Source organism: Nocardia sp. CNY236, from assembly GCF_000482385.1.
Lineage (GTDB): Bacteria > Actinomycetota > Actinomycetes > Mycobacteriales > Mycobacteriaceae > Nocardia.
Window position 1 is genome coordinate 1 of record NZ_AXVD01000029.1, and the last position, 56,920, is coordinate 56,920.

At 65.5% G+C, this 56,920-nt stretch carries 54 protein-coding genes and 1 tRNA gene; 23 read left to right on the forward strand and 32 right to left on the reverse strand.

Annotated elements, in window-relative coordinates; all coding sequences use genetic code 11:
- Positions 1-507 precede the first annotated feature (507 nt).
- Entirely contained in the window at positions 508-843 is a 336-nt protein-coding gene (locus tag K940_RS0115785; RefSeq protein WP_155980906.1) for a hypothetical protein, read from the forward strand.
- Positions 844-881: 38 nt separating this feature from the next.
- On the opposite strand, the gene K940_RS0115790 is transcribed toward K940_RS0115785, so the two are convergent.
- Complete coding sequence (locus K940_RS0115790) at positions 882-2,051, reverse strand: thiolase family protein (RefSeq protein WP_028478336.1); 1,170 nt, start codon at positions 2,049-2,051, stop codon at positions 882-884.
- A gap of 93 nt (positions 2,052-2,144) precedes the next feature.
- Here K940_RS0115790 and K940_RS0115795 point away from each other — a divergent pair, with 93 nt between their 5' ends.
- The gene (locus K940_RS0115795) at positions 2,145-2,663 is read left to right on the forward strand and encodes a helix-turn-helix domain-containing protein (protein WP_028478337.1); all 519 of its coding nucleotides are present in this window, start codon (positions 2,145-2,147) and stop codon (positions 2,661-2,663) included.
- Between the two features lie 18 nt (positions 2,664-2,681).
- Here K940_RS0115795 and K940_RS0115800 read toward each other — a convergent pair whose 3' ends face one another.
- Positions 2,682-3,758, reverse strand: coding sequence for an ABC transporter ATP-binding protein (locus K940_RS0115800; protein ID WP_028478338.1), 1,077 nt, complete (start codon positions 3,756-3,758; stop codon positions 2,682-2,684).
- Between the two features lie 217 nt (positions 3,759-3,975).
- Here K940_RS0115800 and K940_RS31705 point away from each other — a divergent pair, with 217 nt between their 5' ends.
- Positions 3,976-4,272, forward strand: coding sequence for a hypothetical protein (locus K940_RS31705; RefSeq protein WP_081706403.1), 297 nt, complete (start codon positions 3,976-3,978; stop codon positions 4,270-4,272).
- Between the two features lie 303 nt (positions 4,273-4,575).
- Entirely contained in the window at positions 4,576-6,642 is a 2,067-nt protein-coding gene (locus tag K940_RS0115810) for a PhoX family phosphatase (protein WP_028478340.1), read from the forward strand.
- Positions 6,643-6,664: 22 nt separating this feature from the next.
- Here the strand turns inward: K940_RS0115810 and K940_RS0115815 are convergent, their stop codons facing one another.
- Both K940_RS0115815 and K940_RS0115820 read right to left on the reverse strand, forming a co-directional pair.
- Positions 6,665-7,417, reverse strand: coding sequence for a glycoside hydrolase family 25 protein (locus K940_RS0115815; protein ID WP_028478341.1), 753 nt, complete (start codon positions 7,415-7,417; stop codon positions 6,665-6,667).
- A gap of 69 nt (positions 7,418-7,486) precedes the next feature.
- On the reverse strand, positions 7,487-8,821 hold the full coding sequence (locus tag K940_RS0115820; protein ID WP_028478342.1) for a glycogen debranching protein: 1,335 nt from the start codon (positions 8,819-8,821) through the stop codon (positions 7,487-7,489).
- A gap of 73 nt (positions 8,822-8,894) precedes the next feature.
- Between K940_RS0115820 and K940_RS0115825 the strand changes: the two genes are divergently transcribed.
- Positions 8,895-9,593, forward strand: coding sequence for an SDR family oxidoreductase (locus tag K940_RS0115825; protein ID WP_028478343.1), 699 nt, complete (start codon positions 8,895-8,897; stop codon positions 9,591-9,593).
- 42 nt (positions 9,594-9,635) lie between these two features.
- On the opposite strand, the gene leuS is transcribed toward K940_RS0115825, so the two are convergent.
- Positions 9,636-12,482, reverse strand: a complete 2,847-nt coding sequence (gene leuS / locus K940_RS0115830; RefSeq protein WP_028478344.1) for a leucine--tRNA ligase — start codon at positions 12,480-12,482, stop codon at positions 9,636-9,638.
- A 222-nt stretch (positions 12,483-12,704) separates the two neighbouring features.
- On the opposite strand from leuS, the gene K940_RS0115835 reads away from it, so the two are divergent.
- Positions 12,705-13,112: an SdpI family protein gene (locus K940_RS0115835; RefSeq protein WP_028478345.1), complete on the forward strand. Its 408-nt coding sequence runs from the start codon at positions 12,705-12,707 to the stop codon at positions 13,110-13,112.
- 40 nt (positions 13,113-13,152) lie between these two features.
- On the opposite strand, the gene K940_RS0115840 is transcribed toward K940_RS0115835, so the two are convergent.
- The 8 genes from K940_RS0115840 to K940_RS0115875 all read right to left on the reverse strand — a co-directional run bounded on the left by K940_RS0115840 (position 13,153) and on the right by K940_RS0115875 (position 20,224).
- A complete protein-coding gene (locus K940_RS0115840; protein WP_081706404.1) occupies positions 13,153-14,208 on the reverse strand; it encodes an aminotransferase class I/II-fold pyridoxal phosphate-dependent enzyme in 1,056 nt (351 codons plus the stop codon).
- A complete protein-coding gene (locus K940_RS0115845) occupies positions 14,205-15,221 on the reverse strand; it encodes a 3-oxoacyl-ACP synthase III family protein (RefSeq protein ID WP_028478347.1) in 1,017 nt (338 codons plus the stop codon). Before K940_RS0115845 ends, K940_RS0115840 begins: the two co-directional genes overlap by 4 nt.
- Positions 15,222-15,228: 7 nt before the next feature.
- Positions 15,229-15,888 (reverse strand): SRPBCC family protein, encoded by a 660-nt coding sequence (locus tag K940_RS0115850; protein ID WP_028478348.1) that lies wholly within the window; start codon positions 15,886-15,888, stop codon positions 15,229-15,231.
- 46 nt (positions 15,889-15,934) lie between these two features.
- Complete coding sequence (locus tag K940_RS0115855; protein WP_028478349.1) at positions 15,935-17,620, reverse strand: thiamine pyrophosphate-binding protein; 1,686 nt, start codon at positions 17,618-17,620, stop codon at positions 15,935-15,937.
- Positions 17,621-17,751: 131 nt separating this feature from the next.
- Positions 17,752-18,492, reverse strand: a complete 741-nt coding sequence (locus tag K940_RS0115860; RefSeq protein ID WP_028478350.1) for an anti-sigma factor — start codon at positions 18,490-18,492, stop codon at positions 17,752-17,754.
- On the reverse strand, positions 18,489-19,025 hold the full coding sequence (locus K940_RS0115865) for a sigma-70 family RNA polymerase sigma factor (RefSeq protein WP_255342600.1): 537 nt from the start codon (positions 19,023-19,025) through the stop codon (positions 18,489-18,491). The genes K940_RS0115860 and K940_RS0115865 overlap by 4 nt, the downstream gene beginning before the upstream one ends.
- A gap of 150 nt (positions 19,026-19,175) precedes the next feature.
- Positions 19,176-19,808 carry a YqgE/AlgH family protein gene (locus tag K940_RS0115870; RefSeq protein WP_028478352.1) on the reverse strand — a complete coding sequence of 211 codons (633 nt, stop codon included), beginning with the start codon at positions 19,806-19,808 and terminating at the stop codon, positions 19,176-19,178.
- 104 nt (positions 19,809-19,912) lie between these two features.
- Complete coding sequence (locus tag K940_RS0115875; protein ID WP_028478353.1) at positions 19,913-20,224, reverse strand: GNAT family N-acetyltransferase; 312 nt, start codon at positions 20,222-20,224, stop codon at positions 19,913-19,915.
- A gap of 87 nt (positions 20,225-20,311) precedes the next feature.
- Here K940_RS0115875 and K940_RS0115880 point away from each other — a divergent pair, with 87 nt between their 5' ends.
- Positions 20,312-21,448 carry a glycerate kinase gene (locus K940_RS0115880; protein WP_028478354.1) on the forward strand — a complete coding sequence of 379 codons (1,137 nt, stop codon included), beginning with the start codon at positions 20,312-20,314 and terminating at the stop codon, positions 21,446-21,448.
- On the opposite strand, the gene aroQ is transcribed toward K940_RS0115880, so the two are convergent.
- Both aroQ and K940_RS0115890 read right to left on the reverse strand, forming a co-directional pair.
- A complete protein-coding gene (gene aroQ, locus K940_RS0115885; protein WP_051407245.1) occupies positions 21,449-21,958 on the reverse strand; it encodes a type II 3-dehydroquinate dehydratase in 510 nt (169 codons plus the stop codon).
- A 61-nt stretch (positions 21,959-22,019) separates the two neighbouring features.
- Positions 22,020-22,610: a hypothetical protein gene (locus tag K940_RS0115890; protein ID WP_028478356.1), complete on the reverse strand. Its 591-nt coding sequence runs from the start codon at positions 22,608-22,610 to the stop codon at positions 22,020-22,022.
- A gap of 359 nt (positions 22,611-22,969) precedes the next feature.
- Here K940_RS0115890 and K940_RS0115895 point away from each other — a divergent pair, with 359 nt between their 5' ends.
- Positions 22,970-24,646: an NTF2-like N-terminal transpeptidase domain-containing protein gene (locus K940_RS0115895; RefSeq protein WP_051407246.1), complete on the forward strand. Its 1,677-nt coding sequence runs from the start codon at positions 22,970-22,972 to the stop codon at positions 24,644-24,646.
- Positions 24,647-24,656: 10 nt separating this feature from the next.
- Here K940_RS0115895 and K940_RS0115900 read toward each other — a convergent pair whose 3' ends face one another.
- The 3 genes from K940_RS0115900 to K940_RS0115910 form a co-directional block, all read right to left on the reverse strand.
- On the reverse strand, positions 24,657-25,022 hold the full coding sequence (locus tag K940_RS0115900) for a DUF3054 domain-containing protein (protein WP_036528819.1): 366 nt from the start codon (positions 25,020-25,022) through the stop codon (positions 24,657-24,659).
- Between the two features lie 75 nt (positions 25,023-25,097).
- Entirely contained in the window at positions 25,098-26,186 is a 1,089-nt protein-coding gene (locus K940_RS0115905) for a YbhN family protein (protein WP_028478359.1), read from the reverse strand.
- Positions 26,187-26,190: 4 nt separating this feature from the next.
- Complete coding sequence (locus tag K940_RS0115910; protein WP_196812226.1) at positions 26,191-27,702, reverse strand: adenylate/guanylate cyclase domain-containing protein; 1,512 nt, start codon at positions 27,700-27,702, stop codon at positions 26,191-26,193.
- 152 nt (positions 27,703-27,854) lie between these two features.
- Here K940_RS0115910 and K940_RS28595 point away from each other — a divergent pair, with 152 nt between their 5' ends.
- Both K940_RS28595 and K940_RS0115920 read left to right on the forward strand, forming a co-directional pair.
- A complete protein-coding gene (locus tag K940_RS28595) occupies positions 27,855-29,159 on the forward strand; it encodes an AI-2E family transporter (RefSeq protein WP_369797513.1) in 1,305 nt (434 codons plus the stop codon).
- An 87-nt stretch (positions 29,160-29,246) separates the two neighbouring features.
- Complete coding sequence (locus K940_RS0115920; RefSeq protein WP_231390399.1) at positions 29,247-29,939, forward strand: DUF1707 domain-containing protein; 693 nt, start codon at positions 29,247-29,249, stop codon at positions 29,937-29,939.
- Between the two features lie 12 nt (positions 29,940-29,951).
- Here the strand turns inward: K940_RS0115920 and K940_RS0115925 are convergent, their stop codons facing one another.
- Genes K940_RS0115925 through K940_RS0115940 form a run of 4 tightly spaced genes read right to left on the reverse strand, consistent with a single transcriptional unit; the run spans position 29,952 to position 35,803 of the window.
- Positions 29,952-32,849 (reverse strand): MMPL family transporter, encoded by a 2,898-nt coding sequence (locus K940_RS0115925; RefSeq protein WP_028478362.1) that lies wholly within the window; start codon positions 32,847-32,849, stop codon positions 29,952-29,954.
- Complete coding sequence (locus tag K940_RS0115930) at positions 32,849-33,577, reverse strand: NYN domain-containing protein (RefSeq protein ID WP_028478363.1); 729 nt, start codon at positions 33,575-33,577, stop codon at positions 32,849-32,851. The genes K940_RS0115925 and K940_RS0115930 overlap by 1 nt, the downstream gene beginning before the upstream one ends.
- Complete coding sequence (gene trmB, locus K940_RS0115935) at positions 33,574-34,401, reverse strand: tRNA (guanosine(46)-N7)-methyltransferase TrmB (protein WP_028478364.1); 828 nt, start codon at positions 34,399-34,401, stop codon at positions 33,574-33,576. The genes K940_RS0115930 and trmB overlap by 4 nt, the downstream gene beginning before the upstream one ends.
- Positions 34,402-34,459: 58 nt before the next feature.
- The gene (locus K940_RS0115940; protein ID WP_051407253.1) at positions 34,460-35,803 is read right to left on the reverse strand and encodes a lipase family protein; all 1,344 of its coding nucleotides are present in this window, start codon (positions 35,801-35,803) and stop codon (positions 34,460-34,462) included.
- 154 nt (positions 35,804-35,957) lie between these two features.
- Between K940_RS0115940 and K940_RS0115945 the strand changes: the two genes are divergently transcribed.
- From K940_RS0115945 to K940_RS0115960, 4 genes are all read left to right on the forward strand, one after another.
- Entirely contained in the window at positions 35,958-36,740 is a 783-nt protein-coding gene (locus tag K940_RS0115945) for an SDR family oxidoreductase (RefSeq protein WP_028478366.1), read from the forward strand.
- Positions 36,741-36,803: 63 nt separating this feature from the next.
- Entirely contained in the window at positions 36,804-37,937 is a 1,134-nt protein-coding gene (locus K940_RS0115950; protein ID WP_028478367.1) for a hypothetical protein, read from the forward strand.
- On the forward strand, positions 37,924-39,495 hold the full coding sequence (locus tag K940_RS0115955; protein WP_028478368.1) for a hypothetical protein: 1,572 nt from the start codon (positions 37,924-37,926) through the stop codon (positions 39,493-39,495). The genes K940_RS0115950 and K940_RS0115955 overlap by 14 nt, the downstream gene beginning before the upstream one ends.
- 218 nt (positions 39,496-39,713) lie before the next feature.
- Positions 39,714-41,546 carry a phosphoenolpyruvate carboxykinase (GTP) gene (locus K940_RS0115960; protein ID WP_028478369.1) on the forward strand — a complete coding sequence of 611 codons (1,833 nt, stop codon included), beginning with the start codon at positions 39,714-39,716 and terminating at the stop codon, positions 41,544-41,546.
- Positions 41,547-41,636: 90 nt separating this feature from the next.
- Here K940_RS0115960 and K940_RS0115965 read toward each other — a convergent pair whose 3' ends face one another.
- Positions 41,637-42,389 (reverse strand): HD domain-containing protein, encoded by a 753-nt coding sequence (locus K940_RS0115965; protein ID WP_028478370.1) that lies wholly within the window; start codon positions 42,387-42,389, stop codon positions 41,637-41,639.
- A 314-nt stretch (positions 42,390-42,703) separates the two neighbouring features.
- Between K940_RS0115965 and K940_RS0115975 the strand changes: the two genes are divergently transcribed.
- Positions 42,704-43,090: a nuclear transport factor 2 family protein gene (locus K940_RS0115975; RefSeq protein WP_028478372.1), complete on the forward strand. Its 387-nt coding sequence runs from the start codon at positions 42,704-42,706 to the stop codon at positions 43,088-43,090.
- A 100-nt stretch (positions 43,091-43,190) separates the two neighbouring features.
- On the opposite strand, the gene K940_RS0115980 is transcribed toward K940_RS0115975, so the two are convergent.
- Genes K940_RS0115980 through K940_RS30875 form a run of 3 tightly spaced genes read right to left on the reverse strand, consistent with a single transcriptional unit; the run spans position 43,191 to position 44,275 of the window.
- Positions 43,191-43,499 (reverse strand): hypothetical protein, encoded by a 309-nt coding sequence (locus tag K940_RS0115980; RefSeq protein WP_028478373.1) that lies wholly within the window; start codon positions 43,497-43,499, stop codon positions 43,191-43,193.
- Positions 43,496-43,774, reverse strand: coding sequence for a hypothetical protein (locus K940_RS0115985; protein WP_028478374.1), 279 nt, complete (start codon positions 43,772-43,774; stop codon positions 43,496-43,498). Before K940_RS0115985 ends, K940_RS0115980 begins: the two co-directional genes overlap by 4 nt.
- A gap of 6 nt (positions 43,775-43,780) precedes the next feature.
- Entirely contained in the window at positions 43,781-44,275 is a 495-nt protein-coding gene (locus K940_RS30875) for a hypothetical protein (protein WP_155980908.1), read from the reverse strand.
- Between the two features lie 275 nt (positions 44,276-44,550).
- Between K940_RS30875 and K940_RS0115995 the strand changes: the two genes are divergently transcribed.
- The 3 genes from K940_RS0115995 (at position 44,551) to K940_RS0116015 (ending at position 48,063) form a co-directional block, all read left to right on the forward strand.
- Positions 44,551-45,444: a helix-turn-helix transcriptional regulator gene (locus K940_RS0115995; protein WP_028478375.1), complete on the forward strand. Its 894-nt coding sequence runs from the start codon at positions 44,551-44,553 to the stop codon at positions 45,442-45,444.
- On the forward strand, positions 45,441-45,647 hold the full coding sequence (locus tag K940_RS0116000; protein ID WP_028478376.1) for a DUF397 domain-containing protein: 207 nt from the start codon (positions 45,441-45,443) through the stop codon (positions 45,645-45,647). Before K940_RS0115995 ends, K940_RS0116000 begins: the two co-directional genes overlap by 4 nt.
- 862 nt (positions 45,648-46,509) lie before the next feature.
- Positions 46,510-48,063: an AMP-binding protein gene (locus K940_RS0116015; protein WP_028478379.1), complete on the forward strand. Its 1,554-nt coding sequence runs from the start codon at positions 46,510-46,512 to the stop codon at positions 48,061-48,063.
- On the opposite strand, the gene K940_RS0116020 is transcribed toward K940_RS0116015, so the two are convergent.
- The 3 genes from K940_RS0116020 to K940_RS0116030 are packed head-to-tail and all read right to left on the reverse strand — an operon-like array spanning position 48,039 to position 49,778.
- Positions 48,039-48,836 (reverse strand): hypothetical protein, encoded by a 798-nt coding sequence (locus K940_RS0116020; protein WP_028478380.1) that lies wholly within the window; start codon positions 48,834-48,836, stop codon positions 48,039-48,041. The genes K940_RS0116015 and K940_RS0116020 overlap by 25 nt on opposite strands.
- Positions 48,837-48,879: 43 nt before the next feature.
- Positions 48,880-49,314, reverse strand: a complete 435-nt coding sequence (locus K940_RS0116025) for a hypothetical protein (RefSeq protein ID WP_155980910.1) — start codon at positions 49,312-49,314, stop codon at positions 48,880-48,882.
- Positions 49,315-49,349: 35 nt separating this feature from the next.
- The gene (locus K940_RS0116030) at positions 49,350-49,778 is read right to left on the reverse strand and encodes a hypothetical protein (RefSeq protein WP_155980911.1); all 429 of its coding nucleotides are present in this window, start codon (positions 49,776-49,778) and stop codon (positions 49,350-49,352) included.
- A 436-nt stretch (positions 49,779-50,214) separates the two neighbouring features.
- Between K940_RS0116030 and K940_RS0116035 the strand changes: the two genes are divergently transcribed.
- Positions 50,215-50,288 (forward strand) — tRNA-Gly (locus K940_RS0116035).
- Positions 50,289-50,436: 148 nt separating this feature from the next.
- Here K940_RS0116035 and K940_RS28605 read toward each other — a convergent pair.
- A complete protein-coding gene (locus tag K940_RS28605; protein ID WP_051407249.1) occupies positions 50,437-51,732 on the reverse strand; it encodes a hypothetical protein in 1,296 nt (431 codons plus the stop codon).
- A gap of 582 nt (positions 51,733-52,314) precedes the next feature.
- On the opposite strand from K940_RS28605, the gene K940_RS0116050 reads away from it, so the two are divergent.
- Positions 52,315-52,617: a DUF1905 domain-containing protein gene (locus tag K940_RS0116050; RefSeq protein ID WP_028478383.1), complete on the forward strand. Its 303-nt coding sequence runs from the start codon at positions 52,315-52,317 to the stop codon at positions 52,615-52,617.
- A gap of 24 nt (positions 52,618-52,641) precedes the next feature.
- Here the strand turns inward: K940_RS0116050 and K940_RS0116055 are convergent, their stop codons facing one another.
- Positions 52,642-52,977 carry a hypothetical protein gene (locus tag K940_RS0116055; RefSeq protein WP_028478384.1) on the reverse strand — a complete coding sequence of 112 codons (336 nt, stop codon included), beginning with the start codon at positions 52,975-52,977 and terminating at the stop codon, positions 52,642-52,644.
- A 314-nt stretch (positions 52,978-53,291) separates the two neighbouring features.
- Between K940_RS0116055 and K940_RS0116060 the strand changes: the two genes are divergently transcribed.
- The 3 genes from K940_RS0116060 (at position 53,292) to K940_RS0116070 (ending at position 56,087) form a co-directional block, all read left to right on the forward strand.
- A complete protein-coding gene (locus tag K940_RS0116060; RefSeq protein WP_036528823.1) occupies positions 53,292-54,047 on the forward strand; it encodes a crotonase/enoyl-CoA hydratase family protein in 756 nt (251 codons plus the stop codon).
- Between the two features lie 176 nt (positions 54,048-54,223).
- Entirely contained in the window at positions 54,224-55,330 is a 1,107-nt protein-coding gene (locus K940_RS0116065; RefSeq protein ID WP_028478386.1) for a DUF4185 domain-containing protein, read from the forward strand.
- Between the two features lie 82 nt (positions 55,331-55,412).
- Positions 55,413-56,087 (forward strand): bifunctional 2-polyprenyl-6-hydroxyphenol methylase/3-demethylubiquinol 3-O-methyltransferase UbiG, encoded by a 675-nt coding sequence (locus K940_RS0116070; RefSeq protein ID WP_028478387.1) that lies wholly within the window; start codon positions 55,413-55,415, stop codon positions 56,085-56,087.
- Positions 56,088-56,131: 44 nt separating this feature from the next.
- Here the strand turns inward: K940_RS0116070 and K940_RS0116075 are convergent, their stop codons facing one another.
- Positions 56,132-56,722 (reverse strand): alpha/beta family hydrolase, encoded by a 591-nt coding sequence (locus K940_RS0116075; RefSeq protein ID WP_028478388.1) that lies wholly within the window; start codon positions 56,720-56,722, stop codon positions 56,132-56,134.
- Between the last annotated feature and the right edge of the window lie 198 nt (positions 56,723-56,920).

Sequence of the window (56,920 nt, forward strand, 5' to 3'; positions counted from 1 at the left end):
CAAACGAGTTCGGAGTTGTTCTAATGACTTCGTCAAATCTGACCAGAGTTATTTTCAGATGAGGTGATCGTATGCGTACTCTTCGTATCGTGTCCGCCGGCTTTGCTGCGCTCACAATGGGCGCCGCTGTAGCCAGTGGAACGGCTGTAGCAGCTCCGTTGTCCCTGGAACCAGCTGCCCCGGCGACGCAGATTCAAGAGTCCGGGAGTGGGAGTAGTGGCACTGGTAGTGCCGATGCTCTGTTCAGTACCGCCAGCGCGGACCTGCTCGTTGATTTCCTGCGCGGGTGCATGGGTCGCCCGCCCGAGGCCTGCTGAGCCTGCAATTCCGGCACAGTGCCGAATTCGGAAAGTCATAGCTCCGAACACGCGGTCGAGAATCCTGGAGATCGGACCGAAGTGCCGCATTCGGCCGAGAGTGGACGAAGCTCGACGAGTAGGTCGAGTCGATACCGTGTCGTGAACTCGGGCGAATGCCCCGAGACTACGGTGCGGTCATGCTGGAGTGGTGATTCGGAACCTGCGGCGGCGATCGGCCGAACCCCTACGGGTGATGTCGGGGTCGGTGATCGCCCTCGGGCTCGCGTGGTTCGCGGCCTCGTTCGTCTCGCTCTATGAGAGCGTCACCTACGACCGAGACGGGCGTGGCGAGGAATATCTGATCTGGGCGCAGCTTCTCGCCTGGACGGGGATCGCTGCATCCCTGCTCGCGGTGATGTTCTGGATGGGGTTCAAGGCGCGGACTCGCCAGCCGATTGCCTGGACTCCGTTGCTGGCGGTGCCGCTCGTCGTCGGATCCTGGGTGGTCGGCTTCTTGGTCGCGATTGTGCTCGCCTCGATCTGAGCGCGGTGCCTACCTCTTGAAGGGCGCCGCGCAACCGATCAGAGTCGCTCGAGCACGGTGGCGTTGGACAAGCCGCCCGCTTCACACATGGTTTGCAGGCCGTAGCGGGCGCCGCGCTCCTGCATCGAGTGCACCAGGGTGGTCATCAGGCGAGCGCCAGAGGCGCCGAGTGGGTGCCCGAGCGCGATGGCACCGCCATTGACATTGACCTTGTCCATATCCGCATTCGTGTCGTGCGCCCAGGCCAGTACGACCGGTGAAAACGCTTCGTTGATCTCGATCAGGTCGATATCCGACAGCTGCAGCCCTGCCCGCTGCAGCACCTTCTTGGTCGCGGGGATCACCGCGGTCAGCATCAGCAGCGGGTCGTCGCCGGCCACTGCGAAGCTGTGGAGCCGGGCCAGCGGCTTACGCCCGAGTTGCGTGGCGCGCTCGCTGGTCATGATCAACATCGCCGCACTGCCGTCGCTGATCTGACTGGCGCTCGCCGCGGTGACTTCCCAGCCGATCTGTGGAAAACGTGCGGCCATCTGAGGGTCGTAGTAGGCGGGCCGCAGCGTCGAAAGAGTCTCCAGTGTGCTGCCGGTTCGGATGCCCTCATCGCCTTCGAGACCGTTGATCGGCGCCAGTTCCGCGGCGAACTGCCCGTTCTTGGTGGCCGCAGCAGCCTTGTCGTGGCTCGTCAGCGCGAATTCGTCGAGCTGGGTGCGGGTCAGTCCCCATTTCGCTGCGATCAATTCCGCGCTGATGCCCTGCGGCACCATCTCGTCGGGATAGCGCTCGGTGAACGCGGCACCGGTGACATCTTCCGCGCCGATCAGGTTGGCGCCCATGGGAACCCGTCCCATCGACTCCACGCCCGCCGCTATCACGATGTCGTAGGCGCCGGCGATCACGCCCTGCGCGGCGAAGTGAATCGCTTGCTGGCTGCTGCCGCATTGCCGGTCCACCGTGGTGGCGGGCACGGTTTCGGGAAACCCGGCGGCCAGCGCGGCGCGACGGGTCATATTCGAGCCCTGCTCGCCGACCTGCGTGACGATGCCGCCGATCACGTCGTCGATGAGTACGGGATCGATGCCGCTGCGGTTCACCACCGCACGCAGGCTGTGGGCCAGCAGATCCACTGCGTTGACATCGTGCAGTGCGCCGTTCGGCTTGCCCTTGCCGATCGGAGTGCGTACCGCTTCGACGATCACCGCGTCTCTCATGGTGTTTCCTTCCGGACTGCCAGCCAGGCAGGCTCGCCTGGCTATAACACTATATAGCCAGGCTGGCTATACTTTGTGCAAGTAAGGCCGGCTATGATGTTCGTCATGGCAGCAGTGATGGAAGGGCCGTTGGCCGACCTGAGCGCATGGCAGACCGATGACTGCTCGATAGCGAAGGCGTTCGAGGTCGTCGGCACCCGATCAGCGGTGCTGATCCTGCGAGAGGCGTACTACGGAACCCGGCGGTTCGACGGATTCGCGCGCCGGGTGCAGATCACCGATGCCGCCGCCGCTGCACAGTTGCGCAAGCTCACTCGGGCCGGCTTGCTGGAGAAACAGCCCTATCGAGACGAAGGCAAGCGCACCCGGCACGAATACGTGCTGACCCCGATGGGGCGTGACCTGCTGCCCGCCGTCCTGGCCCTCATGCAGTGGGGCGACGCCTATCTGCAACCGGGTCCGCCTCCACTGCAGTTGGTCGACGCGGTGACCGGCGCTGCAGTCCAAGTGCAGGTACGCAGCGAATCCGGTCACGAAATCGATCTCGAGGAGTTGGGTGTGCGGCTCAACGAGGAGTATGTCGTGGCGCGGCAGCAGCGACCGAGTCGGTAGCCGCGCCGTCGGTGAGTGTCACTGGAGTCGACCTCCGTCTACACCGAAGAAGTACACGTGTTCCGGGTCGGCGCCGAGTCGAACACGGACGCCCTTTGCAGGCGGGTTGCGCCAGTCGGCGCGTGCCACGATTGTGGGCTCGGCGTCGTTGCCCTCGGTGACGGCCCGGCCGTAGATGTAGGCATCCGAGCCCAGTTCTTCCACCACGTCGACCTCCATCTCGACTCCGGAGCCGTTGTTCAGGTCGAAATGCTCGGGACGAATGCCCATCGTCACGGTGGTTCCCGCCGCGTCGGCGACCGATCGCGGCAGTCGGATCGCATGGCCGCCCAGCGTTACCGCACCCTCGGCGACCGGGAGTGTGAACAGGTTCATGGCAGGTGAGCCCATGAAGCCCGCGACGAACAGGTTCGCCGGGTCGCGGTACAACTCACGCGGCGCGGCGCATTGCTGCAGCAAACCGTCCTTCAGAACGGCGACCCGATCGCCCATGGTCATCGCCTCGACCTGGTCGTGCGTGACGTACACCGTGGTGGTGCCGAGCCTGCGTTGCAGCTGCGCGATCTGGGTGCGAGTCTGAACCCGCAATTTCGCATCCAAGTTGGACAGGGGTTCGTCCATCAGGAACACCTGGGGTTGCCGCACGATCGCGCGTCCCATGGCGACTCGTTGGCGTTGCCCGCCCGACAGCGCCTTCGGTTTGCGGTCCAGGTACGGTTCCAGATCGAGCAGCTTGGCCGCCTCCAGGACCCGCTTGCGTTGCTCGTCCTTGGCGACCTTCGCCAGTTTGAGGGCGAAGCCCATGTTCTGCGCGACGGTCATGTGCGGGTAGAGCGCGTAGTTCTGGAAGACCATCGCGATGTCGCGCTCTTTGGGCTCGGCGTGCGTCACGTCGTTGTCGCCGATCAGAATGCGACCCTCGCTGACTTCCTCCAACCCGGCGAGCATGCGCAGCGAGGTCGATTTCCCGCAGCCGGACGGTCCGACCAGAACGAGGAACTCGCCATCGTCGATCCGTAGGTTCAACCGATCCACCGCGGGCGTGCCGGCGCCGGGGTAGCGTCGTGTCGCGTGGTCGAAGGTCACAGTGGCCATGACGAACTAACATCCCATCCCGGCGGGAACGAGCCGGACGATCCGAACAAGGGGCGGACAGATCCTACTGGGTTGCGCGCCGCACCGAACGCACGATGTCGCCGATTCTCACTGCGTGGTCGGCCCCGCTCGGGCATGCACACTCGATATTGATGCATGAATGCTAATATGTGATCGATCACACTCTTGCTGATCACCGTAGGAAGGAGGGAGCTCCATGACCGCAGCGCATCAGCAGCACACGGGTCACGACCATGCGCACGGCCCGGACTGTGGGCACCGCGCCATTCGGCACGGCGACCATCTCGACTACGTGCACGACGGTCACCTGCACCGCGAACACGAGGGGCACTACGACGAATGCGAGCCGGCTGGGCACACCGAGTGCGCCGATCACCCGCACCGCCACGGCCCCGAGTGCGGCCATGAAGCCGTCCCACACGGCGACCATCTCGACTATGTGCACAACGGCCACCGTCACGCGGCCCATGACGATCACTACGACGACCACTGAGTCGGTGGCCACCGTGTCGGCGACCACCCAGTCGACGACCACCATGTCGTCGGTGGTCGGTCCTTCGCGGGAGCCCTAGCCCCCGAACACCGGATCTCGATCCCCTCGACGCGCGTGGTCGAGGGGATCGACCGTGTGTGCCGGCGCCCGCCCGACGACAACCCGACGGTCGTGGCCGCGTCCTTCGGGCACCTCGTTCGAAGCCTGGGAACCGCGCCTGTTGGTTGGCTGTTCACACAGTCGTCTCTTCTGGATGGTTCGAATGCTCTACCGTGCGGCCGTCAGCCCAACCCAGGAGTCACCGTGAGTTTGCAACCACTCTCCCTTTTCGTGACGCACGACGGTCGGTCGTCGCGCGCGAATATCACGTGTGCCTACAAGTGCGCGCAAGCGTGCTTTCACGAGGCGCCCAACACCTCGTCCAACGCCTACTTCGGGGATATCGTCAGCTCGCTCAACCGGCGTGGACTGCTCAAAGGCGGGGCGGCCACCGTCTTGGCGGTCGGCGCGGGGACGGTGTTGGCGGCCTGCGGCGACGGCGGCGAATCGGCCGCCCCCGCATCGACGTCGCCCGCAGGCCCGGCCCCCGCGGGTACCGATTTCACCGCCGTCGCGCCGAACACGCACGATGCCGTGGTGATCCCGGAGGGCTACGACCAAGCCGTCGTGATCCGCTGGGGTGACCCGCTGTTCCCGGACGCCCCGCCCTTCGACTTCGACCGGCAAACCGCCGCTGCGCAACAGCTCCAGTTCGGCTACAACAACGACTTCGCCGCGTTGTTGCCGATCGAAGGCAAGCCCAACGGTTACCTGCTCGTGGTCAACCACGAATACACCACCGGTCCGAATATGTTTCGCGACTACGACGAGGACGCACCAACCGACGAACAACTCGCGATCACCCTGGCAGCACATGGATTGACCGTGGTCGAGGTTGTCGGGGAATCCGGTTCGGGCAAGCTGGTTCCCGCGTTCGGCAAGTACAACCGCAGGATCACCGCTACCACCGAATTCACCTTGACCGGTCCGGCGGCCGGCAGCGATTTCCTGAAGACTTCGGCCGACCCGACCGGTACCGCAGTACTGGGCACGTTCGCTAATTGCGCGGGTGGCGCCACACCATGGGGCACGGTGTTGTCCGGTGAGGAGAACTTCAACGCCTATTTCGCCAACGGAGACACCGTGACCGATCCAGCCGCTGTGGCCCGGCTGAAGCGCTATGGCTTGACCAAAGGCACGACCTCCAACAAATGGGAGCGTGCCGACAAGCGCTTCGATCTGGCGCAAGAGCCCAACGAGGCCAACCGATTCGGCTATGTCGTCGAGGTCGATCCCTGGGATCCGAACTCGACGCCGATCAAGCACACCGCGATGGGCCGGCTCAAGCACGAAGGCGCCAGTGTCTACGTCACGCGAAACGGCAACGTCGTCTCCTACACCGGTGACGACGAAAGATTCGACTACATGTACAAATTCGTGTCCTCGCGCAAGATTCAGCCCGGCGCGGGCGCGGCGAGCATGCGGCACAACCTGACCATCTTGGATGCGGGCACACTGTATGTCGCACAACTCACCGGTGATCACCCGGTCAAGATCGACGGCACCGGCGCTCGGCCGTCGGAGGAAGGCTTCACCGGTACGGGCCGATGGATTCCGTTGCTGGAAACCGGCGCCGACGGTGTGGGCAGGTCGCTGGTCGAGGGTATGAGCGCCGAGGAGGTCGCGGTCTTCACCCGGTTGGCGGCAGACAAGGTCGGCGCCACCAAGATGGACCGTCCAGAAGACTTCGAGGCCAACCCGCACACCGGCAAGGTGTATGTCGCGCTGACCAACAACAGCAAGCGCGGCGCCGAGGGGAAGCCGGGCGCCGATGAGGCGAACCCGCGTGACCTCAACAAGAACGGCCAGATCCTGGAGATCGACGACGATCACACCGGGACCACGTTCACCTGGTCGCTGCTGTTGGTCTGTGGCGATCCCGCCGCCGCGGACACCTACTACGCCGGATTCGACAAGTCGGCGGTCAGCCCGATCTCCTGCCCGGACAACCTCGCCTTCGACGCACACGGAAACCTGTGGGTCTCCACCGACGGCAACGCCCTGAAATCGAACGACGGGTTGTTCTCCGTGGTGCTCGACGGGCCGAACCGCGGCCAGACCAAGCAGTTCCTCACGGTCCCACGCGGCGGGGAGACCTGTGGCCCGGTGATCACCGAATCGCGGGTCATGGTGTGCGTGCAGCACCCCGGTGAGTCCGACGACGCAACTGCGGACAACCCGTTGTCGAATTGGCCCGACGGAGGCGCCGCGCAGCCGCGTCCCTCGGTGGTCGCCGTGTGGAAGCAGGGCGGCGGCCGAATCGGGGTGTGACAGCGTCTGGCCCGACGACGGCTCATCGTCCGTGGCCGGCGCTGCTCCTGCGTGAGGTCATGTTCGCGAACGCGGCGAAATCACCCTGGGCGCCGCTGTACACATTGAGGTCGGTGGGTCCTGCGATGCCGGGGATACGACCACTGTCGGTGGTTTGCCAGAACGTCCACGCGGCCCAGCCCCCCGGCACTTCGGGGTGCGGGTTGTCGCGGTAGTCGGCAATCCACAGCGGATGGTCGGAGAACTCGGTTGTGTCGGCCATCGCGCTGCGCCAGAAGGCGGGGTAGGTATAGATGATCGGCACCCGGCCGGTGAGGGCTCTGACCGTGGTCAGATAGCGGCGGGTCCAGTCGATCAGGGCGTCGGGACCCAGTCCGCCGGTGGTCTCGAGGTCGAGCACGGGAGGCAGGTCGAGCGGCCCGTTCTGCCCGAGCACCACGGCCGCGTACAACGCTGCCTGGGGTTCGGGCGGAAGATCGGGCCGGGCGTAGTGATAGGTCCCCCGTGCCAGGCCCGCGGCGCGCATCAACACGCTGTCGGGTATGAAGTAGGGGTTGATGTAGCTGAGTCCTTCGGTCGCCTTGACCATGGCGAAGTCGTAACCTGCGCGTTTGACGGCGAACCAGTCGATCAAACGGCTATCGGTGTGTTGCCAAGACGAGACATCGGGGCCGCTGGGCGCGGCGGTTGCGGGCAGGGCAGCGATCAGCGCGCCGGACAGGGGGATCACCGAGAGCGCTACACCGCGGCGGATGGTCGATCTCCACATAGCCATGCCGACCGACGATAGCTTTTTGATCCGATTGTGACCAGTATTACTAACGGATTGGTTGCTGGAGGCGTGTCATCCTAACCAATCCAATACGGACGCGGCCGTCCACGATTGCTGCATACTACCCAGTGGTTCTCCGGTGAACGGCTCGTAGTATTCGGCGAAACTGCCGTCACTGGCTTGGCGCAAACCCTCGGCGCGCAATGCGAGCGAACGTTCCGCCCAGCCGCGCCGGGCGAAAATCCAGGAGAACAGCCAGCTCATCACCGGCCACACCGGTCCACGCCAGTATTCGCGCGGCCTGAAGTCCTTCGACACGGGCGAGGTCGACGGCGGCAGCGCGTAGCGCAGATCCGGATGTCCACAGAACCGGGGGCCGTCGAACAAGCGCAAGAGATTGCGCTCGGCATCGCGGGGCAGTCCGCCGCACAGCAGCGGCGCGAACATCGCCAGCGTCTCGGTATCGATCCACCGTTGCAGCCGGACGTCGAAATCGCGGGCCGCACCGGTGCGCGCGTCGGTGGTCGCGACGACCCCGGCGCGGAAACGATCGGCCCACGCGTACAGGTCGCGCACGTCGGCGTGCGGTTGCTTGTACTCTTCGCCGATATTGGCCAAGACTTCGCAGGCCAGCGCGAAAATTCCGGTGACGAACACATCCTCGACGGCGAAGCTCATGGTCGAGGCGAGTTGGTAGTCGTCGTAGTTGGCGCGGCGCATTTGCTCGACCAGCCACAGATAGCGGTCGTAGTCGCGGTCGCTGGGGCGTTGCGTCGGGTCGACGACGAGCACGTCCTCGCGGCGGTAGGGAGGCAGATCCCCAGGGACCACGTGCTCGTAGGCGCGATCCCAGCGCGGGGAGTTGTCCATTCCGGACTCCCAGCCGTGATAGAGCGTGATTCGGCCGGTCTGCTTGGGGTCGCGCGCGGATGCCAGCCAACGGTGCCAGCGCACGAGATCCGGCCAGCGCCGATCGAGGAATTCCTCGGCCACCGACCTGGTGGTACGGCCTTGCCGGCGTGAGTGGTCCAGGATGCGCTGCACAGCGATGGCGTGGACCGGCGGTTGGGTGATCCCGGAGGTGTCCGGACCCTCGGGCGCATTGGCAGCCAGCCTGCGACACTCCCAGCGGGCCGGACCGGGAAAGTATCCGTCCACACCGTTGGCGAACACGATGTGGGGGATCATGCCGTTGTTCCACTGCGCCGACAGCAGCGTGTCCAGCTCGATCACCGCCCGTTCCACGCTGAGCGGGGCCAGCCCCACCGCGACGAAGGCCGCGTCCCAGCTCCACATGTGTGGATACAGGCGCGGCGCGGCGCTGGTCATTGTGCCCAGGTCGTTGCCACGCAGCAGGTAAGCAGCGCGGGCGGCGAGCTGAGTGGGGGCGAAGCCCGGATGTGCCATGTTCATATTCTGCGATGCCCCGGGTGATATGTCCGCTCAGGTATGCGTGTCAGGGCACCGTTACCGTGGGCCCATGACTTCAGGCGCGTCTTCGAAACCGACCGCGTTGATCACCGGCGCCAGCCGTGGACTCGGCGCAGCCATCGCTCGTGAGCTCGCACCCAGCCATGATCTGCTGCTCGGGGCCCGATCGCCGCAGTCGCTACGCGGCATCCTGGCCGAGCTTCCGACTGCCCAGGGGTGGCCGGTCGAGCTGACCGACTATCCGGCCGTCGCCGCGGCGGCCGAGTCGATCCAACGGCTCGACGTGCTGGTGCACAACGCCGGTATCGCCGACATCGGCGCGATTGCGGATACAGCGGTCGAGCAATGGCGAAAGATCATGGAAGCCAATGTGTTCGCGGTGGCCGAACTGACCAGACTGTTGCTTCCCGCCCTGCGGGCCGGCGCCGGCCATGTCGTGTTGATCAATTCGGGTGCCGGCCTGCGTGCGAGCGCGGGCTGGGCGGCGTATGCCGCGAGCAAGTTCGGGTTGCGCGCCTTCGGCGATGCGCTCCGGCTCGAAGAACCCCGGCTGCGGGTGACATCGATTCATCCGGGGCGCATCGATACCGATATGCAACGCGCGATCGTCGCCAGCGAAGGTCGCGAGTACCACGCCGAACAGTTCCTCGCCCCGCAGACGGTGGCGCGCGCTGTGCGCGTCGCCATCGACACCCCGCGTGACGGGCATCCCACCGAGATCGTGCTGCGACCGTCCGCGTCGGTGTGACGCACCCGCCGGCGCAGCGGCATTCGCCGCGCCGACCGGGACTCAGGCGACGATGTTCACCAGGCGTCCGGGCACCACGATCAGCTTGCGCGGTATGGCTCCGTCCAACAGCGTGGCGACCTTCTCGTCGGCCAATGCGGCCGCTTCGATCGTCGCGTTGTCGGCATTCGTGGTGACCTGGATTCGACTGCGCACCTTGCCGTTCACCTGCACGGGATACTCCACGAGTTCGTCGGTCAGCAGCTCGGGATCGGCGACCGGGAATGGACCGTGTGCCAAGGATGTGGTGTGGCCGAGGCGGTTCCACAGTTCTTCGGTGATGTGCGGCGCCAGCGGTGCCAGCATCAGTACCAGCGGTTCCACCACCGACCGGGGAGCGCCGTCCGGGTAGGTCTTGGTCAGGTGGTTGGTCAGTGTGATCAGCTTGGCGCCCGCCGTGTTGTCACGCAAGGCGGCGAAATCCTCGTCCACCGCTGCAATCGTCTTGTGCAGCAGGCGCACGGTCTCATCGGTCGCCGCGGCATCGGCGACCCGCAACTGGCCGGTCTCCTCGTTCACCACCAAGCGCCACACCCGTTGCAGGAACCGGTGGGCGCCGATGACGTCCTTGGTCGCCCACGGTCGCGACGTGTCCAACGGACCCATGGCCATTTCGTAGAAGCGGAAGGTGTCCGCGCCGTAGAGATCACACATCTCGTCGGGCGAGATGGCGTTCTTCAGCGACTTTCCGATCTTGCCGTACTCCTGGAAGACCTCGATCTCGTCCCCGGCGCCCGTCGGCCAGAAGAACCGGCCGCCGCGCTCCACGACATCGGCCGCGGGCACATAGGCACCGCGATCGTCGGTGTAGGCGTGCGCCTGGATGTAGCCCTGGTTGAACAGGCGTCGATACGGTTCGGACCCGCTGACCTCACCCAGGTCGAACAGCACTTTCTGCCAGAATCGTGCATAGAGCAGATGCAGTACCGCATGCTCGACGCCACCGACGTACAGGTCCACGCCGCCGGGATCGTTCGGGCCACCGACCTCGGTGCGTGGACCCAGCCAGTAGGCCTCGTTCTCCGCAGCGCAGAAGGCTTCGCTGTTCCTCGGGTCGGTGTAGCGCAGCTGGTACCAGGAACTACCCGCCCAGTTCGGCATGACATTCGTGTCGCGCCAGTAGGTCGCGGGTCCGTCGCCGAGATCCAGTTCGACTCGCACCCAATCGGTGGCCTTGGCCAATGGCGGCGACGGCTCGGAGTCGGCGTCGTTGGGATCAAAGGTCACCGGCGCGAAATCGTCGAGGTCCGGAAGCTGCACCGGCAGCATGGATTCCGGCAGCGCGTGCGGTGCTCCCTGGGCGTCGTAGACGATCGGGAACGGCTCGCCCCAGTAACGTTGGCGAGCGAACAGCCAGTCGCGCAGCTTGTACTGCACAGTGCCGGCGCCGTGGCCGTCGGATTCCAGTCGAGCGATCACCCGCGCGGTGGCTTCCTGCACCGACAGCCCGTTCAGATAGTCGGAATTCACCAGTTCGCCAGCGCCGGAGTAGGCCGCGACGCCGACATCACCACCGGAGATGACCTCTTTGATCGGCAGACCCAGCGCGGTCGCGAAATCCCAGTCGCGCTGATCGTGCCCCGGCACCGCCATGATCGCGCCGGTGCCGTAGCCGCTGAGGACGTAGTCGGCGATGAAGATCGGCACCGGTGTGCCGTCGACCGGGTTCACGGCATAGCTGCCGAGGAAGACGCCGGTCTTCTCCTTGTTCTCTTGACGTTCCAGATCCGACTTGGCCGCGATTGCCGCGCGGTAGGCCGCAACGGCGTCCGAGGGCGAGGCGGTCGGGCCATTGGTCCAGCGCGGGTCGACATTCTCCGGCCATGCCGCAGCGGTCAACGCATCGACCGATTCGTGCTCGGGCGCCAAGACGAGGTAGGTCGCGCCGAACAGTGTGTCGGGTCGAGTGGTGAAGACCTCGATCTGTTCGCCGTCGGCATCGAACCGCACCTGCGCGCCGCGAGAGCGACCGATCCAGTTGCGCTGCATGGCCTTCACGTTCTCCGGCCAATCCAGGCGGTCCAGATCGTCGACCAGTCGGTCGGCGTAGGCGGTGATGCGCATCATCCACTGCCGCAGACGTTTACGGAACACCGGGAAGTTGCCACGTTCGCTGCGGCCTTCGGCGGTGACCTCTTCGTTCGACAGCACGGTTCCCAAGCCGGGACACCAGTTGACCACCGAATCCGTTTGGTAGACCAGGCGATACGAGTCCAACAGTGCGCCGCGTTCGGCTGCGCTCAGGGCGCCCCACTCCCGCCCGTCCGGAATCGGGCGTGCACCGGAGGCGAACTGATCACGCAACTCGGTGATCGGGCGGGCGCGATCGGAGTCGTGGTCGTACCAGGCGTTGTAAATGCGCAGGAAGATCCACTGGGTCCAGCGGTAGTACTCTGGGTCCGTGGTCGCGAACGAGCGGCGTCGGTCGTGCCCGAGCCCGAGCCGATCCAGCTGGCGCTGCATGGTGGCGATATTCGACTCGGTGGTGTCGCGCGGATGCGCGCCGGTCTGCACCGCGTACTGCTCTGCGGGCAGTCCGAAGGCGTCATAGCCCAGCGCGTGCAGTACGTTGCGGCCGTGCATGCGGTGGTAGCGGGCGAAGACGTCGGTGGCGATATAGCCGAGCGGATGTCCCACGTGCAGACCGGCGCCCGACGGGTAAGGGAACATGTCCTGCACGAACAGCTTGTCCGCCGGGGTCGGGCCGGCCAGTGCGCCCACCGGGTTCGGCGCATGGAATGTGCCGCGCTCGTTCCACGTCCGCTGCCACCGGCGTTCGATGCGTCCGGCAAGCTCCGCGTTGTACCGATGCTCTGGTACATCGCTGTCGGTTGCACGTGTGTCCTGCACGGTCCTGCCTTATCGTATGGTCGCCGCGGTTGATCGCCGATCCCTGACAAACTTCGTCTAACAGGGTAGAGCGTCCGGTCGGCGGGACCGAAAATCGGGCTGTCGGGCCCTTCGGCCGTGTCCATCGGCCGTGTCCATCGGTGAAGCCCATCGCCGACCGGTGTGGCGATCGCCGCATCGCCCGGAGCCGATTCCTCGGTGTGGATGCGTTAGCCTGCGAGGATGGTCGTCGTCGCTTCCGTCTTGTTGGTGCTGGCACTCGTCGCTGTCGTCACCGGCGCACTCGGGTTGGCCGGCCGGTTGCCACGCAATCGTTTCTTCGGGGTCCACACCGAAGCCGCGTTGTCGAACGACGAGGCGTTCCGCGTCGCCAACCGGGTCGCCGCCCCCACCTCGATCGGGGCCGGCGCGCTGCTGTTCGCCGGCGGTTTGGTCGTCATGGCTGCCGGCGGTGTCGCTGCGGTGGTGCTCGCCACAGCCGCCGCGGTCGTTGCGCTGTTCGCCCTCGGCGCCGGCGCCAACGCGGCAGCCCAGGTCGCTGCCGCCGTCGCCGGGCCTACCGAGGACACCGGCTGTGGCCAGTCGTGTGGTGCGTGTTCACTGCGCACCGTCTGCCAGCCCGCCACCTGATCGATCGAGCCCGGCGGTCCCCCCGTCGGTGGCGGGCACCTCAGCCGCTGTGCGATGGCGGACGTGGGGCGGGAGTGAGGGCCCGGAGGACAGCGCGGTCGGCGGCCGGGTCGCCCACCGCGACACGGGCGCTGCCGTCGGCGTAGGACTTCCCGGCGATTCCGGCGCGACGCAGCGCCGTGGTGACGCCCGGGCCGGGCAGGTACAAGAAGTTGGCCTGGCTTTCCGGTACCGCGATCCCGCGTGCCCGTAGTTCCGCGCGGACCACGTCGCGCTGCTCGGTGATGCGGCGGGTTCGTGTGATGAGTTCCGATTCGGCGGCGTAGGAAGCGGCCACTGCGGCCACTGCGGCCGTACTCACCCCGAACGGAAGTTGCAGTCGGTGGACTCGTGCGATCAACTCGCTCCTACCCAGGGCGTATCCGATGCGCAGCCCGGCCAACCCGTACGCCTTCGAAAAGGTCCGAAGCACGAGCAGATTTGCATGCCGTGCGATCAGCGGCCGCAGGTCGAAGCAGTCCGCGGCGCCCAGGAATTCGACGTAGGCCTCGTCGAGAATCACCGGCACCCGGGCAGGCACCTCGGACAGAAACGCAATCAGCTCGTGCGCTGGAATCACCGTGCCGGTCGGGTTGTGCGGACGGCACACCACGACCAACGCCGTTCGAGTGTCGATGGCTCGCAACATTGCCGGCAAGTCGTGATCGCCGTGGGAGTCCAACGGCACCGGTACGGTGTGCACCCCCGTCATCTCGGCGATGATCGGATAGCCGTCGAATGTCGGTGTGCCATGAACCATCCTGCTCCCGGGCGTGGCCAGCGTCTGTAGGATCTGCATCGCCACACCGGTGGCGCCAGCGCCGACTACCACCTGATCTGCGCGTACTCCCAGCCGTTGGGCGATCAAGGTCGGCAATCGGCGGGGCACGAACTCGGGGTATCGGTTCGCCTGCGCCGCCGCCTGCTGGATCGCGTATCGCACCGAAGGTAGCGGTGGGAACGGATTCTCGCTCAGGCTCAGGTCGAATCTCGTCGGCACCCGCGTGGAATGTTGGCGCCGGGACGGTCGCGTGTTCTCGGCGAAGCGCACGCTCATCGTGCCGCTCCCCAGCGCACCGCGGCTGCTGCCGCGAAATCGCCCGCGTGCGCGAATGCGGCCATCAACACCAACGACCCATTGGGCAGTCGGCCTGCCCGGTTCTCCACGTCCAAGGTCACCGGAATGGCGGCGGCGAAAAGGTTTCCGCAGGAGTCGAAGGTATCCGGGTGCCGCTGGGGTGACAGCTGCAGAGCATCGCGCCAGTTGCGCAGAAACAGCCGATTCGGTTGGTTGGTGACGAAGGCGTCGACTTCGCTGCCCTTGACCCCGATTCGGTCGCAGACCGCGAGCGCCACCTCGGGAACCAGGCGGTTGCCCCGCGCGAGCACCTTGGTGACCTTGGATTCGGTGAAGCTCACACAGCTCTGTCCCTCGCCGGGTTCCCAGTACCGGCGCTCGCCATTGGTGGAAAACTCCATGTCTCCTGCGAATTCGGGGTAGGTGCGGAATTCGACGTCGAGAACGGGCGCGCTGTCGTCCTTGCGGAGCAGTCCGACTCCGCAGCCGTCTCCGGGCACCGGCGCCTGCGCCAGCTTGCGGATCTCGGTTTGCGTGAACACCGGTCCCGCGCAGTTCTGCGAGACCGCGATCAAGGCGGTGCGGGCCGAGGTGGACTGCAAGATCATCCGGGCCATCGCCATCATGTGCACGAATGCCGCACACCCGCCATTGTGTATGTCGTACACGAACGAGGGACGGATACCGAGTCGTCGCGCCACCTCGGGGCCACACCCGAGCACCGGGTTGTCCGGTAGTTGGGTGTGGGTGAGCAGCACATCGACATCGGCGATCGCGTCATCACCGTGGCGCTCCCGCAGCGGCACAGTGGCCTGCTCGATCATGTCCACCGCGCTCTCGTCGCGACTGACATGGTGTCGGCTTTTCGGTGAGCGGAACATGACGTTCTTCGCCATACGGTCCGAGCGAGAGAACTGGGTGAAGTACTCGGTGCCGACCGGTTCACCAGGCAAATAGCTGGCCACGTCGACCAAGCTGACCGTGGGCGTCATAGTCTGGTCACCTCATCCAGTCGGGCTTGATGGGCAGGCCGTGTGCGGCCCGGTATTCGCAGATCGCGGTGAGATTGTTCATCTCCAGTTGGTGACCCGCCGAGAACATCTCCCAGAAATCGCCGACCCATACCGGTCGATCCGCGGGCGCGGTCTGCGGATACGGGTTCTCGTCGTAGAAAGGGTGCTTACAGTTGACCCACAAGACGACCGAACCCGGCTTGTCGAAGACCACCTGCGCGTCGACCACTCGCAACAAATAGATCATCCACAGGTGTCGGCTCTGGTCCCACGCGCAGTGGTAGTCGACCGTCATCGCATCCGGATTGGCGACGGTGCGGGTGAAGATCTTGGTCTCGGAGCCCAGCCGATCGTAGGCAACCCACAATCCGGGTTCGTCGGAGGGCTCGAACCCGCGCAGGCTGTAGGTCCATTCCTCGAGTGACCTGGCATCGGCGAGGTATTCGTACACTTCCCGCGGTGGCGCGGCGATGTAGCCCTGTACCGGGCAATACTCGCCGTAGATCTGGTCGTGGGGATACACCGATCGCAGCATGTCCATGATGATCGGTGTGGTCGCGTCCTTGTCGGAGTTCTCGATCCGCACTACGTCGGGTACCGCATCCGGCGGGATGTCGCGCAGTGCGGGCAGGGAACTGGTCGTCATGGGTGCTCCTTTCGGCAGGCGCCAGCGTCGGCTGGGTTGCCGCGGGTCACGGGCCGCTGGATTGTTCGACAGCGGTGAGAAATGGTAGGAACGGTGGGATCTCGTCGGGGTCGCATTCGATCGAAACGAAAGCCGGCCCATCGGTTTCCCAACACTGGCGCAGCGCCGCAGCCAGTTCTTCGACGGTCTGTACCGAGAACGTGGGCAGGTCGGGGAACATCGCCGCCATACCCGCGCCGAGGTGGGTAGGGCGAAATCTGTTGAAGCTGTAGCGGTTTCGATAATACAGCTGTTCCCTGGTGACGCACATCGCATGCGCATTGTTGTTCGGCACGACAAAGGTGACCGGCAATCGGTACTCGATTGCGGTGTGTACTTCCATGCCGTGCATGTAGAACGCGCCGTCTCCCCCGATGACCACTGTGCGCCGCGCATCGTTCGCGCGTGCGTTCCGCGCGAACGATGCGCCGATTCCGGCGCCGAATGCGTATCCCATCCCGCCCATCCCGAGCGCGACCACGAACCGTCCGTCGCGCGGAACCCGCAGGTGATGCACTACGGCTGCCCCGGTATTGCCCGCGTCCGCGAAGACGGCAGTGCCCTCGGGTAGCGAAGCGCCGATCGTCTCGACCAGATCCCGGTAGCGCAGGCCCTGGCCGCGGTTGCGCGGCACAGGCAACGGTGTCAGCGGTGCCGGCGCGTCGAGGCGTTCGGATTCCGCTTCGCCGCCGGGTACGCCGTTGGTGAGGTCGGCCAGGGTGCGCGACAGGTCGGTGCTGGTCGCGTGGATCGCCTGCAGGTACGGTGGTGCGGCTCCGATGCTCACCACCGTCCGCTCGGCGAGTGCCGTTTCCAGGCCGGCTCGCGCGGGAACCGGCAGTCGGGTGCCCACCAGCAGGCACAGGGTCGCAGACCGGATGGCCGTTCCCAGGTCGGGATGGCCCATGGTGCCGGCCACCCCACAGAACCTGGGATCGGCATTGTCGTAGACGTCCTTCGCATCGGGTGCGACCCCCACGACGGCGTCCAGTGACGCGGCCGTGCGGGCCAGTGCGTCGCGTGCATCGTCGCGCGCGACCTGGTCACCGGCGATGATCACGACCTTTCCGGCCTCTCGAGCGGTGTCCAGTACCGCGCGTACGCGCGCGATGCCGCTGCGGTCGAGTCGATGTGTTCGGGGTGGCGGGCGAAATGGTGCGGCATCGGCCAGTTCGGCTTGTTGGACGTCTTTGGGTAGCAGCAGTACCGCAGGGCCGCCGCGCCGAGCGGCGGCCACTGCCCTGGTCAGCTGATCGGGTAGGTCGCGGGCGGTACGCACGCGGGCGCAGTAGGTGCTGACCGCGCCGAACAGATCCACCGCGTCGATCGCGCCCGCGCGTCCGCTGGTGTCCTGGAAGGCGCCATTGCCTTCCGAAGCGGTCGGAGGTTGCCCGACCAGCGCGAGCACGGGAACCCGCGAGGCGAACGATTCGGCCAACCCGGCTACGAGATTCATCGCGCCGCCTCCGGAGGTGGACGCGACCACCCCGCACCCGCCGGTGGTGCGCGCGTATCCGTCGGCCATGGTGGCCGCGGAGAACTCGTGCTTGGCGATCACGCCGGTGACGTCGTCGGGCGCATCGAAGATCGCGTCGTACAGGTCCTCGATATTGGCGCCGTCCACACCGAAGACGTGGCGCACGCCGAGCGCCGCGACGGCGTGCACCAGATAGTCCACGACCCGAGTCGGCATAGGCACTCCTTCGCGCTGGATGAGCTGTCTACACGAGTGATACGGGTGCGGCCGTCGAATGGTTCAATATTTGGCTACTCGGATCCATCGGGTTGCGTCCGACCATCGGGTTGCCTCGGACGAGCGCTTGATCAGACCCTGCCCATCAGCACCACTGCGCCGGTCTTGACGGTCCGAATCTCGACCGAGCGGATCTGGTCGGGCGTGTCGTCGACGGTTCGATCGAAGGTCAGCTCGGTGCCGGGACCGGCCGGCCACTGTGCCAGCTGCTGTTGGCGGCCGTCGGCGTGCGTGACATACAGGGCGAAATTCCAGTTGTACTTTTGCTCGCTCGGTCCGTAGCTGCACGACATCACCACTCGCGTCATGTTGCCGTCGGGAATGAGTTTGAAGCTCGCGGTCACCGGGGTCGGCGACAGCGGATCCATTCGTCGCTCGGCGAAGACCTGTTGGGAAACGCCGTCCGACTCGGTCGTATCGGACACCGTCACAGCGATCGGCACCGCGATGGCCACGGCCGCTGCGGCCGCGGCAACGGCTGCGCCCACCGACACCCATCTCGACCGTCGGCGGCGGCGCTCGGTGGCAGCGACAAGTCGCGGCAGCATCCGCGGTGACGACGTCTGTGGCGCCGGCGCAGCCGGTTCGGGGACGCTCTCGGCCACCTCGGGGGGCGGTTCGATCATCGACAGCGCGGTCTCGGTATCCACCATCGCCATCAGGCCGGGCAGTCCTGCGAGTTCGGCCACCGAGGTTCGGCAATCGGCGCAAACCGCGAGATGGCCCTCGTACTCTTGCCGCTCGTCGCGGCTCAGGGAGCCGAGCACATACGACGCATCCCACATGGCGTAGTCATCGGCGATGTCCGTCATGTGTTCGTCACCCCCATCTCCTGTAGTGCGAGTCGCAGGGCGCGCATGCCGTAGTGCATCCGGGATTTCACCGTTCCCGCCGGAATGTCGAGTTCTTCGGCGATCTGGTGCGTGGACAGGCCGCGGTAATAGGCGCGCACGATGACTTCGCGATGGTCCGTGCTGAGCTTGCCGAGCGCATCCGCGACCAACCAGCCGTCCAAGGCGCGGTCGGATTGGTCGGGGAAGGGTTGTTCCGGTGGGCTGTCGGTGCGGATTTCGCGCCGGCTGCGGGCGCTACGGTACTCATCCACGGCGATATTGCGCGCCACGGTGAACAACCATGCGCGCGCCGAGGCCGTGGACTGATCCAAGACCTTCGGCCGTTGCCATGCTCGCAGCAGGGTTTCCTGCACGATGTCCTCGGCCCGTCCCGGATCCCGGACCAGGCCGAGGGTGTATCGCCACAACGCCATGGCATGTTCGTGATAGATGGCCTGCATCAAAGTGGACGGATCCGTGGATCGGCCGTCGTTGCCTCGTCCTCGGCGCACAGGTGCATACCTCTCCGCTGGTGGTGCGGGGACTATGTGCGGGCGCAGCTGACCTGTCACCCATGCTCGGGCCGATTCACCGGGGGGTTCTCATGCCGTGTTCTCCTTCGGTCTGTCGTTCTCTTTCGGTCTGCCGAGGAATACACGGTCTCAATTGCGTTCGAGTTCAATCGGATGGGTGGCGAGCAGCGAGAGGGGTAGCGGTTGACGGCGCAGGACGTCCGCCCAGAGGTCGGCACGCCCGGTGCTGATCGGATCGGACGGCAATGCCGACAACACGATCCAATCGTCGTTGTCGAGTTCGCCTTCCAGTTGGCCGAAGGTCCAGCCCGCGTAACCGGCGAATATCCGGATGCCTTCCACCACGGAACCGATCTGCTCCGGATCGGCGTCGAGGTCGACCAACACGATCCGTCCGTCGATGCGTCGGAGCCCGGCAGCGCTGTCGATGCGCACTCCGACGCGAACGGTACCCAGGCACAGCGCGGCGTCTCGCTTCACCGGACCACCGACGAACAGTGTCCGGGGCGCTGCGACCGCATCCGTCCACTGGGGCAGGACTTCGTGTACGGCGGTATCGCTCGGGCGGTTGAGTACCACCCCGAGGCTGCCCGCCTCGTTGTGCTCGATGATGTAGACGACGGTGCGCCGGAACGTCGGCTCGACCAACTCCGTGGCCGAGACCAACAATGTGCCGGCGCGGACCGCTTGGTCGCCGCGCCGTCTGCGTTCGCCATGCCCGCCGCGAGTCTGCCGATCGTCCGGGTCTTCTGAGCGTGCCACTCCGCCATCATCTCAGCTGTTCGGTGATAATGCGTGCCTCGTGGCCTACTTCTGTGCGCGCGTCGCGCCACCCGGAGTCGGCCCGGCCAGCGCGGACCGACGAGTCACTGTGGCAGGTGTAGCCGATCGCGAGCCCAGTGCGGCACCATCGAAAGGTACTCGGGGCGCGTCTCGATGAAGTGGTTGACCATGGGACACATGGGTAGTGCGCCGAGCTTGTCGTCGCGGGTGCTGTTCAGTGCGGTCTCGACCAACAACGCCCCGTACCCCTGGCCTTGGTACTGCGGGTTGATTTCGGTGTGCACGAAAGCACGTTCCGACGCCGTGTCCTGATACTCGGCATAGCCGACGATTGCGCCGTCGACGTAGATCTCGAAGCGTTCCAGTGCAGTGTTGTTACTGACCTCGGTCGACATGGCTCGACGCTACTCTGTCGGCCGGAATCCGAGAAATACGGCAGCCGCGGGAATGCGCAGGTGCCCGTCCCGTCGGACAATGAGGACATGACGCGCGTGTCGCCGGCCCGAGTGTTGCTCGCCCCCGACAAGTTCAAGGGATCGCTCACCGCGGCACAGGCGGCGTCGGCATTGGCTGCGGGGTTTTCCCGCAGTGCGCCAGGTGTCCTCGTGCGGCAGGTGCCGGTCGCCGATGGTGGTGACGGCACGGTCGACGCCTTGGTGGCTGCGGGGTGGACGCGCGTCGATATGACCGCCCCGGGGCCGACCGGTCTGCCGCGCCATACGTCCTACGCCCGGCATGCGGCGACCGCGGTGGTGGAATTGGCTGCAGTGGTGGGATCGGCCGCGCTGCCCGGCGGGCGACTCGAACCGTTGACGTCGAGCACGTTCGGTCTCGGCGTCGTCGTGGCGCACGCGATGGACCACGGCGCCACGCACATCGTGCTCGGTGTGGGTGGCAGCGCCTCCACCGATGGTGGCGCGGGCATGCTCGAGGCGCTCGGCGCCCGCATCCTGACCGCCGAGGGCGCGCCTGTGCCCGCCGGCGGGGCGGCCTTGGCGCGCGCAACGCGATTGGACCGCTCGGGACTGCATCCCAAGGTGGCCGCCACGACGTTCACCGTGGCCTGCGATGTCGACAACCCGCTGCTCGGGCCACGCGGGGCCGTTGCGGTCTACGCGCCGCAGAAGGGCGCCGGCCCGGCGGATCTCGGCATTCTCGAATCGGCGCTTGCTACCTGGGCCGGTGTCGTCGGCCCCGAATTCGTCGACCGGCCGGGTGCAGGCGCCGCGGGAGGTACCGGTTTCGGTGCGCTCGCCGTTCTGGGCGCGCACATGCGCAGTGGCATCGAGGTCGTGCTCGACTTGCTCGAGTTTCGTGCATTGCTCGCAACCACGACTCTCGTGGTCACAGGTGAGGGCTCGTTGGATCGCCAAAGCCTGCACGGCAAAGCGCCGTTCGGCGTGTGTGCGGTCGCGCGCGCCGCACACGTCCCGGTAATCGCCGTCGCAGGTCGCGCACTGCTGGAGCCCGGTGAGATCGCGGCCGCGGGGTTCGCCGGTTGCTATTCGCTCGCCGAGATAGAACCCGACCCGCGCCGGTCGATGGCATCGGCGGCGGCGTTGCTCGACCGTGTCGCCGGGCGGATCGCGATCGAATGGCTCGGCGCCCCGACCCGGTGATCAGCCGCGGTTGCTCGTGGATGGCCGATCGAGTCGGCGCGAACGGGAGAGAAATTCGATCGCCGCAGCGTAGCCATGGATGCCCATCCCCGCGATCACTGCGGTCGCGATCGGCGAAATATAGGAATGGTGCCGGAACTGTTCGCGGGCGTGCACATTGCTGATGTGTACTTCGACGATCGGGAGTTCGGGAATCACCAACGCGTCACGCAGCGCCACCGAGGTGTGGGTGAGGCCGCCGGGATTGATCACGATGCCCGACTCTGCGCCGCGCGCTCGATGGATGCGCTCGATCAGTGCGCCTTCGTAGTTGGACTGGAAGGTGACGACCTCGTGACCGAACGTCGCCGCGGTCCGTGTGCACAGTTCCACTACGTCGTCCAGGGTTGCCGCGCCGTATACCTCCGGCTGCCGGGTGCCGAGCATATTGAGGTTTGGACCGTTGAGAACGAGAATCGGGCCCGCTGCCGGGCTGTGGGTCGTCCGGCCCGATGCCGGGCTGTGGGTCATCGGGCCCGATGTGGGGCCAGGGGTCTCGGCCATGGGGCAACCTTAGACTCGCCCCACGCGATCAGAGGCCACGCGGTCCTTCCGAGCGCAGGTCGTCGACCTTGCGCATGGCGTCGCGCAATTCCTCCAACCACGATTCCGCGTGCTTGCCTGCCAGCTTCACCGTCCAGGCCAATGCATCGGCGCGCGAGCGGGCAACGCCCGCGTCGACCAAGGTATCGAGGACCTTGCGTTCCGGCTGACGTAGCCGAGTCATGATCGGAACAGCCAGGTGAGTGAACATGATTCGCTCGCCGTCGACCGAGACCCCCCACGCGACGTTTCGCCGGTAGCGGTGCTGCGCTTCGGTGGCAATTCGCATCCGACTCGGTCGGGTGGATTCACGAAACCGTGCGACCGCGCCTTCCTTGGTGGCGCGTGGCACCTCCTCGGTCGGTGTGTCGCTCCCCTCGGACGTGGACTGTTCCAGCTGGGATATCGGCAGTTCACCGATGACGACGATTTCGTCCCGGTCCACTTCGACGATCGGGGTACCGGTGAACCACTCCTGTGGCAATCTTCCGGCGAACCAGTCGGGTGCGTCGGCAGCGTCGGGCAGATCGGCTTGTTGCCAACCGCCCGGTCGACCGAAACCGCGATGCTTACTCGTCATGAGTGATCACCCACCTATAGAGCTCCGATGCTGTCGATAATTACAAGATTACGCCGCAAATCGTGCGGTCGATTTCGCTGTGCGCGAACGTACCGGTGACATCGATGGATACCGTTCGTCGTGTCCGAGATGTCGGATATGGTGATTCACCTTGCAACTTCGCAGATTGCCTCGGTAGTGGCGTCGTTGTGCCACCCGTGACTGTCGAATGATGACGAAACATGCCTCGAGGTGGGTTGTCTCAGGGCGCAATCGGTTGCTGAGCATGGATAACGTCCGCGCTACGGTGCCATCGCGGTCTGATCTTTTCCGGTACCGTGTTCTTGTTGCTGGAGTGACAAGAGTGAAGAGTGGGCGATATGGATGTGTGGGGATCCCGCCGCCTGCGCGTTCGCGGTGTGATAGCACTGTTGGGGGTGGTATTGCTCGCGATCGCGCTTGGGTCGTGCGGGATGCAGGAGAAGCGGAGCGAAGCAGAAGCCGTCGTCGAGCGCTTCGCGGATCTGCTGGACGATCACAATTACGCTGGCGCCGCGGAGTTGACCTCCTACCCCACCGCAGCTACAGCAACATTAGAGCAAATGTTTGCCGGGCTTCGACCCGGCACCGTCGACTACCGCAAGACCCAGTTCATCGGTTTGGACGCGCACTCGGCGATCTTCAACATGGATGCGAACTGGAACTTCGGCGAGGACAAGAACTGGACCTATAGCGTGCGCGGCACCGTGCGCAAGCTGGCGATCGGTTGGCGGATCTCCTGGGAGCCCGAGGTCGTCATGCCGCAGTTGCGGCATGATCGAACCGTCCGATTGGTGCGCACCTTGCCATCGCCGGCGCCGCGGGTCACCGACATCCTCGGCGAGGCATTGATGACCGAGCAGACCATCAATGTCGTCAAACTCGATCCGGCAACCATGCCCGACCCGGTCGCGTCGACGAATGCACTGGCCAAGGCCATCGAGCCGGTCGCGCCACTGATCACGGGACCGTCGATGATGCGGCAGATCGCCACCGCGCACGGCAAGCCGGTGGTCGCGGTGAATCTGCGTGACGGCGATTTCGCCATTTTGAAACCACGAATCGCGACGATTCCCGGTGTGATCATGGAGAAACAGCCGAGGTTGATCTCTGTCGACCGCAGAGTCTGGTCGCCGCTATTGGACGCACTGCGCAAAGTGCACCGAGACAGTCAGCAGAAGTACTCCGGCTGGGGTGTCGAGCTTTTCGACGACACCGGCGAAGTGGTGACCCAACTCGCCGGTGAACAGGGACCGCCCGGGCCGGACATTGCGGGCACGATGGACCAGCGTTTGCAACGCGCTGCCGAAGATGCCGTGGTCAGCGTGGCCACACCGGCATCGATCGTGGCGATTCAGCCGTCGAGTGGGGCGGTGGTCGCGGTCGCGCAGAACAATCAGGCCAGCGATCATGGTCCGGTGGCGTTCACCGGACTCTATCCGGTGGGCGGCGCCATGGAGCTGTTTCGCGTGGTCGCCGCCGCGGACAAAGGAATTGCCCCGCACGAGGTTTCGGTGCAGGATGCGGTCGAGGCGGCCCCTGCGCTAGGGGTGGGTATCGACTTCCAGGTCCCCGGTCTGAACGAGGCAACCGGCCGGTTGGCTCTGGCAGGTCGTAGCGAGCCGGTGTTCCAGGGCAGTGGATCGGATGCCGTATTGGCCAGCACCTTTGGTATGGCGATCGCCGCTGCCACGATTGTGCGGGGGACGATACCCTCGCCGATGATCGAGGTCGGTCGTCCGGCCACCACCGAGGCTCGGCTCGAACCGTTGCCCTCGGGCGCTGTCGATCGGCTGCGTGGCGTGCTGCGTGATGCTACGAACGCGCCGGAGTTGGCGCGAGTGCGCCAGTACCGAGATGTCGTTGCCTATGCGGCGAAAGCAGGGTCGGACGGGTGGCTCATCGGGTCGATGGGTGATCTGGTGTTCGCTGTTCACATCGATGACGTGGACAGCACGAATGCGACGGCCCGGATGGCGGCCCGGATGCTGCAGTCCCTGGCGACATCGCAACCATAGCGACAGCGGACTACGGGCGACTCTGCCGTGCGGAGGTCACCGCGCGAAAGACCGCGCGCCAGCCCAGCAAGAACACCGCCAGCACAGTGCCGGCGACCAGTACGAAACTCACTGCGATGCCCTGACCGCTGAGCACTCGCAGCAGCATGCCGCCGGACAGCGTGGTTGCCCAGACCACAACGCCCGTGGGTACCAGCGCGGTGCCGGCGGGTCGCGTGGCGCTGCCCGAGGTTGCCCACCGGCGCGCGATGATCAGCCACCCGATGGCCAGTCCCGTCCCGAACGGCCACAGGGTACGCACCAAGCCGGCGAGCATCGCTTCGTCGTGGCTGCGTCTGCCGAGCACGCAGAAAAGGGCGACGAGTAGCACGTCCATCGCCAACGGGGCCAATGTCCTCACCCGGGCCAGGGTAGTGGGGCCGTGGCGCCGTACTCCGCGCACCGGCCCCGCTCACAGCCGCCGCTGCTCGAATTCCTTCGCCAGTTCCGCATCCCCGATCTGCGGTCGACGGAAAAGGAACAGAAAGATGACCCAACCGACAATCGCGACCAGGATGAAACTCACCATCCGGTAAACGAACGCTGCGGCGACAGCCTGCGTGGCCGTCAGCCCCGCCGCGGCGGTCAGACCATAGATGAGGGTTGCGTCGACATAGACGATCCCGCCGGGCGCGAACGGGATCGACCCGACGGCTTTGCCGGCGGCGAAGGCGAGCAGCAAGCCCGCGATGCGCGGATCGGCGCCGACCGCATAGCAGGCGACGCCCAGACAGGCGACATCGGCGAACCGATGGACCAGGGCCCAGGCCGTGACCGCCACACCGTCACGCGTGCCGAGGTCGACCGATTCGAGTTGCCGCAGCACGTCGGTGATCGCGCTCGCGCCGTGGTCCTGGGGGCGCTTACGCAACCGGTTCAGCAGCGCCAGTGCCCGACGCAACACCGTCTCGATCGAGCCGGGACGACGCGCGGCGTAATTACCCGCCCAGACCAGGGCGACCACGGCGACCAGCGACACGATCAATTTCAGCGGGCCGACCTGCCCACCGACCGCCAACGTGCCGCCCACTCCGAGTAGTGCCAATCCCACCGCGGCGACCACTCCGGAGAACAACAACTGCCAGGACGCCACGATCGGACTGGCTCCCCAGCGTCTGGTCTGGCGATAGGTGAAGGCGGTGGAGAACACTTGGCCCGCGGGCAGGGTCACCGCCATCGCGGTGGCGCCGTAGACCACCGCAGCCGATGTTCGCTGACCGACCGCGACCCCGCCGGCGTTGAGCAGCTGCTTCTGCACTCTGGCGAAGCCGCTCATCGAGACGGCCTGCAACCAGATCGCGGCCGCCACCCATCCCCAGTGAATATCGGTGAGTTTTCGCCACGACTCGTGCAGCCGTGGCCACAGATACACGCCCTCGATGATCAACAAGGCCAACAACGCGGCACCGAGAACCCACTTCGACCAGCGGAATCGACCGCGGTGGGAGGCCGCCGGGGGCGGCGACGCAGTTGCGCCTGCCGTTTCCCTCTTGGCGGTCACGCGGTCAGCCTAGCGAATCGACCGTTTCCGCGCCGATAGCGTCGGAGAGTTCCAGCGGCCAGGCCAACAGGGTCTTTCTGCGCCTGCCGCGTAGTTGCACCTCGTCACCGGTTTCCCACCGAGTTTGTTCCTTGTCCTCGGCGAAATACAGTGCGCTACCCGAGGCCAATGTCCGCCCAGGCCGTTCCTTGGCCAGTTCGGTGAGTCGGGATGCTTCGTTGACCGGATCACCGATCACTGTGTATTCGAAACGATTCGCCGCGCCGATGTTCCCGGCAACGGCCAATCCGGCCGACACTCCGATTCCAATGTCGAGTCCCGGAACTTCCTGCAGGATATCGCGGAGTTCGCGGGCGGCGGCCAAGGCGGCGGTGGGTGCGTCCGGGCGGTCCAGCGGCGCGCCGAAGATGGCCAGTGCCGCGTCACCGACGAACTTGTTGACGAATCCATGGTGGCGGTCGATCACTTCGACCACGATGCGGAAGAACTCGTTGAGCAGGCTCACCACTTCGGTTGGGGGTCGTTCGGCGGCGGTCGCGGTGGAGCCGACCATATCCACGAACAGGACAGCGACGAATCGGGTCTCGCCGCCGAGTTCCGTGCCATAGTCCAGCGCGCGCTGGGCCACTTCTTCGCCGACATGTTGGCCGAACAACTCTTGCAACTGACGGCGCTTGGCGGCTTCCTCCATCATTCGGTTGAAGCCGACCTGCAGCAGCCCGATTTCACTGCCGTCGAAGACCTCGACCTGGGTGTCGCGGGTGCCGGCCTGTACCCGGTCGATCGCCTGACTGAGTTGGCGCACCGGATCGGAAATGCTGGCTCCGGTGAGCATGGACAACGCGAGAGCCTGCATGATCACCACACCACACAGCAACAGAATGGAGATCGCCAGCGACTGTGCAGAGAATTTCACGTCCGAGGAGATCTGGGTGACGCACAGCAGCACGATGGCGATGGTGGGTGCGAAGGTACCCATTCCCCAGGTCATCGCCATTCGGGTACCGACACCCGGGGTGAGCGTGTGGTCGAATGTTCCCTCGGTCAGGGCCTGCGCCGCGACGGGGCGCAGGATGCGTTCGCCCAGCATGTAGGTGAAGCCGAAGACGATGGTTGCCGCCATGCATTCGGTGACGATCACCGCGGCGGCCAGCGCGGGCGTGTCCTTGATGATCAGCATGGCCAGGACCGCGCCGCCGATCAACCACAGTGCGAGGTGCAGAATGGCCTGGCGCAGTGGAGCGTGCAGTGCGGCCATCTGTTCCGCGCGGCTGGGTGGCCCGCCGCGCATCTGCCAGCGCATCACCGGTCGGAGCATGAATACCGACGCGGTCGCGCTGAGCAAGCCGCCGGTGATGAAGACGAGTGCCGGGCCCAGCAGGCCGGTGAACCTGGCTCCAGAGGGCTCACCCTCGGGGACAGGTAGTCCGTACTGAATGAACGCCCACACCAGAACCGCGCCGAAAGCGTTTGCCAACAGCATCGAGGTCAGGTACAGCGGCCAACGCGTTCGCATGGTCTGTTTGACCGCTTCCAAAGGCGCCGACACGAGGACCAATCTTACGTTTCCAGGACGGGGGAATGTCCGCGGTTCGGGCGCTCGGCTGTGCTGGCTGGCCACGCCGCCGATCGCGCGGCGCCGTGTCGGCGCCGGTTAGGCTCGCGGAGGTGAGCGACTCGAAGCCAACTGCGCAGCACACCAGCGCGCTGTCCCGGTCCGCCGCGGAGACCGTGCACCCGATCGTGCGCGTCGGGGCGGAGTGGGGGTGGCGACTGCTGGTGCTGTTCGGGCTCGCGATCGCGGTCACGACGATCGTGCAGAAGTTCGCCTCCGTGGTCGTCCCGCTGGCCGTCGCGCTCTTGGCGGCGGCGCTGCTCGCACCGCTGGTGGACTGGATGCAGCGGCTGGGAGTGCCGCGTGCGGTGGGTGTTTTCGTCGCGCTGCTCGGTTCGTTCGGCGTGGTCGCCGCCATCATGACGTTCGTCGTCGAGCAGTTCGTCGCCGGTGTACCGCAGCTGTCGGACCGATTCACCGAGAGCATCCATCGGATCCAGGACTGGCTGATCAATGGGCGGCTGCACATGAGCAACGAGCAGATTCGCAATGCCGGCGATGCGGTGGTGAAGGCCATCCAGTCCAATCAGGACAGTCTCACCAGCGGGGCGCTCACGACGGCAACCGTGATCGGCGAGCTGCTCACCGGCGCTTTTCTGACCTTGTTCATCCTGATCTTCTTCCTGTACGGCGGAGATCACATCTGGGAATTCGTCACCAAGATCGTGCCTACCCAGCACCGGGAGCGCGTGCGCACCGCCGGGCAGCTCGGGTTCGGAACGCTGGTGGGCTTCGTCCGCGCGACCGTGGTCGTCGCCGCGGTGGACGCCATCGGGATCGGCGCCGGCTTGGTCGTTCTCGGGGTGCCCCTGGCACTGCCGTTGGCCTCGCTGGTGTTCATCGGCGCGTTCATTCCGATCATCGGCGCGTTTCTGGCCGGGTTTATCGCGGTGTTCATCGCCTTGGTCACCAAGGGTCTGGTCACCGCCTTGATCGTGCTCGGGGTCATCATTGCGGTGATGCAGCTGGAGGGCCATGTGCTGCAGCCGCTGCTGCTCGGACGGGCGGTGAGCATCCACCCGCTCGCGGTGGTCTTGGCGATCGCCGCGGGTGTGGTGGTCGGCGGGATCGCCGGCGGCCTGCTCGCGGTTCCGCTGGTCGCGGTGATGAACACCGCGATCCGGTCCTTGCTCGAGGGACCCGAGGAATTGTTCGAAGACCTCCAGACCGGCAGCGACCCCCGTCGGTTGTTTTCCGCGGCGGCGGACGAGCCCGATCCCGGTCGGTTCGACGTGACGACGACCTTGGTCGAGGCGGTGCATCGTCAGGCGGCCGATCGTGACGCGGTCGCAGACGGCGCGGCCGAGCGCGACTCCACCCGATCCGGCAGCGGGACCGATGGTGCGACGCGGGACTGAGCCGCCGCACGCGAGCGCGTGCTTTTCGGGGCAGAATCAGGAACTTCCCCGATGTTTCAGGGTCGCATGCTCGGTAATCTCGATCGTGTGAGTAGCCCTGAAACAGCGCCCCAACCCGGTGGCGTGCCGCCCGATCGAGAACTACGGGTATCGGATGCGGAGCGCGAGCACGTCGGCCAGCTGTTGCAGCGTGCAGTCGGACTCGGACTGCTTTCGCTCGGCGAGTTCACCGAGCGGATGGACACCGCACTGGCCGCCAGGACGCGCGCGGAAATCAACGCTGTGCTCGTCGACCTGCCCGGCGTGTGGCCGACCCACTCGACGGCTGCCGCGCCGCCGAAGGCCGTGCACCATGCTCCGGACGTCGGCACGAGTGGGTGGGCGCCCCTGGTCCCGGGCTCGAGCCCCCCGGTCTCCGGCTCCGACGCGGTGATCCGCGGACGCTTTGCCGAGGTGCGTCGCCGCGGACCGTGGCATGTGGGGCCGACCCTGCAGCTGAACACCAGGATGTCCGCGGTCGAATTGAATTTCACCAAGGCGATCGTGTCGACCCCTGTGGTCGAGCTCGGTATCGACGACTACTGCAGCTCGATCGCACTGATCGTGCCTGCCGAGGCGACGGTGGACCTGAATCTTCTGGAGGCGATGGGCTCCAGTGTGCACACCGCGGTGCGCGCCGGCGCGCCATCCGGGTCGTTTCACGTGGTGGTGCGTGGTCGTAGCCGGTTCGGATCGGTGACCGTCAAATATCCCCCGGCGGGGTTCTGGCGCCGCCGGTGAGTGGTGCGTCGATCATTTCTGGTCACGACGGCGCAGTAGTTCGTTCACGCTGACCGTGCGTGCCTCGCCGCCATGATGGCGCCCCTTCTCGGAGGTCCCGCGCTCACGGCGAGAGGAACGGAGGCCGGCCATCCAGTCCTCGATGCTGTCGCGGCCGCTAGCCGGGCGCCCGGACTCGACAGCTTCACTGGAAGGTTCTGGTTCGGCGGCTGGTGCGGACGCTGTGGCAGGTCGAGGTGGTGGATCGATCTTGGGAATCCGCATTTCGTCCGCGCGCGTATTCTGCACGCGTGGCGCGTCAGGCGCTGGGTTCGGATGCGCAACGGGGAACGTGACCGGGGTTTCCAGCGCGGGCGGCTGCTGCGGGACTGCCACCGAGGTCGGTTCGGCCAGCGGCTCGCCGAATGGCGTTTCGGACGGCGCGGTTGGTCGAGGGCTCGTCGCCGAGACTCGGCGGGGGCGAATCGGATCATGCTGCGCAGTGCCGGCGTTCGGTGGGGGGGTCGGGGGAGTTCTGCCCGAGTCCCGGGGTGGAGCCGGCTGAGGTGGCGGCTGCGGGGCAGGGGGAACTCGATCCATCCGCTGGGTGGGCGCTTCGGCTTCGATTTCCGCGACGGTGCGCGGCTTACGCCTGCGCGGCACGGTGTTGGCGGCGGCAACCGCGGGAATCTGCATGGTGACCGGATCGGTGACCGGCGTGGTCTTGACCAGGTCCACCACCGAGTCGCCCCGGACATGGTCGTCGTCGAGAATCGGTTCGCCGAGTCCGATCTTTGCTTGGATCTTCTTCATCCAGGCCGGCGCCCACCAGCAGTCGTCGCCGAGCAGTTTCATGGTGGCCGGTACGAGCAGCATGCGCAGTACTGTCGCGTCGATGAACAGCGCGGCGATCATGCCGACGGCGATGTACTGCATCATCACCAGGTCGGAGAAGGCGAACGCGCCGGTGACGACCAACAGGATCAGCGCGGCGGCGGTAATGATTCCGCCGGTCTGGGCGGTACCGATCCGTACGGCCTCGGTCGTACTGGCTCCCCTGCTGCGCGCTTCCACCATGCGCGACATGAGAAAGACCTCGTAGTCGGTCGACAGACCGTAGATGATCGCGATGATCAGCACCAACACCGGCGACGTGATCGGCTGTGGGGTGAAATTCAACAGGCTCGCGCCGTGGCCGTCGATGAAGATCCAGGTGAGGATGCCGAGTGTGGACCCGAGGCCGAGCGCGCTCATCAGGGCCGCCTTGATCGGCAACACCAGGGAACCGAACGTCAGGAACATCAGCAGCGTGGTAACCAGCAGCACCAGCCCGATCATCAACGGCATCCGGCTCAGGAGCGCGTCGATACTGTCCTTCTCGATCGCCGGTTTGCCGCCGACCAGCATGGTGACGCCATCGGCGACGGACATCGACCGCAGGTAATCGATCGTGGCGTCGGCATCGGTCGAGTCGGTCAAGGCCGCTTCGGTCTTGAAGATCGTCTTGTCGTTCGGCGCGGTACTGGGTGGATAGGTGAACGCGCCGGCCAGGCCCGGCGCCTGGCTGGCGTCCTTGATCGTCTGGCCGACCGCGAGGGTCAGGCTGGGGTCGTCGACTTGGAAGACCAATTCGATCGGATCGGCCTTTCGCAGTGGGAAGAGGCTGTCGAATTCTTCTTGTGCGAGCCGAGTCGGGTTGTCCGGCGGCAGATACTTCTCGTTGAGGCCGCCGAATTGGAGGTTCTTGACCGGGATGATCAACAGCAACAGCGCGATACACAGTGGTATCGCGATCTTGAGCGGGTGGCGCATGACCCAGCGGGTGGTCCGGCCCCAGAGCCCGGCCTCCACTTCCTCGGCCGTTTTGGTCTTACGGAATATTTTGAGGCCGAGCAGGTCGACCCGTCTACCGAGAATGCCCAGCAGGGCGGGAAGCACTGTGATCGAGGTCAGGGCCGCCAGCGAAACCGACGCGATGGCGCCATAGGCGAGCGACTTCAGGAAGCCTTGCGGGAACAGCAACAGGCCGCCGAGACTCGCGACGATCATGGTGGCGGAGAAGACCACCGTGCGGCCGGCGGTGATCACTGTTCTGCGTACCGCGGCCGCGGTGTCTTTCCCCTCGGCGAGCTCCTCGCGGAACCGGCTGACGATGAACAGCCCGTAGTCGATGGCCAAGCCCAGGCCGATCATCGAGACCACCGACGAGACGAGCGAGTGCACTTCGGTGAACTCGGTGGCGAACCGGATGATCCCCCATGCGCCGATGATCGTGAGGCCGCCGACGATCAGCGGCAACGCGGCCGCGACGATGCCGCCGAAGACGAAGAACAACAACACGCCGACCGCGGGAAGGGCGAGGATCTCCAGTCGTTTCAGATCGTCGGCCATGGTGTCGTTCAGTGTGCCGCCGAAGGCTTGTAGGCCGGCGACCTGCACATCGACGCCAGGAACATAGAAGACGTCCTTGACCTTGCGGTAGTTACGCACCATCTCGGTGTCGTTGTCGCCTCTGATGGCGACCGCGGCGAAGGCGTGCTTCTTGTCGTCGGTGCTGAAGATCTTGGCCTGCCTGAGCCCCGTTTCGGTCGGCCAGTACGCCCCGATGATCTGGATGATCTCGTTCGGATACTCGCGTGGCAGGCTGTTGAGATTCTCGATGATCTTGCGGCTGAATTCGGGATCATCGACGGTCTTGCCGTCGGGCGCGGTGTACAACAGGATGACGTCGGAGCTGTGATCCCGATTGAACGCGGCGTCTTTGAGGTGCGCGGCGCGCGCCGATTCCGACGTTGGATCGTCCAACCCGCTGGAGCTGAGATGGTCTTCCAATCCGAGGCCGTAGCCGCCCAGAGCCAGCAGACCGGCCACCACGATGCCCAGAGTGCCGAAACGCAGCCGATAGACCAGGTCACCCCAGCGCGTGAACACTAGGCGACTCCTTGGGCCTGGCGGGAGGCCAGCAGTGCCGACAAGGGCCGGAACGGCTGCAACCAGGCGCCCCCTTCGGGCAGCGAATCGAGGCTGACCCGAGGCAGTGGCTCTCGGAAGACACCGGGGATGTCTTCCAGGTCGATGAAGTCGAGCACGTCGGAGGTGACCGCCCAACTGGCGTGTTCGCGGAAGCCGAGCACTTGAACCGGCACACCGCTGCCGGCGAGCTCCTCCAGCGGCTCCCGGAAGGCCTGGCCATCGGCGGAGGCGACCATGATGCCCGCCAAGCCGGCGCCGCGGCGGCGCAGCGCGATGTGGGCGAGCATGTCGGCATCCACATCCGAATCGTCGTCGATCTTCGGCTTCGCGAAGACCGCGTATCCGACGTTGCGCAGTGCCTCCACCCACGGGCGCACGACATCCGCGGTGCCGGGGGCGATATTGGTGAACACAGTGGCTTCGGGTTCGACGCGCTGCGCGCTGGTCGCGGACAGTTCCGCGGTTCTGGCCAGTAGCCACCGGCCCAGCGCGTCGAAGCGGGGGCGGTAGGCCGCGGTGGGCCGACCGCCGAGAATCGCGCCGAGGCCCATGTCGAGATTCGGAGCGTCCCATACCAATAGGACACGTCGCACATCGGGCGCGACGCCGACCAAACCTTCCGGTGCGGTTTGGGGTGCGTCTGTGGCACCGTCGATCGCTCCGTGGGCAATCTCGCTGACGCTCATTGGTCGATCTTCTCCCATATGAGCTCCGTAATGGCGCTTCCGGCGCGATGCGCCTTGCCTTCGAATTTGGTCACTGGTCGTTCGAAGCCGATCGGTGCGGTCTCGTCCCGGTCGGTCTCGTCCGCGCCGGCAGCACTGCGGTCTGCCGTCTGGGGCAGTCTGGCGAGCCGCGGTTCCGACTGCCCGACACGATAGATGTGCTCGGCGTAGCCGGCATGGTCGGTGGCCACGTGCAGCACACCGCCGGGCCGTAGCCGGTCGGCGATCAGCGCGACCGTCGTGGATTGCAACAGCCGTCGCTTGTGGTGGCGCGCCTTCGGCCACGGGTCGGGGAAGAACACCCGCACGCCGGTGAGTGATGCTGTGGCCACCATGTTCTCCAGCACGTCCACGGCGTCGCCGCGCATCAAGCGGATGTTGTCGATCCCGTCGCGTTCGATGCGCTGCACCAGTTGAGCCAGACCGGGCCGATACACCTCGATGCCGATCAGATTCAGGTGCGGTTCGGCTTGCGCCATGGCAGCGGTCGCGGTGCCGGTGCCACAGCCGATCTCGATCACCAGGGGGGCGTCGCGGCCGAACCATCCAGTCGCATCCAGCGGCTCGTCGGCGACCTCACGGCCGATCACCGGCCACATCCGGTCCCAGGATTGCTGCTGAGTCGCGGTCAGCGCGCCCCGACGCGACCGGAAGCTGGTGACTCGTGGATGCAGGCGTGAGCCGGTCCGGTGCCGGCGCGGGTGGTCACCGGGCGCCGACGGTGTGGACGGCGGTCCGGGAACTGACTCGGCAGTAGGGTTCGCGGCGTCGTTCACAATGTCCATTGTCCAGCATCCGGCGATCTGCGCAGCAAGCGGTTGGCTGTGACCGCCGAGCTGGGGATCAGGCAGCGCGCGCTGCGGCGACTCGGGGGGCGGTCACAGACGTTTGGCGCAGCGGGCGCCCCAAAGCGACTCTGGCCGCGGTTGCCGCGATTTCCGCGAGCCCGCGTACCCCGGCTCGCGAGGCCACGACCGACAGCACGGTGGTGTCGCTGACGTCGCTCATCGGTTGCCCAGCGAGCCGGTCGGCCAGCCAGTCCAGGCTGAGCGCGGTCGACAGCGGCAGAAGCGAAAAGTGTTCGCTCAGTCGATCACGCACATAGGCCACCGCGGCGCCGCCGCGGCGATACCGCGCCACATGGCCGTCGATGTTCTCCACGTGAATGATTTGATCGTGGACGGGCTGCACCACCAGCAGCGGGCACTCCGGTGTGGTATTGCCCAGCCGCAGATCGTCGAACATCGAGGCCAGGCCGGGCTCGTCGAGCACATCGGTCAGCGAGCGGCGCAGCAAGCGGTCGACATCGGTGTTGGCGAGTCCGACGATCGCGCCGATCGGGGTGGAGTTCTCCGCGCGGACCACGAAGCGGTGGCCGTTGGGCGTCAACTCGTGGTCGATCACCGAACTCAAGGCGGGATACACCTTGCGCAGGGCTGCGATGACAATCGTGGGCAGACCGGCGTATCGACCGCCGTTGAGCCGAACGAACACCTGGCGCGGGTCGCCGACGGGGGCGCCGAGCACTGCGCCGACGATATCGAGTTCCGGTGCGTAGGTGGGCGCCATCTCGACCGTCCAGGAGCTGGCCATCCCGCCGCCGGAGTAGCCCCACACCGCAACGCGGGTATCCGGCCGCAGCCCGAGCGGGGCGAAGCGCAGCGCGGCGCGGATGCCGTCGAGCGCGCGGTAGCCCGGCTCGCGCGGGGCGCCGAAGTTTCCGTGCGGACCCTCGTGGTCGGCGATACTGACCGCCCAGCCACGGCGCAGCGCGTTCGCGACCAAAGGCCACTCCAACTGGGTGATCGAGCCGAGTGCCTTCGCGCCGTAGCGCAACGCGTACGACGGTGCGCATTTTTCGGAGACCGCGTCCATCGCGCTCTGGAACGCCAGCAAGGGACGATCCTCGGCGGGGTTCGCGCCGATCGGCAGCAGCACCGTGGTGATCGCCGCCTCCGGGGCGCCGTGCAGATTGCTGCTGCGATACAGCAACTGCCAGGCGGAGACCTGCTGGCGGACGACGCCCAGCAGCGCCACGTCGATCCTCCTGCTGCGCAGGATGGCGCCCGGCGGTTTGGCTTCGAAACCGTGCGGCGCTCGATAGAACGGATCGAGACTCGGCAGTAAGGGCTTGCGTCCCCCAGTCCAAGCGGGCGCGTCGACGATGTCGACAGCGTTCGCGGTCATCGCACCCTCCTCGTCATCGAGGTCGGTCGCCGTGCGCAACTTCTCGCCAAGCGCCGGTTATGGTCCCGACCACACGAAGAGGCAGGCTATGCGACCGACCGCGCGTCTGAAAACCCCCCGACCACACCGGGGCCGTGGTACTACACTCCCCGACATGAGTAGACCGGCGGTCTTCATTACCGGCGCCGCGGCCGGTATCGGGCGGGCAACGGCCGTGCTTTTCGCTGCCCAGGGCTACCACGTCGGTGCCTACGACATCGACGAAGTCGGTTTGACCCGACTCGCGGCCGAAATCACCGCCGCCGGCGGCAGCGTGCACACCGGCGTTTTGGATGTGACGAAAGACACGCAGTGGGAGCAGCGGCTCGACGAGTTCTACGCAGAGGCCGGGCGACTGGACATTCTGGTCAACAACGCGGGCATTCTGCGTTCCGGGCGTTTCGAGTCCCTGGCGCTGTCTGCCCACCAACAGATCGTCGAGGTCAACGTCGGCGGTGTGCTCGCCGGAACGCATACGGCTTTCCCGTACTTGCGTGACACCCCGGGTGCGCAGGTGGTCAACCTCTGCTCGGCCTCGGCGATCTACGGCCAGATGGACCTTGCGACCTATGGTGCGAGCAAGGCGGCGATCAAGAGTCTGACCGAGGCGCTGGATCTCGAATGGGAGACCTACGATATTCGAGTCATCGCGATCTGGCCGTTGTTCGTGGCCACCGGGATGGTGGATGGCATGTCGACCGGATCGACTGCGTCGCTCGGCATCCGGCTGACTGCCGACGATGTCGCCGCCGGGATCTGGCGGGCCACTCGCAAGCCCGGCCGCCTGCGGAAAGTGCACTACGAGATCGGCATTCAGGCGAAGGTGTTGGCGACCCTGGCCAAGTACTCGCCGAATCCGGTGGTCAGGGCGGTGAACAAACACTTGGGCAATAGCTGAGCGCCCGAACCGATTCGGTCGCTGGTGTTTCTGACAGAATTGCACATGGTGAAGGGGTGCAGCATGTCGACAGCCACCGGGTCCGATCGGCCGTCGCCCGGGCGTGGCGCGGCTACGCCCGTCCATGAGCGGCTCGACAGTCTCCTTGCCGAGTTGCGCCGCGGTCCGGGGCGAGATCCGAGTATCGGGGATGCCGTTGCGGCAGCCGTCGATGCGTGGCGCACCCCACCGCGGATTCAAGTAGCCGGTCGGGCGCGGGCGGGGCGTTCCGCGGTGTTGCACGCGCTCGGTTTGATGACTGCGCAGGAAACCGATCCGGTCGACCAGCCACAGACGCCCACTCCGGAACTCGATGCGGATATCGTCGTCTACGTCTTGTCGGCGGCGCCGACACCCGCCGATCGCAGGGTGTTGTCGACCGTGCCGCCCGAGCGAACGATCGCGGTATTGAACAAGGCCGATGCGATCGGCTCTCGGTGGGCAGACGCGGTGGCCGCAGCCGAGCACTACGGCGCGCAGTTGGGGGTTTCGGTTGTTCCGCTGGTGGCGTCGCTGGCAGTGCGGACCCGCACGGGCGTTGTGACCGATGCCGACCTGGCTGCGCTGCGCACGCTCGCAGCCGATTCGGATTCGTCGCTGCTGCTGTCGCCGGATCTGTTCATCGCACCGGGCCCCGATGCCGCCGAGCGTGAACAGCTGTTGCACCGCTGGGACCTGTACGGCGTGGCGTGTGCCTGCAGCGCTTTGCGCCACGATCCGCGACTGCCCGCGCCGGCACTGCTGCAGATATTGCATGCCGCGAGTGGCATCGACCCACTCCACCGGTTGTTGCACCGTCTCTATCAACAGATCGCCGCGCTGCGCGGCGGGGACCTGCTCGACGAATTGGCGCGCCTGGCCGCACGAGCAGTCCCCGGCGACGGTGGTCGGGCCCGCGATGTCCTGGAGTCCTTTCTCTCCAGTGACGACGCCGTGTGGCTCGGGCTCCTGGCCGGGCTCGCCCACCCCGATGTCGTCCACCTGACCGTGGACTACCCCGCTGCAGCGCCATTGGACGCCAACGATGCGATAGCTCGCGCCAAACGCTGGCGCGCGGTGGTCACCAGCGACCTGCCCGCCGGGGCACGGCGTGCTGCCCTGCGGGCGCACACCGGGTACGTCCGAGTATGGGAACGGATGAGCGGTGCCGGTCTCTGACACATCGGAATCCGCCGGGGGCGAGCCCGATCGGGTCCACGGTTCCGCAACCGAGCCCATGGTTTCTCCCGACGTCGAGGCAGTGATCGAACGGTGGAATCCACAGGGCATGGCGCTGCTGCGCGCCGTACCGGAGTCCGGCGCGGCGAGTGTGGTGACGATGATCGGACCCGATGACGTGAACACCACGTTGTTGCGTACCGAGCTGACTCGCTTCGAACCGCGTATCGCGCTGTCGGACCCGGTCTCCGACGCGAGCGCGACGCGAGCACTGTCCATGCCCGGCGCAGCGGCGTCGATGGTTGCGCTGATCCTGCTCGATGCGGGCACTACTGTCGGTGTGGACCTGCTGGACCTGATCGGCGCGTTGCGCGCCGACGGTTCCGTCTTGGTGCTGGCGATGAACGGTGTGCATTCCTACCAGGACTGGCGGATCGTGCTCGAGCGCGACCGGGAACTGTTGGCCGCTCGTGGCATCACCGATGTGGACATCGTGCCGGTCTCGGCGCGGCTGGCGACGGCAGCCCGCACCAAGGGGGATGCCGGATTGCTGGATCGTTCCGGCCTCGCTGCGTTGCATCTGCGGTTGACCGCGGCCGCGTCGGGTACCACCGCGACCCGCGGCGACCGTCTGGCCGCGGTGACCCGCCGGGTGCTCGCCGACACCCGCGCGCGGGTGACCGAGCAGATGGAAGCACTGCGCGCGGGCGAGGACGTGGCGCGGTTGCGCCAGGAGCGCGCGACCCTGCTGGCGGGCCGCGACGGCGGACGAGCTACGGCCATGTCCGCGTTGCGCGGCGGGCTGCATCTGGCCCGGGTGGATCTGATGACCGATGTCGGCGCCCGGACCCGCACACTGCACACCACGGCTCGCGCCGAGGTGGACCGCCTGCGCCCGGCGGCTATCCGCGGCTATCCGGACCGGTTGCAGCACGCCGTTGTCGAACTGACCGGCGCCCTCGATCACGCCATCGACCATCGGTTGGCCGAACTGGGCGCGCAGATCGAGGATGCCGACCGGCTCCCGGCGCGCCGGCGCGACCCGGCCCCGCCAGTGGGCCCGGATCCGGAACCCCGCCACCGGGGTGCCGAAGATCACCTCATGATCGCGCTGGGTGCATCGGCCGGTGTCGGTTTGGGTCGACTGGCGATGGCGCCGCTGTCGCTGGTTCCTGCACTCGACATCGCGAGCGTGCCGCTCACGCTGCTGGTCGGCGCGGGCGCGGCGGCCTGGGTGGTCCGCGCCCGTGGACAGGTGGCCGACCGAGCGCATTTTCGGCAATGGATCGCCGACGCGGTGGTCAATATCAAGGCCCATCTCGAACAACGAGTCGCGACCGCGCTGGTGGAGGCGGAGACCGATTTGGCCGATCACGTGGTGCGAGCAAGTACCGCGCGAACCGTGGAGGTCGATCGGCGAATTTCCGAGTTGGAGACGGAGCTGCGCCGGATCGCCGCCAACCAACCTGGTCAGCTCGCGGCGTGTGAGCGAGATATCCGCACACTGGATCACTGGATATCGGTCGTGGAAACCCGTGCTGGAATGGGTACACGGTGAAGAACCCGATGCCGTACTGGTCATCACATAGCGTTAATCTCTAATCAGGAACCTGGGCGTCCGCTCGGTCCCGATACGCCCCAAGCCCAGGGCGTATTGTCGACCGGTCGTAGCGGGTGCCATCCCGCCAACGGTGGCGCTTGGTGCATTCGTGCTGGTCACGGGCCTTGGGCCAGGCGGCGAAGCATCGAACGACCGCCCATCTCAGGAGAGTTTTCATGACCTCAGCGACCATTCCAGGTCTTCGTGGATCCGACGGCGAGGCGCCGACCGAGCACAGCGAACTGCTCGCCTGGGTAGAAGAAGTCGCCGAGCTCACCCAGCCGGATCGGGTGGTCTGGGCAGATGGCTCCGACGAGGAATGGGATCGGCTGACGGAGCAACTCGTCGCGGCCGGAACGTTCAAACGGCTGGACGAGAAGAAGAGGCCGAACTCCTTCCTCGCTCTTTCCGATCCCTCCGACGTGGCTCGGGTGGAGTCGCGCACCTTCATTTGCTCTCGGACCGAGGCGGACGCGGGTCCCACCAACAATTGGGTCGACCCCACCGAGATGCGCGCCACGATGACCGAGCTGTACCGCGGCTCGATGAAGGGCCGCACCATGTATGTGGTGCCGTTCTGTATGGGTCCGCTCGGCGCCGAGGATCCGAAGCTGGGCGTGGAGATCACCGACTCCGAGTATGTCGTCGTGTCCATGCGCGTGATGACCCGCATGGGCGCTGCCGCCATGGCGAAACTGGGCGTCGATCGGCCTTTCGTCAAGGCGCTGCACTCGGTGGGCGCGCCGCTGGTCGAGGGGCAGGCCGACGTGTCGTGGCCGTGTAACGACACCAAATACATCACCCACTTCCCGGAGGACCGGGAGATCTGGAGCTACGGGTCCGGTTACGGCGGCAACGCGCTGCTCGGCAAGAAGTGCTACTCGTTGCGCATCGCCTCGGCGATGGCACATGACGAGGGCTGGCTGGCCGAGCACATGCTGATCCTCAAACTGATCTCCCCGGAGAACAAGGCCTACTACATCGCCGCCGCATTCCCGAGCGCCTGCGGCAAGACCAACCTCGCGATGATCCAGCCGACGGTGCCGGGTTGGCGCGCCGAAACCTTGGGCGACGACATCGCGTGGATGCGTTTCGGCAAAGACGGCCGCCTCTACGCGGTGAACCCCGAGTACGGTTTCTTCGGTGTCGCGCCCGGCACCAATCACAACTCGAATCCGAATGCCATGGCCACCATGGACGCGGGCAACACGGTGTACACCAACGTCGCGTCGACCGACGACAACGACGTGTGGTGGGAAGGCCTGGAGGGCGAGCCCGATCATCTGATCGACTGGAAGGGCAACGACTGGCATCTGCGGGAGACCGAGACGCTGGCCGCGCATCCGAACTCACGCTACTGCACGCCGATGTCGCAGTGCCCGATCCTGGCGCCCGAGTGGGACGATCCACAAGGCGTGCCGATCTCGGCGATTCTTTTCGGTGGTCGGCGTAAGACCACGGTGCCGCTGGTCACCGAGTCCTTCGATTGGCAGCACGGTGTGTTCATGGGCGCGACGCTGTCCTCCGAGCAGACCGCGGCCGCGGAGGGCAAGGTGGGTACGGTGCGTCGCGACCCCATGGCCATGTTGCCGTTCATGGGTTACCACGTCGGTGACTACATGGGGCATTGGATCGATGTCGGTAAGAACGCCGACGCCGCCAAGCTTCCGAAGATCTTCTACGTCAACTGGTTCCGCCGCGGTGGGGACGGCCGTTTCCTGTGGCCGGGCTTCGGGGAGAACTCCCGCGTGTTGGAGTGGATCATCGGTCGTATCGAAGGGTCCGCGCAGGCCGAGCCGACGGCGATCGGTAATGTGCCGTCCGCGAAGCAGCTCGACTTGGCGGGTTTGGATGTCGCCCTTGCGGATGTCGACGAAGCGTTGGCGGTGAACGCCGAGGAGTGGCGCAACGAGATCCCGTTGATCGAAGAATGGTTCGAATTCGTCGGTGACAAACTGCCGACCGGGGTGCGCGACGAGTTCGAGGCGCTCAAGCAGCGCTTGGGCTGACCTTCGCCGAATACCGGAGAATCGCTCACACCATGTCCTCGTGGTGTGAGCGATCGGTGTTCTATGCCGGTAGGTCCCCTGGATCCACTGTTATTCGGCGAATTGCGCTCGGCGGATCATGGTGAGAAAGCCCGCACCGACGAGAAAGTGGATCCGCCCCTCCGGCACTGCTTTCGCTTCGTTCTCCATCGCTGCGAGCGCATGACGTTTGAAGTCGTGGCGCGGGTGACGCCGCAACAATTCGGCGACCCAGTCTCGATCGAATTCCGACAGTCGTGCGCCGATCACATCCGTTCGTGCGCCTGCGGACACGAAACCGCCGGGGTCGGTGAGATCGTCGGCGACTCCGGGGGTGATATGGGCGGCTATGGCCGCGCCGATCGCGTCTGCGCGCGCAGGATCGGCGCCTGCGTCGAGGGCGAACGCGACGGCGCGTTCCGCGCCGGTCACCGCGAAACACCGTCCTGGCGTGGGATGTTCGAGCTGCAGATCGTGGAGTAGACACGAAACGTAGACGAGTTCGTCGTCGTAGGTCGCGCCGTCCAGGTCGGCTAGAACGCGCCCGAAGTAGTAGGTCCGGAACGAGTGCTCCAGCATGTGCGGGGTCAGGGTTTCACGGGCCTCGGTTTCCGCCGCGACAGCCAGTTTCGAGTCGGGCAGCCGCAGGCCGGTGAACTCCAGTGTGCCGCGTCCGCGCCGGCCCAGTGCGAGCCGGGCTCGGTTGAGCGCATCGCCGGGCAGCGTGCGAGCGATCGTCAGTCCGAGTTTGCGGCGCTGCTCTTTGGATAGTGAACCACCGGTGCGGGTGGCCCATTCCCAGTCGATACCCGTCGGCGCAGCCATGGCGGACCTCCTTCGTCGTCGAAACTCTTCTGTGCACATGAGTCAAACGGGTACCGAAGCTCGTCACCAGTGGCGTAAATGCCAGTAATGCTCGAATTCACGCCAAAGTGGACACCGACTCGACTGTCCGGTCCGCCGGAGTCCGGCGCGCCAGGGCGTGCGCATCACGCTATCGGTGGGAGCCGATGGAAGGTTCGACGACGGTGGCGATCCGCAGCACAGCTGCGCAGGCGTATGCGGACGGCGCTGATCTACGCTCTACTCGACCAGCGCACCGATGGCTCGCTCACGTTGACCTATGTCGCGGAGGCATCATGACACTGTCCAGGCAGCATGCTCGAGACGTGGTGGACACCTACATTCGAGCGTGGACCAGCCAAGACCCGGATCTGATCACGACCGTGTTCACCGAGGACGCTACCTATCACGAACGGGTCCTCGACGCTGCGATCGAACGCAGGTCGGGCATTCGCGACTATTGGGAATCGAAAGTTGTCGATGCGCAGGCAAACATCAGTTGCCGGCTGCTGTCGTTGTATGTCGACGCCGACGCGGACACTGCGATCGCCGAGTGGGAGGCGCGTTTCGACGATGTGCCGCAACAGGTTCGGAAAGTGATGCGTGAGGTCGCGATCCTGGAGTTCGAGAACGGATTGATTCGAAGTCTTCGCGAGTACTGGGCTTCGCGAACCGCACTCTGAAAGCGTAATTCGGATGCAACCCACACGATTTCCGGTAGCCTCGGGGAATCCCCCAGGTATGGCATAGGGCCTGGGGGATCTTCAGGTTGTCGATGCGACGCTAGGGCCGAGTCCGGGGATATGTTCGCTTCGGCGTCACCGTGATCACGTCGGCCACCTGGGCCAACTCATCAGGTACCCGTGAGCCGAAGTGCCACACAGTGGGGGTGATCACTGCGGTGACACCGGTTCGATGGACAGCGGCGATCAGCCCCGTGACCGGTGTTTGGGTACGCGCACTGAACACGAGCGTCTTCGTCAGCTCGTAGCCGAGTTGTCGAGCGAGGATGCGGATCTGAGCTTCATGCCAGCGCTGTGTGGCGCCGGAGACGTCGCGGCGCAGGTACCCGAGAGCTTTCGGTCTCGTCATCGGTCCCCCTGTCGCATGGTTGTGTCATGGGGCGGGAGGTTCTCACGGTATGGGCGGGTGCGTAGCAATGCCCTTCCCTCGGCGGTGATCTGCCAGCGGCCGGGGCCGTAAGGCGAGCCGGTCACGAATCCGTCGTATAGCGGGCCGTGTAGCTCGTCGCGAATAGCGGGTGCTGTGAGTCCTGTGCGCTGTCCCAGTTGCCATGCAGTCAGCTTTCGATCGGGTTCACCCGCGAGTGCGGCCAGAATTTTCGCTTGGTTTTCGGTCAGTGCCATTGCCCACTACCACCTACGCTCGGGCGTCGTCGTCACCCGCTCGTGCTGGTGAGTGTTGTCGCTGGTACATGCGCTGATCGCACGAACGAGTTGCTGCACCGATGGCCAGATTCCCGTGCGGGGGAGTGCTACCCACGCTCGCACCAGCCCACCCCCAACGGCTGGGCTGGGCAGGAGGACCGACCTACTCTCCCGCAGTATGCGTGCGCCTGCCCGCTGTAGCTCGTGGTGCAGCAGCATCCCGAATTCGCGATCCGGGCGCACGAGGAAAGTCCACTCGGCTACGCGTGGACGCGAGACTATCGGCCCGATCCCGTAGCCCACTCTCCACATCCACTCGATCACACGCCTGGCCATACGAGCCGGCATGGTGACCGCCCATACCTGCGTGGTGCTGACCGTGATCCGTCCGGTGCCCGGGTGCATCTGTGCCGGTAGCCCTACCTGCCGGTAGGCGCGGCACCACTGCCATGTCTTTGTTTGTGATCGCCTCGAATTCATGAATCCCCTGCTCGTATCGGACCTACTGGGTGCGCCCGACCTTGTCCCGGAGTGTCCCTGTAGCCGATACCGGGACCGGAGAGCAGGCTTCCGAGGGCGGACCTACAGGGTTGTGCTCTCTACCAGGCGCACAACCAGAAGAGCATGTGCATAGCCTGCTGGGCAGAGCTTTTCAGGGAAAGTTCCGTAGAAATCCTCTCGGGTTCCGTTCGCCGTGCAAGTATGGTTCCGGTAGGGAACCGAATCAGCGAAACTCGTTCGGAAGCGGAGGGGAAATGATAGATGACGCTGGCGCCGGGTCTACTCTTGTCCGGCGATTGCTAGGGCGTGAGCTGAAGGGGCTACGCGAGAAGGCCGGCATACCAATGGATGTGGCGAAGGACGTTATATCTGCGGGTAAGCAAACTATTTGGCGCATCGAGACCGGGCAGAATGTCCGTTTGCGTCCGATCGACATCAAGGGTCTGTGCGAGGCGTACGGTGCCAGCCCTGAGCAAACCGAGATCCTGCTGGGGCTTGCAGTAGAAGCCAAGCACAAAGGATGGTGGCACACCTACGGTGACACCATTCCCAAGCACTTCGAGCCCTATGTGGGGCTGGAATCGGCCGCACGTCGGATCAATACGTACCAATCTTCGCTCATCCCTGGGCTATTGCAGACACCGGACTATAGGCGAGTACTGCAGTGGGAGGACTCGCCCTCGATGCCAACCGAGGAAATCGAGCGCGGAATAGAATTGGCGACTCGTCGGCAAGCGAGACTGGTGAGTGACGACAACAACGGGCCGATACTGGACGTCGTCCTCGATGAACTGCCGCTCTACCGGGCTGTCGGTGGGCCGCATGTCATGTCCGCCCAACTACACCACATCATCGAGATGTCCGGCCGACCGAACGTGCGCGTGCGCGTCGTACCAAGGTCGGCTGATATGCATCCCGGTCTGCTGACGGGCAGTTTTGTGCTGCTCGAGTTCCCGAAACACCCAACCGCTCGGTTGACCGAGCCGCCCGTGGTGTATGTCCAGGGACATACGGGCGCGCTGTATCTCGAGAAGCCGACCGAAGTGGACGAGTACCGAAATGTTTACACTCGGCTACAGCGTTTGGCGCTGGATGATGATGCGAGTAAGCGTGTCATCCTTGATATCGCAGAGGAGTTGGCCCAGTGAGCATTGATCTGACGGGGGCGCAATGGTTCAAGAGCAGCCGGAGTTCGCCCAGCCAGGACTGTGTAGAGGTGGCCCACCTCGACGGGGGCATGGTCGGTATGCGTGACTCCAAGGACCCGACCGGCCCTGCGCTGGTGTTCACGCCCGGCGAGTGGGATGCGTTCACGGCTGGTGTAGTGGATGGCGAACTCGATCACCCCTGACATAGGTATCGCAATGTGAGGCGGTCCGTCGGAATTCTCCGGCGGACCGCCTTCAGTACTGGGCCGCCGACCTTGGGCATGACAGCCGGGTACGGAAGTAGAAGTAGGGAGATAGGCGCAAATTCGTGAGTAGCATCGCCGACCCAACCGATGCCGGGATGCTCGATATCGTCGGATTCGATTCGCCGCACCACAGCCGGTCAGTGTCTTATCGTCCGGGAAGCTGTAGGGATGAAATGACATAGCGAGGCGAGCTGGGATAGCAACCATCGTTTCTGCCTCGACGTCGGTCCGCCCACTCCCCTCCGGTGGGCGGACCGACTTCACCATGCCCAAGACATCGGCACATCACCGGAGTTGTCATCAGCATGTGCGACCGGGCCGACCGTGGCACACGTCCGTGCCGACGCGCCAGCGACAACGCCGCCGGAATACCCAGTGCGGCTGCGTCGATGGCGGTACCGGCGACACTGGAGGTCGCTGCGCCATCGACGCTCTGATCGATATCGCACATGTCGCGTACTCTCGCGGGCGTTGGCGGCTTCGAGATCGTATGCATAGCCGTACACCCCATTCTCCATACGCGATCATTTTTGATCGTGTATGGGACCGAGTAAACCATACGACCCCGGCAGCCCACTAGCCGCTTTGGTAGCTGTTGAGTTGCCTGACGTCGATCCGATTCCTTACCGAGCAGTCGGCCCACGTGCTGCAAACACTGTGGCCGTTGTGGCACTCACAGCAGGATGGGACGGGTTCCGCATCGACGTGGATGGGTGCTCGCACCGATGACCGCCAGCCCCTGTGGACGGGCGAGGTCGTCACTCCCCCACACCGATCGGGGCGTGGCAGACTGCGGCACATGACTGATCAGGCGACTCCCACCATCACCTGCGGTGCTCGAGTACGACCCCAACCGGAGGCACACCAGCGGGCCGGACAGATCGCGGCCGCGCTGATCGAGGCCGGCATCGGACGCGGTGACCGGGTCGTGGTCATGGCCCGCAACGACATCGAATTCCTCGAAATTTCGCTGGCCATCGGGTCCGCCGGTGGCAATCCAGTGCCGATCAACACCCGCTGGCAAGCCCCGGAAGTCGCGCACGTGCTCGCCGACAGCGGCGCACGAGTCGCCATCGCACACACCGAGTTCGTGCCCGTGATCGAGGCCGCCCGCGAGCGGGCCGGGGTGGATCCGGTGGTGCTCGAAGTGGCGATGCCGAAGGAAACGATCCACGAAGCGGGCCTGGACGAAACGTCGACCCAGGTGACCGGGCGCCACCCCACGCTCGAGCAGTGGATCGACGCGCATCCCGAACCGCTCGGCCACCTCGAGGGAGCCATCGCCGACTCCATGGGCCTGATCTACACCTCGGGCACCACCGGCGCACCGAAAGGCGTTCTGCGTGAGCGCATGACACCCGCGCAATTGCTGTCGATCGCAGGCGCCACCGCGCAGCGCATGGGACTGACCCCCGGCGGGCAGATGCTCGTCGCGGGTCCGCTCTACCACACCAGTCCGAACGCGGTGGCCGTCCTCGCACTGCGGATGGGCACCAACATCACGATCATGCCGCGCTGGAACAGCGAGCGATTCCTCCAGCACGTCCACGAGAGCAAGATTCAGCAGGCCAAGGTTGTGCCCACCATGTTGAGCAGGTTGCTCGGCTTGCCCGAGGATGTGCGCAACCGCTACGACGTTTCCAGCCTGACCCATCTGATCCACTCGGCGGCTCCCTGCCCGCCGGCGGTCAAACGCGCCGCAATCGAATGGTTCGGCAACGTCCTGTGGGAGTTCTACGGCAACACCGAGTGCGGGACCATCACCTGGATCAACGCATCCGAATGGCTCGAACACCCCGGCAGCGTCGGCCGACCGGTCGACGGCTCGGGGGTACTCGTCGCCGATGAAAACGGCGCCCCGCTCCCGGCCGGTGAGATCGGCCGCGTCTACGTGCGCGGCGCCGACTACTGGCCGAAGTTCACCTACCTCAATCGGGGCGCGCCGGACAGCCCCGTGCAAGACATGCTGTGGGTCGGCGACCTCGGCCGGATCGACGACGAGGGATACCTCTATCTCACCGGGCGCAGCAGCGAAGTGATCAACCGTGGCGGAGTGAACATCTATCCCGCCGAGATCGAGAACGCCATCATGACCATCGAAGCGGTCGAAGACGTAGCCGTACTCGGAATACCCCACACCGGCGATCTGGGCGACGTCGTGGCCGCCTACGTCGTCGCCCGCCCAGGCGCCGTGCTCACCAGCGAAACCATCCACGCGGGCCTGCGTGGGCAATTGGCCGACTACAAGATTCCTGCGTCGGTCACTGTGGTCGACTCGCTACCCCGCGACGATTCCGGCAAGGTCTACAAGCGGCAACTGCGCGAGGCCTACGCGGCATCTCTGCGCGCATAGTGACGGTCGTCGTCGGCCTGGCGAGCCTGCGTGTACCAGCGTTGTTCACGCGCTCGCCGGACCGTCGAGGTGGTTATCCCGATCAACAGCCCGGCCACGATCAGGACCAGCGCGGCCGCTCCTGAAGCAATACTCACCGGCGACGCGGCGGGGATCTTCTGTCCACCGAAGAATCGCACGCACTCGCCGACCAGCTTCCACACAGCCCAGAACAGCCCGCACACACATCCGGCCGCGATTACCCACGGCGCGACGCCACGGCGATAGCGCCAGGTCATGAAGCCGAGCGCGGCGAGTGGAATTCCTTGCCAGGCAGCGAAGACCACCTGGTAGATCAGCACCCGCCAATCGCCGCCGTAGTCGTTGAGGAAGTCGGTGCTCGGCTTCAACTCCGGACCGGGCAGGTGCACCACTCGCAGCACAACCACACTCACGACCGCCGTGATGCCGAGAATCACCAGGTGCCGGCTCATCGGTCCGGAGGCAATCCATCGGGGCTCGCCTGTGCGATGGGCCCAATGGATGGCCAGCAGCAAGGCCAGGACCGCAGTACCGGAGAACACGGTCCAGGTGGCGCCCCAGACTCGCTCGTCGATGGTCAGCGGTTCACGAGGTTGCAGCAGCGCCCCGAGCGGCGCGTAGGTGCGCAAGGTCATCGCGTAACTCACGATTGCCCACCCCATGACCGCGCGTGTCGCAATCCCCTGGACGATCCCGTGTCCGAGCATCGCCGCGCCGACTACCACAACCACCCATGCGATCCACGAAACCATCAGGCGTCGAACTCCACCCGGTCGAAAGTGTTGAACTCACCGTCTAGGGTCGCACACCGAACGCCTCATCCAGCATAATCCGGGCAATCGGGTGGCTAGCGCGTTGCTGATTTCGCCGCACTGCCAACCCGAGTCGCTGGGCGAAACGATCACACGCCGCCTCACGTCGGCGCGACCGCCACGCCGCCCACCGGCTCGTGTACTCGGCCGTCCACGCGGTACGGCTGCACGTGTGCCTTCGGATCAAATGCCAAAGCTCATGACCCACGATGTAGAGCTGATAGTCCGTGCGTGCGTCAGCGGGCGCGAAGATGATTCCCAACCGCCCGGCGGTGCTCGTGACCACCAAGCCCGACAGATCCGTCCCCCGCTCGACTGCGGGCACGACTCGAATCGCCATACCTGCTTCGGTCGCCGCCCGCTCGACAACCGTGTCGACGGTCGCGGGTCTCGTCGGTGGCACGAGCCGTGCCACCACCGCATCCATCCTTCGGTTCCACCACGACGCCATTGCTACTGCCGGGCCTCCGGGTCCACTGATCCCTCCTTCACCACGTCTGCCAGCGATTTCACCAAGCGCAACACTTCTTCACGTGCCGCGGGGGTCAACGCAGCCGACCGCATTCCAACAATCTGGAACCCGCCCTCGGCCAACACCGCCTCCAACTCCTCGTCCAGATCGGTACTCGGCGACGAAGACGAAAAGTGGGTCATGGGCTTACCGAAGAACTCGCCGATGGCTTCCAGGATCCGCGCATCGACCTTCTGAACCTTGCCGGTGCGAATCCGGTAGACGTACTGGCGGTCGATGTCTCGACCGATGCGCTGAGAAACGAAGTCGGCCACTTCCACAGTGGCGAACTTGTTACCCTGGGGCCACCGCTCCACAAACAACTCATCCACCATGTTGGCCAGAGTCCGCGCGGCCTTGGCGCGTCTCACATGCCACTCCTGATGTGGGTTTCCTACCATCACATCGAACCCATCCCGACCGGCTCCGTAGGCCGGTGACATCTCTCATAATGCCACGTCAGTCCGCCGTCGATACGTTCGGTGGCCTCGGTCACCGGGCAGTGCAGACCGTGTGGAATAGGTTGCACAGCATCGGGATGTGGTGTCGACGCCGAGCAGCGATCGGTGGGCCGGTTATCTGCTGGCCTCGCTCGAGCGCCGGGACGTGCCGCCTGTGTGGCCACCCGGGAGCCTTCGGTGCTCCGTGTGGTCGCGAAGCTGGACTCGACCAGATCGCCACCCGACGCCCAGCCGCCTACGATGCGTCCTCGTTGGCGGATGTCACTGCAGGTCAGGGTGATTTATCAGGACTTTTCCCCGGCTGCGCGGTGGTTCTGCTACAGTCTCGGATGTACCTCGGGTACCTGCCGATGTAGTTCAATGGTAGAACTCTTGCTTCCCAAGCAAGTAGCGCGGGTTCGATTCCCGTCATCGGCTCCACAGAAAACCCGCCCTGGCCAGGGCGGGTTTTCGTCAGTTGAGCGCACAGCGCACCGATCCGGATCCAGCGCAGGCAATCATCACAAGCCGTCGATCAGCAATGGGCACCTGGTCTGCATCCGGTAGTTGCATGCACCGCGGATCCGCTTCACGTCTTCAGGAACTCCAGCATGTCTCGTTGGAGAGCAAGGTTGGTCTCTCGCTCCGCGGCCGCCGTGACCCAGGAATGCGTTTGGAGTGGGCGAGTGTCCGGTGGCCAGGCAGCGAGGACGGTGAGGGCGGTGCTGCGACACCGAACAACGCGGTTGCCGAGCGCGACCGGTAATAATGTGCGGCCGACACCCGGATGCTCGCTCAGATTCCAGACGATGGCCTCGAGTGCCCTGTCGGCTTGATACTCCGAGCTCAGGCCGAGCGCTTCGGACGGTCCGGTGGTCAGCTCCTCGAGTGGGAGGAGGTGTTCGGCGAGATCGACAATCTGCTGGATCGTGACCTGATCGGCTTGTCGCATCGCCCACTGCCAGATATAGGCGTTGTAACGATCGAACCGCAAGTGTGCGAGGGCATCGGGAAGCGCGTCCATGCCCAGTCGTCCCGCGCAGGAGAGTGCGACCTCGAACCTGTGGGAGCGGCGCTCGTCGTGCGCTTGCGGATCGGCAGGGTCGGTGTGCGACGTGAGCTCATAGGTCACCAGATCACGCCACCGTTGCTGCGTCGTGAGAGAAGCGTACCGAGCTCGAAGCCGAGCCGGTTCGCCGTCGGGCCAGTCGAGATCGCCACCGGAAAGCCGGCGTTCGAGGGTTAGTGCCGTGTCGAGGCGCCCAAGAGTGGGTTCGGACCGGTCGAGGAGTTCAGCGAAGCGATGCATGACGGGCACCGCGTCGTCGTAGTGGTTCATGTTTTCGGCGGGACCGTCGTTCGCGAGGGCTTCGAGGATGTCGGCGGCACCGTCGATCAGAGCGTCGTCGACGTCATCCTCGAGTAGAGCCTCGTAGAGGCCGCCGGTCGTGGCGGCGATATAGGCGAGATACTCGTTCATCACGTTGTTGCGGAAGCCGCTACGCAACAACCACGCTTTGATGTCGGGATCGGTGCAGCCTGCCAGCCGCTCCACCGCGTGAATACGCCCCCAACCATCGTGCCGCTGCGCCAGCTCGAACACCGCGCGCTGCGGTTCGGGCTGGGTGTTCATCAGCGCGACGACAGCGAAGAGCGCGAATTCTTCCAACGACCCCAGTAACTGCAGCAGCTCGCAGTCGCGTTCGTCACCGCACGTGCCCAGCAAAACGATGCCGAGCTTGGCGGCCTCCCGCTGTGTGGCGTTCTCGGTGACGAATCGCGCTGCCCAGTAGAGCTTTTCGACGGAGAAACGCCGTGATCGCAGCTCTGTTACGAGTTCGTCGGCGACGTCTATCGCCCGTACCCGGGCAAAGTGCGTGAGCAAGCGGGCCGGATCATCGAGGTCGGCGAGAATATGGTCGGTGAGTTCGGCGACCGGTTGCGCTCGAGGCCTGAGGTGATGGGTGCTGATGCCATCGAAGGCAACACTGGGGAGGACGAGTTCGTTTGTTGCTGTCGGCTGCTCGTCCGGTAGCGGGTACCCATTACACGGCCAAGGACCAAGTCCGTGAAGAGCGGAGAGAGATAGTGCGTGGGCCACAAATGTGGCCTCACGGGGGCTCATCGAGCCGGGCGCAGGACGCCCTTTCCACTGAAGATCATGAACCCAAGGATGGCAGCTCGACGGTGCGGACGCAACAACGCGCCGACCAGGCCGAGGTCGCGACCGAGCGGGCCTACAACTTGGTAGAGACCAACCGAGCAGCGCTCGTACATACGTGCCCACTCCGGTGCGGATACTGAACACCGACTCATGGAGAACTACTTCTCTACCCTGAAAACCGAACTGCTCTATCGCCGGTCCTGGCGCAGTTGCCGACACCGGCCGATGTCAGGAGGTCGGCGGACCCGCAACGGACGGTCCGCAGAGCCGAATTCTGTCGGTATCGGCCGCTACGGTCATTGCGTGACTGGAGCACGGTACGAGTTCTCTGCGCAGGTGTGGGAGACCCAAGGGAAGGTCGCATGGTATTTCGTGTCGCTGCCCGAGGCGGTGGCGGACGAGATCGAGGAGCGCTACGGGCATCGCACGGGCGGGTTCGGGTCGGTGCGGGTACACGTGGTCATCGGCAGTAGCCGATGGTCGACGTCGCTGTTCCCGGACAAGTCCCTTGGGACGTACGTCCTTCCGGTGAAGAAGGCGGTGCGCGTGGCCGAGGGACTGGACACCGGATCGACCACAGTGATCGAGATCACTGTAGCGCTGTAGGCAAGCCCTTGCGGCTGATCGGACTCAGCCCGGCGGTTCCACCGAGAAGCACTCACTGGCGATGCGGCCGCTGGCGCCACGCACCTTGTCCGCGTCTTCCTCACTCATTCCGAGCGTCTCCTGATCGGGAGTCGTTTCGTCGTATTCGTCGCTGATCATGACGCGCAGTCCGGCTTGCGAAATCTCTAGATCGAGAAAGATTCCCGCAGCGCAATCGGCCAACTCCGGATTGTCGAGCCCCTTGCCCTGCAGCGACTCGACGATATCGGCCCGTGTCACGTCGGGCTCAGCGGTGTCGCTTCCGCATGCGGTGAATACCGGCAGCGCGATCAGCGCCGCGGCGATGAAGCAGATCCGCACCTGACTCCTCTTTCTCGACTGGCCACTATCAGTGGCGTGGCCACGATAGTGCCCCGCCGCGCTGCACGGTAGTCGTTCGCCGCTGTCGATGCCAATATCCTTGTCGTACACCATTATTCGATGAGACGACGGGGGCTCACAGATCCATTGCCGCTGGCACCGCGGTGTCGATTCGCTCCACAAGGTGTCGGTGTCCACGACCTCGAGGCGGACCTCGAGGCGCTTGTCCGGACATCCGCGAAAGGTCGGGCCGATGCTCCCTACGCTTCGTGACTGCCGCATTTGTCGAATCGAACCGCCGATAGTGTTCGGGAATGGATACCACTATCGCGCTGCGGTTCGACGACGATCGTGCCTACGTCATGCTCGATCGCCCGGACAAGCACAACGGCCTCACCTTGCAGATGATTAGCGACTTGATTGCTAGCGCTCGCGAGATTGCGCGGAGACCGGGGGTTCGCGCGGTGGTCCTCTCCGGTAACGGTCCCAGCTTCAGTAGCGGATTGGACATCTCCGCAGCGGCTGGCGATCCGCTGGCGATCGCTCGGCACTTCCTTCCCTGGCCGCTGCGCGGCACCAACTCCTTCCAGGAAGCGTGCTGGGCGTGGCGTCGGCTTCCTGTGCCGGTGATCGCCGCAGTCCACGGGCACTGCTTCGGCGGCGGGTTGCAGCTCGCGCTCGCTGCCGACGTTCGGTTCGCCACGCCCGACGCGGGGTTCTCCGTCATGGAGGCCAGGCACGGCCTCGTCCCGGACATGACCGGGGCGGTAGCACTGTCTCGGCTGGTAGGCATGGACAAAGCGCTGTTGCTCACGATGACTGCGGATGTCGTCGACGCTGCGTACGCGGCGCAGATCGGCTTGGTCACCGAGGTGACGGCCGACCCGATCTCCGAGGCGGAGAAACTCGCCGACCGCATTGCGAGCCGGCCGCCGCACACGGTCGCGGCAGCCAAGCGGCTGTTCGATCGCAGTTGGCACTCCTCGGTGCGGCGCACCCTTGCCTTCGAGCGCGCAGCTCAGCTTCCCCTGCTGCTGCGCAAGGCGGTCAGCAACCGATCAGATCAATAGCTGAATATTCGCCATTCCGGGATATGTGCCGCATACCCAGGCGTCGCGCTGTTAGGCTGCTGAAGATTTGCCAGCCAGTCGACTAGTGGTGCGCGGCACCCCTGCGAAGGGTCTGTGTATCGCGGGGCCTCTGTGTTTCGCACCGCTCTCGGCGATAGACCGGAGGGCTCACAGACTTGATCAAGACCGGATCCTTGTTGCTGTCAGCGCTGGTGGGTGTCTCGGCCTTGCTCTGCACGACGGCCGCCACCCCAGTCATCGCCAATCCGAACGCCGTCAACCCGATTCCGGTAATCAACGGGACGACCGGGTTGCCGAACCTGATGGGCCGCACCCAGGCGGTCTTCCAGGTGACCGGGATGGCGAGCCCGAACAGCACCCACACCTACAACGTTCTCGGCACCGACCTGGGCATCATGTGGGACAACGGGCGCGGCGAAATGCTCGTCGCGTTCGGTGACACCGCCGGATTCGGCCTGCCGAATCTGCTCTCGGGCAGTGTATGGGCCTGGCGCAGCAACATCCTGGTGCGCAGCCATACCAAAGATCCTTCCAACGGAATCTATTTCGACAGCGTGGTCCGCGACGGGTTGGGCCAGGCGCGCGATCTGATTCCCAGCCCGAAGATTCCTTTCCTGGAGATCAGTCGGATTCCGACGGCAGGAACGTCGGTTGGCGGCGTGCAGTACATGAGCCTGATGTCGGTGAAGAGCTGGGACGATATCGGTCGGTGGAGCACCAACTATTCCGAGCTGGCCGTCTCCGGCGACAACGGTGAGACCTGGGCCGAGCTTCCGGAGACTCGGCGACCGAATACCGGCGGCAACTCCAAATTCCAGATGAATGCCTTCCTCGCCGACGGCGGGTACATCTACGAATACGGCACTCCGTCCGGGCGCAACAATGCGGCCTACGTCGCTCGTGTTCCGGCGCGGGATATCACGAATCTCGGTGCGTACCAGTACTGGGACGGCGCCCGGTGGCAGCGGAACGTGGACGCGGCCGCGCCCATCATGGGGGGCGTGAGCGAACTGTCGGTGATGTACAACGACTATCTCGGACAGTACATTTCACTCACCACCGACCCGTTCGACTCCGTGGTGATGCGCCGCGCGGCGTCGCCGGCCGGCCCGTGGAGCGGCCCGGAGGTGTTGATCGACACCCGGGAGCTGCCGAGCGCCTACGCCCCCTCGATCTTTCCGTATCAGACCGGGCGCGACCTGTATTTCCTCACCACGGTGCACAGCCAATACAACGTCTTGCTGATGCGCACGACACTGTAGGCCAAGGCCATTCGGTCGGGCGCCTTCGCTCGGCCGACGCGCGCGCCGGCCGGGTGACGGCGCGCAGCGATAGACTCGCGGCATGGATGCGGCAGACTGGGACGAGCGCTATGCGCAGACGGAACTGGTCTGGGGAGCGCCGCCGAACAGCACGGTGGTCGAACATGTCTTCGGGTTGCAGCGCCGCACGCCACGGTCGCCGTCCGCGGCGGGCGGTGAGCCGCCGGAACTCCCCCGCGCACTCGATCTGGCGTGCGGCGAAGGCCGCAATACCCTCTGGCTCGCCACACACGGCTGGCAGGTGCGCGCGGTCGACTACTCCCAGGTGGGCATCGACAAGGGCCGTACCGTTGCCGCGCGCTTGTCGCGTTCGGTGCGTGGCCGGATCACCTGGCAATGCGCCGACGTCACCGATCTGTCCGCGGCGGGAGTCGTCGGGCCGTTCGAACTGGTGCTGATGGTGTTCCTGCACCTGTCGGCCGAGCATCGCCGCGCGGTGCTGCGGGCCGCGGTCGATCTGCTGGCCACCGAGGGCACGCTGATCGTGCTCGGGCACGACACCCTCAACCTCACCGAGGGTTTCGGCGGGCCGCAAGATCCGGCACTGTTGTTCACCCCCGACGACATCGTCGCCGATCTCGGTCCGGCAGTGGACGACGATCGGGTCCGTGTGCGGGTAGCCGACCGGGTGCTTCGCCCCACCGAGAACGGTGACGCCATCGACGCCTTGGTCGTCGCGACTCGTCCGGTCGAGTGACGATGGCAGATCGGGTGGCCTGACCTGGCCCGGCGTGGATCGGATCAGGACCAGCGCGCCAGCCACGGGGTCACGGTCTCGGCGATGAGATCGAAACCGGCGCGGAAGGAATGCGCTTGGCCGGGGATCACCTGGACGGTTGCCGCATCGCCTGGATCGGGGATGCCGAACGGGTCGTTGGCGCCATTGATCACCAGGACGTCGATGTCGCCGGGCGCGCGCAACTCGTCGCGGCGAGACTTCTCCGGCTTGCCGGGCGGGTGTAGGGGGAAGGAGAGCGCGAGCACGGCATGAGCCTGCGCTGCGACCGCGGTGCGGCAGGCAACCCGCGCTCCGTTGCTGCGCCCGCCTTGGAGCAGCGGCACAGGGAACCGCTCGCGCAGATAGGCGACGATTTCGAGCCATGCGTCGTCTTGCTTGGCTGCCGATCCGGGCGCTCGTCGCCCGGCTACGCGGTAGGGCTGGAGCACGCGCGCCACCCCGCCGCCCACCTGGAGTGCGCAATCACGGACAACGAGAAGGTCTTTGGTGTCGACACCGCCACCGGAGCCATGAGTGAGCATCAACAGAAACGCCGGATCGCGCGGCTGGTCGAGTTCGAGTTCCGCCGGTCCGGCAGGTGTTTCGATGCGCACACCTCACAGTAGTACTGTGGGTGCCGCCGCGGTGGCACGACATCTCCGCAGCGGAGAGCGCCACCGTTCTAACGGTGTAAAACACGTCACACTTGTGTGCACGGCTCTTTGACTCGTCATTACTCCCCGGTAATATGCAGGGGTAAGTTACCCGCGAGTAGCATGCGGAAGACCGGTGTGATCACCCGGTTGAGCGAA

Bases quoted from the DNA above. Each gene is read 5' to 3' on its own strand.
- K940_RS0115790 (WP_028478336.1), bottom strand. From the start codon at position 2,051: ATGAGAGACGCGGTGATCGTCGAAGCGGTACGCACTCCGATCGGCAAG.
- K940_RS0115795 (WP_028478337.1), top strand. From the start codon at position 2,145: ATGATGTTCGTCATGGCAGCAGTGATGGAAGGGCCGTTGGCCGACCTG.
- K940_RS0115800 (WP_028478338.1), bottom strand. From the start codon at position 3,758: ATGGCCACTGTGACCTTCGACCACGCGACACGACGCTACCCCGGCGCC.
- K940_RS31705 (WP_081706403.1), top strand. From the start codon at position 3,976: ATGACCGCAGCGCATCAGCAGCACACGGGTCACGACCATGCGCACGGC.
- K940_RS0115815 (WP_028478341.1), bottom strand. From the start codon at position 7,417: ATGGCTATGTGGAGATCGACCATCCGCCGCGGTGTAGCGCTCTCGGTG.
- K940_RS0115820 (WP_028478342.1), bottom strand. From the start codon at position 8,821: ATGGCACATCCGGGCTTCGCCCCCACTCAGCTCGCCGCCCGCGCTGCT.
- K940_RS0115825 (WP_028478343.1), top strand. From the start codon at position 8,895: ATGACTTCAGGCGCGTCTTCGAAACCGACCGCGTTGATCACCGGCGCC.
- K940_RS0115835 (WP_028478345.1), top strand. From the start codon at position 12,705: ATGGTCGTCGTCGCTTCCGTCTTGTTGGTGCTGGCACTCGTCGCTGTC.
- K940_RS0115840 (WP_081706404.1), bottom strand. From the start codon at position 14,208: ATGAGCGTGCGCTTCGCCGAGAACACGCGACCGTCCCGGCGCCAACAT.
- K940_RS0115845 (WP_028478347.1), bottom strand. From the start codon at position 15,221: ATGACGCCCACGGTCAGCTTGGTCGACGTGGCCAGCTATTTGCCTGGT.
- K940_RS0115850 (WP_028478348.1), bottom strand. From the start codon at position 15,888: ATGACGACCAGTTCCCTGCCCGCACTGCGCGACATCCCGCCGGATGCG.
- K940_RS0115855 (WP_028478349.1), bottom strand. From the start codon at position 17,620: ATGCCGACTCGGGTCGTGGACTATCTGGTGCACGCCGTCGCGGCGCTC.
- K940_RS0115860 (WP_028478350.1), bottom strand. From the start codon at position 18,492: ATGACGGACATCGCCGATGACTACGCCATGTGGGATGCGTCGTATGTG.
- K940_RS0115875 (WP_028478353.1), bottom strand. From the start codon at position 20,224: ATGTCGACCGAGGTCAGTAACAACACTGCACTGGAACGCTTCGAGATC.
- K940_RS0115880 (WP_028478354.1), top strand. From the start codon at position 20,312: ATGACGCGCGTGTCGCCGGCCCGAGTGTTGCTCGCCCCCGACAAGTTC.
- aroQ (WP_051407245.1), bottom strand. From the start codon at position 21,958: ATGACCCACAGCCCGGCATCGGGCCGGACGACCCACAGCCCGGCAGCG.
- K940_RS0115890 (WP_028478356.1), bottom strand. From the start codon at position 22,610: ATGACGAGTAAGCATCGCGGTTTCGGTCGACCGGGCGGTTGGCAACAA.
- K940_RS0115895 (WP_051407246.1), top strand. From the start codon at position 22,970: ATGGATGTGTGGGGATCCCGCCGCCTGCGCGTTCGCGGTGTGATAGCA.
- K940_RS0115900 (WP_036528819.1), bottom strand. From the start codon at position 25,022: ATGGACGTGCTACTCGTCGCCCTTTTCTGCGTGCTCGGCAGACGCAGC.
- K940_RS0115910 (WP_196812226.1), bottom strand. From the start codon at position 27,702: ATGCGAACGCGTTGGCCGCTGTACCTGACCTCGATGCTGTTGGCAAAC.
- K940_RS0115930 (WP_028478363.1), bottom strand. From the start codon at position 33,577: ATGAGCGTCAGCGAGATTGCCCACGGAGCGATCGACGGTGCCACAGAC.
- trmB (WP_028478364.1), bottom strand. From the start codon at position 34,401: ATGGACATTGTGAACGACGCCGCGAACCCTACTGCCGAGTCAGTTCCC.
- K940_RS0115940 (WP_051407253.1), bottom strand. From the start codon at position 35,803: ATGACCGCGAACGCTGTCGACATCGTCGACGCGCCCGCTTGGACTGGG.
- K940_RS0115945 (WP_028478366.1), top strand. From the start codon at position 35,958: ATGAGTAGACCGGCGGTCTTCATTACCGGCGCCGCGGCCGGTATCGGG.
- K940_RS0115950 (WP_028478367.1), top strand. From the start codon at position 36,804: ATGTCGACAGCCACCGGGTCCGATCGGCCGTCGCCCGGGCGTGGCGCG.
- K940_RS0115960 (WP_028478369.1), top strand. From the start codon at position 39,714: ATGACCTCAGCGACCATTCCAGGTCTTCGTGGATCCGACGGCGAGGCG.
- K940_RS0115965 (WP_028478370.1), bottom strand. From the start codon at position 42,389: ATGGCTGCGCCGACGGGTATCGACTGGGAATGGGCCACCCGCACCGGT.
- K940_RS0115975 (WP_028478372.1), top strand. From the start codon at position 42,704: ATGACACTGTCCAGGCAGCATGCTCGAGACGTGGTGGACACCTACATT.
- K940_RS0115980 (WP_028478373.1), bottom strand. From the start codon at position 43,499: ATGACGAGACCGAAAGCTCTCGGGTACCTGCGCCGCGACGTCTCCGGC.
- K940_RS0115985 (WP_028478374.1), bottom strand. From the start codon at position 43,774: ATGGCACTGACCGAAAACCAAGCGAAAATTCTGGCCGCACTCGCGGGT.
- K940_RS30875 (WP_155980908.1), bottom strand. From the start codon at position 44,275: ATGAATTCGAGGCGATCACAAACAAAGACATGGCAGTGGTGCCGCGCC.
- K940_RS0115995 (WP_028478375.1), top strand. From the start codon at position 44,551: ATGATAGATGACGCTGGCGCCGGGTCTACTCTTGTCCGGCGATTGCTA.
- K940_RS0116015 (WP_028478379.1), top strand. From the start codon at position 46,510: ATGACTGATCAGGCGACTCCCACCATCACCTGCGGTGCTCGAGTACGA.
- K940_RS0116020 (WP_028478380.1), bottom strand. From the start codon at position 48,836: ATGGTTTCGTGGATCGCATGGGTGGTTGTGGTAGTCGGCGCGGCGATG.
- K940_RS0116060 (WP_036528823.1), top strand. From the start codon at position 53,292: ATGGATACCACTATCGCGCTGCGGTTCGACGACGATCGTGCCTACGTC.
- K940_RS0116070 (WP_028478387.1), top strand. From the start codon at position 55,413: ATGGATGCGGCAGACTGGGACGAGCGCTATGCGCAGACGGAACTGGTC.